Below are 56782 nucleotides of genomic sequence, written 5' to 3'. Positions count from 1 at the left end.
CTCCCCGGCAACCGCACCGCCCTGGTCATCGGCGACGTGATGGGCCGCGGCCTGCGCGCCGCCGTCGCCATGGGCCAACTGCGCACCGCGGTACGCACCCTGGCCATGCTGGACCTGGACCCGGCCGAGGTGCTCAGCGCGCTGGACGAGATCGCCCGCGGCCTCGGCGACGGCAACGAGCCGGAGCCGGACGACTCCGACCGGGTCGAGCTCTACCTCGCCACCTGCGTCTACGCCGTCTACGACGCGGTCACCCGCCGATGTACCTTCGCCAACGCCGGGCACCTCCCGCCGGTGCTGCGGGTCCCCGGCGAGGAGGCGCTGATGCTGGACGTGCCGCCGGGCCTGCCGCTGGGCGTCGGCGGCGAGCCGTTCGAGGAGGTCACCGTCGAACTCCCGGACGGCGCCCTGCTCGGCCTCTACACCGACGGCCTGGTCGAGTCGCGCAAGCACCAGTTGGAGGAGGGCCTGTCCGCGCTGCGGGACACCCTCTCCGGGCCGCCCCGCGAGCTGGAGAACCTCTGCGACCACCTGCTCACCGCGCTGGACCCGCACCACGGCGAGGACGACATCGCCCTGCTGATGGCCAGGGTGCACGCGCTGCCGGACGACGCGGTCGGCGACTGGACCCTGCCCTCCGAGCCCACCTCGGTCGCCCGGGCCCGCGAACTCGCCTGCGCCTGGCTGCTCGCCCGCGGCCAGGACGACCTGATCGACACGGTCGAACTACTGGTCAGCGAGCTCGCTACCAATGCCCTGCGGCACGGCCGCGGCGACATCCGGCTCCGGCTGCTCCGCGACCGCACCCTGGTCTGCGAGGTCTGGGACAACGGCTACGCCCAGCCCCGCCAGCGCCGCGCCCGCGACACCGACGAGGGCGGCCGGGGCCTCCAGCTGGTCAGCCTCCTCGCCGACCGCTGGGGCTCCCGCCGCACCCCCCTCGGCAAGACCGTCTGGTTCGAACTCAACCTGCCGCCCCGCTAGCCCGCGCCCCGATAGGGGCGCGGGGCGCAACGCCCGCCAGCTACTTCCTGCGCTTGATAACGGACCCCAGCCACACCAAAGGATCGTACTTCCGGTCAACGGCGCGCTCCTTCAACGGAATCAGCGCATTGTCCGTGATTTTGATGTGCTCCGGGCACACCTCCGTGCAGCACTTGGTGATGTTGCACATCCCCAATCCGTGCTCCTCCTGCGCGGACCGCTTCCGGTCCAACCCCTCCTCCGCGGCGGCGTCCAGCGGATGCATGTCCAGCTCCGCCACCCGCATCAGGAACCGGGGCCCGGAGAACGCCGGCTTGTTCTCCTCGTGGTCCCGGACCACATGGCAGGTGTTCTGGCAGAGGAAGCACTCGATGCACTTGCGGAACTCCTGCGACCGGTTCACGTCCTCCTGGGCCATCCGGTACTCGCCCGGCTTCAGCCCCTGCGGCGGGACGAAGGACGGCACCTCCCGCGCCTTGGTGTAGTTGAAGGACACGTCCGTCACCAGGTCCCGCAGCACCGGGAAGGTCCGCATCGGGGTGATGGTGACCGGCTCGTCCGGGGGCAGCGTGGACATCCGGGTCATGCACAGCAGCCGAGGCCGCCCGTTGACCTCCGCCGAGCAGGACCCGCACTTGCCGGCCTTGCAGTTCCAGCGCACCGCCAGGTCCGGCGCCTGGGTGGCCTGGAGCCGGTGGACGATGTCCAGGACCACCTCGCCCTCGTTGACCTCCACCTGGTACGGCTCCAGGCCGCCGCCCGAGGAATCGCCGCGCCACACGCGGAAGTTGGCCTGGTAGCTCACTGCTCGGCTCCGTCCGGGACATCGGCGTCGACGTCCGCGTCGGCGTCCGTGCGCTGTTCGGGGATGGTTGCCGACGGCAGCTCGCCGTCGGTCAGGTACTTCTTCAGCTCGGACGTCTCGAACAGGGCCAGCAGATCGGCCCTGATCGGCGGGTTGTCCTTGCGCACCAGGGCGATCTGCCCGTCGCTCCCGTCCGCCCCGCCCTTCTCCGCCAGCGAGCAGATCAGATTGACCTTGCGCCAGGCGCTGTCCATCTGCGGGTGGTCCTCGCGGGTGTGCCCGCCCCGGCTCTCGGTGCGCTCCAGCGCGGCACGGGCCACGCACTCGGAGACCAGCAGCATGTTGCGCAGGTCCAGGGCGAGGTGCCAGCCCGGGTTGAACTGCCGGTGCCCCTCGACCACCGCCCGCTCGGCCCGTTCCCGCAGCCCGACCAGCCGCTGCAGCGCCTCGGCCACCTCCGCCTCCCGGCGGATGATGCCGACCAGGTCGTTCATGGTCTGCTGGAGCTCCTGGTGCACGGTGTAGGGGTTCTCCGACGGTCCGTCACCGCCGGTCCCCTCGAAGGGGTTGAGCGCCTCCTCCGCCGCCGCGCTGATCTGCTCCTCGTCCAGCTCGGGCCGCTCGGCCAGCGCCGCCGCGTAGAGCGAGGCGTGCAGTCCGGCCCGGCGGCCGAAGACCAGCAGGTCGGAGAGGGAGTTGCCGCCGAGCCGGTTGGAGCCGTGCATCCCGCCGGCCACCTCGCCAGCCGCGTACAGCCCGGGTACGGACGCGGCCGCGGTGTCCGGGTCGACCTCGACGCCGCCCATCACGTAGTGGCAGGTCGGCCCGACCTCCATCGGCTCGGCGGTGATGTCGACGTCCGCCAGCTCCTTGAACTGGTGGTGCATCGACGGCAGCCGGCGCCGGATCTCCTCGGCCGGAAGGCGGGTGGAGACGTCCAGGTAGACCCCGCCGTGCGGGGTGCCGCGGCCGGCCTTGACCTCGGAGTTGATGGCGCGGGCCACCTCGTCCCTGGGCAGCAGCTCCGGGGGGCGGCGGTTGTTGGCCTGGTCGGAGTACCAGCGGTCGCCCTCCGCCTCGGTCTCCGCGTACTGCGCGCGGAAGACGTCGGGGATGTAGTCGAACATGAAGCGCTTGCCCTCGCTGTTGCGCAGCACCCCGCCGTCGCCCCGGACCGACTCGGTGACCAGGATCCCCTTCACCGACGGCGGCCAGACCATCCCGGTGGGATGGAACTGGACGAACTCCATGTTCACCAGGGTCGCCCCGGCGAGCAGCGCCAGCGCGTGGCCGTCCCCGGTGTACTCCCAGGAGTTGGAGGTCACCTTGAAGGACTTGCCGATGCCGCCGGTGGCCAGCACCACGGCCGGCGCCTCGATGGTAAAGAAGCGGCCGGACTCGCGCTGGTAGCCGAACACCCCGCTGACCCGGTCCTCGCCGCGGACGCTGTGCCCCTTGAGCACCCTGGTGACGGTGTACTCCTGGAAGACCTTGATCCGGGCCTCGTGGTCGCCGTACTCCTTGAAGTCCTCCTGCTGCAGCGAGACCACCTTCTGCTGCAGGGTGCGGATCAGTTCGAGCCCGGTCCGGTCGCCGACGTGCGCCAGCCGCGGGTACTCGTGCCCGCCGAAGTTGCGCTGGGAGATCCGGCCGTCCTTGGTGCGGTCGAACAGCGCGCCCCAGGTCTCCAGCTCCCAGACCCGGTCCGGGGCCTCCTGGGCGTGCAGCTCGGCCATCCGCCAGTGGTTCAGGAACTTCCCGCCGCGCATGGTGTCGCGGAAGTGCGTCTGCCAGTTGTCGTCGGAGTTGACGTTGCCCATGCTGGCGGCGATGCCGCCCTCGGCCATCACGGTGTGGGCCTTGCCGAACAGCGACTTGCAGATGATCGCCGTCCGCATCCCCTGCTCGCGGGCCTCGATCGCGGCACGCAGCCCGGCACCCCCGGCTCCGACCACGACCACGTCGTACGTGTGGCGCTCCACCTCGGTCATGTGTGTGGTGTTTCCTTCAGAAGAGGCGCGGGTCGGTGAACGCACCGCTGGCGAGCAGGTAGACATAGAGGTCGGCGACGCCGACGCTGATCAGCGAGGCCCAGGCCAGCTGCATGTGGCGGGCGTTCAGCTTCCCCACCAGGTTCCACATCCGGTAGCGGACGGGGTGCTTGGAGAAGTGCCGCAGCCGCCCGCCGACGATGTGCCGGCAGGAGTGGCAGGAGAGGGTGTACGCCCAGATCAGCACGATGTTGGCGAGCAGCACCAGGGTGCCGATGCCGGCGTGGCCCCACTGCCCGGCCGGGTTGCGCCAGGCCAGCACGGCGTCGTAGGTCAGGATGCCGGCGACCACGATGGCGAAGTAGAAGAAGTAGCGGTGGATGTTCTGCAGGACCAGCGGGAAGCGGGTCTCGCCGCTGTACGACGCGTGCGGCTCGGCGACCGCGCAGGCCGGCGGTGAGGACCAGAACGCGCGGTAGTAGGCCTTGCGGTAGTAGTAGCAGGTCAGCCGGAAGCCCAGCGGGAAGATCAGCACGATCAGCGCGGGGGAGAGCTGCCACCAGCTGCCGAACAGCGCCCAGTCGGCGCCGGACTTCATGGCCGGGCAGTTGGCGGCCAGGCAGGGCGAGTAGAAGGGCGACACATAGGGCGCCGCGTAGGCGGTGTGCAGCCCGAAGAAGGCCCGCCAGGTGGAGTAGCCGACGAACGCCAGCAGGCCGAACGCGGTGACGGCCTGGGAGAGCCACCACCGGTCGGTCCGCAGATGCCGGGCGGCGATGGCGGCACGCCCGGGGGAGTGCACCCCCCGTCCCGGTGCCGGGCCTGACGGATCTGCGGGGGTCTGCGGTTCCCCGGGGTGCTGCGGGGGCCGGGTCTCGGTGGTCACGCGGGTCTATTCCTCCAGCTCCAGGCTTGGATCAGCGGTGGCGGCAGCCGATGCCCTCGTCGTCGGCGTCGCGCCACATCGCCGGGTCGTACGGCGTGTCGGCGATCTCCACGACCCCGGCACGCGGTCCGGGCATCCGCCCGGAGCCCGCTCCGCCCTCGGCGGTCGCGGCGACGGACGCCGCCAGCAGGGCGAGGCTCTCCCGGAGGTGGACCAGGTCGGTGCGGACCCGGCGGACGTCGAGTCCGCCGCCGAGCCGCAGCCGGGAGTCGCTGAGGGCCCGGTCGAGTTCCTCCAGGCAGCGCATGGCCTCGGCCAGCGGTCCGGCGGTGGTCGACGGCGGCATGGCCGGGGGCATGGCTGGGGGCATGGCAGAGCCACCTCCGCACTTCGCTGCTTGATCAAGCAACAACCTGATCAAGGTTTCTGATGTTTCGTCAGCCAGACGTGCGCAAGCGAGTGTGGCTCCGATCACCGGCCGCTGGGAAGACCTTGAACGGGATTGGCGCGGGATTGGCGGGAATTCCTGGTCGCGGCACTCCTCCGCACGCCGGGCGTGCACCGCGACCGCTGCCCCGAACGGGTGACCGTTCGCTTCTCCGCAGCCGTGTCGGAAGGGCGGACCGCGCCGTTTGCTCTTCAGTAGGGGGGCGGAACGTCTGAAAAGCCATGAGATGTGTCTGTATGCCCGCCTGCGGAGGTCCCCGTGCCCCAGTCACCCGCCCGCCCGTACGGGACCCTCGCCGTCGTCGGCGCCGCGGCCCTGGGCGTCGTCCTCGCCGCCTGCTCGGGCGGCGGCCCCGCGCCCAAGGCCTCGGACCTGTCCTCCGCGGCCCGGGCCGAGGTCCGCACCGGGGGCACGCTGCGCTGGGCCCTGGACGCCGCGCCGACCACGCTGAACACCTTCCAGGCCGACGCCACCCCGGACACCGCGCTGCTGGCCGAGGCGGTGCTGCCGACCCTGTTCACCCTGGACCAGCACGCGACCGCCAGCCCCGACCCGGACTACCTCACCGGCGCGGAGCAGACCTCGCAGCAGCCGCAGACCGTCGTCTACCACCTCAACCCCAAGGCGGTCTGGAGCGACGGCACCCCGCTCTCGGCGGCCGACTTCGCCGCCCAGTGGCGCGCCCTGAACGGCCGCAGCTCGGCCTACTGGACCGCCCGCACCGACGGCTACGACGCCATCGCCTCGGTCGGCCAGGGGGCCGGGCCGCATGACGTCAAGGTCGTCTTCGCCAGGCCCTACGCGGCCTGGAAGGGCCTGTTCACCCCGCTCTACCCGGCGGCGGCGACCAGCACCCCGGACGCCTTCAACGACGGCTCGCACACCCGGCTGGCCGCCGACGCCGGCCCCTTCACCCTGACCGGGGTCAAGGACCTCAAGGCGCTGAACGGCGGCGCCGTCACCGCGGTCCGCAATCCGCACTGGTGGGGCGCCCCGGCCAAGCTGGACGCGATCGCCTTCACCCCGTCCGCCCCCGACGCCAGGGTCGCCGACCTGCGGGCCGGCAGGCTGGACGTCGCCGACCTCAGCCGCGCCGTCGAGGACGGCACGCCGGTCGGCCAGGCCGCGTCGGTCCCCGGCACGGTGCTGCACCGGGCCTCGGCCCCCGCGTTCCTGCAGCTCACCCTGAACGGCGGCAGCGGCCCGCTGGCCGACCCCGACCTGCGCCGGGCCGTCGCCCAGGCGGTCGACCGCACCGCGATCGCCGAGACCGTCCTCAAGCCGCTGGGCCTGCCGGTCCTTCCGCTCGGCAACCACCTGGTCATGGCCGACCAGCACGGCTACGAGGACGACAGCTCCGCGCTGGCCCCCGGCGCCGACAACGCCACCCGGCATTTGGACGCGGCCGGCTGGCGGCTGGCCCAGACCCCGGCCGGCGATGCCGCGCACCAGGCGCCGAGCACCACGCCGGTCCGCACCAAGGACGGCCGCACGCTCGGGCTGACCCTGCTCACCCGCACCGGCTCCGCCGAGGACGCCCAGGTGGCGCGGGTGCTCACGGCCCAGCTGGCCAAGGTCGGCATCCCGCTGCGCACCGTGACCGTGGCCGGCGACTCCTTCTTCGCCGACCATGTCGCCGCCGGCTCCTTCGACCTGGCCCTCTTCTCCTGGCCGGCCGCCCGCTTCCCGGTCGCCGACGAGCTCCCGCTCTACGCCAAGCCCTCGGTCGAGGCCGACGGCTCGCTGAACAACGGTCAGAACCTCGCCGCCACCGGCACGGACGAGGTGGACCAGCTGCTCACCCGGGCCGCCTCGGCCCTGGACCCGGCCCAGGCCGCCCGGCTGACCACCGAGGCGGACACCCGGATCTGGCAGGAGGCCCCCTCCCTCCCCCTCTTCCAGCGCCCCGAACTGGTCGCCGTCCGCACCGACGTCGCCAACGCCGGCGCCTTCGGCTTCACCGCCCCCCACTTCCAGGACCTGGGCTTCACCAGCCGGCACTGAACCGGCTCCGGCCCGGCCCCCGGCACCGCGCTCGGGGCCGGAACCGGGCCGGAACCGGGCCGGAACCGAGGCCGGGGTGTGACCCGCGTCGCGGGGGCGCGGGCGGTGTCAGTGCGCGCGGGCCCGTACCATGGGGGTAAGCCGTGGCATGTGGTGCCCGGCAGGTGGACCGGCGGCAGTGGCGCGGACGACTCGGGAGGGTCGGCGCATCGAGGCGGCCCACGCCACATGACTCCGACCCACGCCCCACGACCCGGGAGATTCACCCCCGTATGCCCACGCGCAATGACATCCGAAACGTAGCCATCGTCGCCCATGTCGACCACGGCAAGACCACGCTGGTCGATGCCATGCTCAAGCAGGCGGGTGCCTTCGCCGCCCACCAGCACCTGGACGAGCGAATGATGGACTCCAACGACCTGGAGCGCGAGAAGGGCATCACCATTCTCGCGAAGAACACCGCGGTCAAGTACCACCCCAAGGGTGGCGGCGACGTGGTGACCATCAACATCATCGACACCCCCGGCCACGCCGACTTCGGCGGCGAGGTCGAGCGCGGCCTGTCCATGGTGGACGCGGTCGTGCTGCTGGTCGACGCCTCCGAGGGCCCGCTGCCGCAGACCCGCTTCGTGCTGCGCAAGGCGCTGACCGCGAACCTGCCGGTCATCCTGTGCATCAACAAGACGGACCGCCCGGACTCCCGGATCGACGAGGTCATCAACGAGACCTACGACCTGTTCCTGGACCTGGACGCGACCGAGGAGCAGATCGAGTTCCCGATCGTCTACGCCTGCGCGCGTGACGGCGTCGCCTCGCTGACCAAGCCGGAGAACGGCACCGTCCCGGCGGACAGCGACAGCCTGGAGCCGTTCTTCTCCACCATCCTGGAGTCGGTCCCGGCCCCCACCTACACCGAGGGCGCCCCGCTCCAGGCCCATGTCACCAACCTGGACGCCGACAACTTCCTCGGCCGCATCGCGCTCTGCCGGGTCGAGGAGGGCGAGCTCCGCAAGGGCCAGCAGGTCGCCTGGATCCAGCGGGACGGCACGATCAAGCAGGTCAAGGTCACCGAGCTGCTGATGACCGAGGCGCTCACCCGCAAGCCGGCCGACCTGGCCGGCCCCGGTGACATCTGTGCCATCGCCGGCATCCCGGACATCATGATCGGCGAGACCCTGGCCGACCTGGAGAACCCGGTCGCGCTGCCGCTGATCACGGTGGACGAGCCGGCCATCTCGATGACCATCGGCACCAACACCTCGCCGCTGGTCGGCAAGGGCGGCAAGGGCCACAAGGTCACCGCCCGGATGGTGAAGGACCGCCTGGACCGCGAACTGATCGGCAACGTCTCGCTCCGGGTGCTGCCGACCGAGCGCCCCGACGCCTGGGAGGTGCAGGGCCGCGGCGAGCTGGCGCTGGCCATCCTGGTGGAGACCATGCGCCGGGAGCTCTTCGAGCTGACCGTCGGCAAGCCGCAGGTGGTCACCAAGACCGTCAACGGCAAGCTGCACGAGCCGGTCGAGCGGATGACCATCGACTCCCCCGAGGAGTACCTGGGCGCGATCACGCAGCTCATGGCGACCCGCAAGGGCCGGATGGAGACCATGACGAACCACGGCTCCGGCTGGGTCCGGATGGAGTTCATCGTCCCGGCGCGAGGCCTGATCGGCTTCCGCACCCAGTTCCTCACCGACACCCGCGGCACCGGCATCGCGCACAGCATCTTCGAGGGCCACGAGCCGTGGTTCGGCGAGATCCGGATGCGCAACAACGGCTCGCTGGTCGCCGACCGGGCCGGCGTGGTGACGCCGTTCGCGATGATGGGCCTGCAGGAGCGCGGCGTGATCTTCGTCGAGCCCACCACCGAGGTGTACGAGGGCATGATCATCGGCGAGAACTCGCGTGCCGACGACATGGACGTCAACATCACCAAGGAGAAGAAGCTCACCAACATGCGCGCCGCCTCCTCCGACACCACCGAGAACCTGGTGCCGCCGCGCAAGCTCTCGCTGGAGCAGTCGCTGGAGTTCTGCCGCGAGGACGAGTGCATCGAGGTCACCCCGGAGACAGTGCGCATCCGCAAGGTGGTCCTGGACGCGCAGACCCGCGGCCGCCAGCGCGGCCGTCTCAAGGGCTGACGACGGGCCCGCGGTCCCGGTAGCACCCAGCCGCTGTCCCGCCCCCTCCAGGGCGGGACAGCGGCTTTTTCACGCCTGCCGTTCATCACACTGAGTAGTTGCCGCCCGGCCGAGTGTCAGTCCCTGGTGGTACGGATATCGGTGACAGGATGCCTCTTGTCGGTGAAAGGTGTCCGTTTGATGGTCCCTTGCACCCACCTGGACACGCCCGGGTTGCGAGATATGAGTCACAGGCGTGTGATCAAACCGAAATGTGATTTGGTCAAGAGCATCTCTGACGGTGACAGATAGTAGGAATTACGACGCTCGGGTCACCGGGTCCTCCGTCCCACGGCGCAGGCCTCGCGAGCGACAGAGCGCAGGGCTCCCAGGGGTGGGCGCCGGGCGCACGGTACGACGGACAGTACGTCTGAGGAGGCACGTCCATGCGTGGAGCCACGCAAGCCAAGTTCGCCGCCGGCGCGATCGCCATCGCCCTCGCGGCCACCGCCTGCAGCAGCGGCAGCTCCGGCAGCAGCTCCGGCGGCTCGAACGCCAGCGGTGTCGTGAACGCATGGTGGGGTGACCCGCAGAACCCGTTGATCCCGACGGACACCAACGAGGTGAACGGCGGCGCCGTCCTCAACATGATCTTCACGGGTCTGAAGACCTACGACCCGAAGACCGCCAAGGCGATGAACGCCAACGCCGAGTCCATCACCACCACGGACCAGCAGAACTTCACCATCAAGCTGAAGCCGGGATGGAAGTTCAGCGACGGGACCCCGGTCACCGCCCACTCCTACGTGGACGCCTGGAACTGGGGCACCTACCTGCCGAACGGGCAGAACAACACCGACCCGTTCTTCACGGCCATCAAGGGCTACACGGACGTGCACCCCGCCAGCGGCTCGCCCAAGGCGACGACCATGTCGGGTCTGAAGGTCGTCGACGACAACACCTTCACCGTCGCGCTCACCAGCAAGTTCTCCACCTGGCCGGACACCCTGGGCTACTCGGCGTTCTACCCGCTGCCCAAGGCGTTCTTCGCCGACAAGGCCAAGTGGGAGGCCAAGCCGATCGGCAACGGGCCCTACGTCATCAGCTCGTGGACCAAGAGCCAGCAGATGCAGCTGCGCCCCAACTCCACCTACAGCGGCGACCAGAAGCCCAAGAACGGCGGGATCAACCTCAAGGTCTACACGGACCCCAACGCGGCCTACGCCGACCTGCAGTCCGGCAACCTGGACGTCGACAACGGCCTGCCCAACAGCGCCCTGAAGACCGTCGCCACCGACCTGAACGGCCGCTACATCAACCAGCCGGCCGGCATCATCCAGACCATCTCGTTCCCGATGTACCAGGCCAACTGGAACACCGCCGGGGCGCAGAAGGTCCGCCAGGGCCTGTCCATGGCGATCGACCGCGCGACGATCACCAAGCAGATCTTCAACAACACCCGCACCCCCGCCACCGACTGGACCTCCCCGGTCCTCGGCGAGGCCGGCGGCTACAAGGAGGGGCTGTGCGGTGACAACTGCACCTACAACCCCACCAAGGCCAAGCAGCTGATCGAGGCGGGCGGCGGCATCCCCGGCGGCCAGCTGACCATCAGCTACAACGCCGACGGTCCGCACAAGGAGTGGGTGGACGCGGTCTGCAACAGCATCAACAACGTGCTGGGCAACAGCAAGTCCTGCGTCGGCAAGCCGGTCGGCACCTTCGCGGACTTCCGCAACCAGGTGACCGGCAAGCGGGAGACCGGCGCCTTCCGCACCGGCTGGCAGATGGACTACCCGCTGATCCAGGACTTCCTGCAGCCGCAGTACTTCACCGACGCCGCCTCGAACGACTCCCACTGGAGCAACGCGACGTTCGACTCGCTGGTGAACCAGGCCAACGCCGAGGGCGACACCACCAAGGCCGTTCAGGACTTCCGCACCGCGGAGCAGCAGTTGGTCACCGACATGCCGGCGATCCCGCTGTGGTACCAGAATGGCACCGCCGGTTGGTCCTCGAAGGTCAGTAATGTGACGCTCGACCCCTTCAGCGTCCCGGTCTACACCGACATCACCGTCAACAAGTAGTCACCCAGAGCGCTGGCTGCTGCTAGACGACGCCGGGCGACAGCCCGGGAACCGTGAGGTTCCCGGCTGTCGCCCGGCCGACTCCCTGGAGGTTCCATGGGGCGCTACGTCATCAGACGACTGCTCCAGATGATCCCGGTCTTCATCGGGACCACTTTCATCATCTTCGCGATGGTGCACGCTCTCGGTGACCCCGTGAACGCGCTGTTCGGAGACAAGGCTCCGGACCCCGCGGTCGCGGCACAGCTCCGGCAGTCACTGGGCCTGAACGACCCGCTGTGGCTGCAGTACCTGCACTACATGAGGGGCATCTTCACCGGGGACCTCGGAAAGACCTTCAGCGGGGAGCAGGTCACCAGCCTCCTGGCATCGGCCTACCCGACCACCCTCAAGCTCACGGCGGTCGCCTTCAGCATCGAGGTCATCCTCGGCATCGGCCTCGGCCTGGTCAGCGGCCTGCGCCGGGGCAAGTCCGTGGACACGCTGGTGATGGTGTTCACCCTGGTCGTCATCTCCATCCCGGTCTTCGTCATCGGTTATGTGCTGCAGTACCTGCTCGGTGTGAAGTGGGGCATCGTCAATGCCACGGCCGGCTACGGCGCTCCGATCAGCGACCTGATCCTGCCGGGCTTCGTGCTCGCCTCGGTGTCGCTGGCCTACGTGGCCCGGCTGACCCGAACCACCGTGGCGGAGAACAGCAAGGCCGACTATGTGCGCACGGCCACGGCCAAGGGGCTGCCGCGGCGCCGGGTGATCACCCACCACCTGCTGCGCAACTCGCTGATCCCGGTGATCACCTTCCTCGGCACCGACCTCGGCGCCCTGATGGGCGGCGCGCTGGTGACCGAGCGCATCTTCAACATCCAGGGTGTCGGCTACTGGCTCTATCAGGGCATCGTCCGTCAGAACACCCCCACCGTGGTGGGCTTCGTGACCATCCTGGTCGTCGTCTACCTCCTGGCCAACCTGCTCGTCGACCTGCTCTACGCGGTCCTGGACCCGAGGATCCGTTATGCCTGACCAGCAGCCGAACAAGCACAACGGCGTCCCCGAGGACTCCAGCACCGAACTCTCCAGCGCCTTCCCGGAGACCCCGACCCTGGGCGCGATGGGGGCCCAGCCGCTGCTGGACAAGGAGGACCTCTCGCACTCCGCCCCGCAGTCGGCCGAGGCCGTCGGCGTGACCGACCGCGAGGTGGCCCGCAGCCTGTGGCAGGACGCCTGGCGCGAACTGCGCCGCAACCCCGTCTTCCTGATCTCGGGCGTACTGATCGTCCTGCTGCTCCTGGTGGCGATCTGGCCGGGTCTGTTCGACTCGACCAGCCCGCTGTCGTGCGACCTGTCCAAGTCGCAGCTGGGGCCCACCTCGGGACACCCGTTCGGCTTCGACACCCAGGGCTGCGACGTCTACGCCCGCACCATCCACGGCGCCCGCGCCTCCATCACCGTCGGCGTGTTCGCCACGGCGGGGGCCGCGCTGCTGGGCACGCTGATGGGCGGTCTGGCCGGCTTCTTCGGCGGCTGGATCGACGCGGTCATCTCCCGCATCGCCGACATCTTCTTCGGCATCCCGATCCTGCTCGGCGGACTGGTCTTCCTGTCCGTCATCCCGAGCCAGTCGATCTGGGTCGTGGTCGGGTTCATCGTGGTGCTCGGCTGGCCGCAGATCGCGCGTATCGCCCGAGGCGCGGTGATCACCGCCAAGCAGCAGGACTACGTCACCGCGGCACAGGCGCTGGGGGCCGGCAACAGCAGGATGCTGCTGCGGCACATCATGCCGAACGCGCTGGCGCCGATCATCGTGGTGGCGACCATCGCCCTGGGCACGTACATCTCGCTGGAGGCGACGCTGTCCTACCTGGGCGTCGGCCTCAAGCCGCCGACCGTGTCCTGGGGCATCGACATCTCGTCCGCGGCGGACACCTTCCGCAACGCGCCGCACATGCTGCTGTTCCCGGCCGGCGCGCTGTGCATCACCATCCTGGCGTTCATCATGCTCGGCGACGCCGTCCGTGACGCCCTCGACCCCAAGCTTCGCTGAGAGAGGCGGAAACGTGAGCAGCACTGCAGTCTCCGCACGCGCGAAGACCGGCGACACCGAAGAGACCCCGCTGCTGCAGGTCCGCGACCTGCACGTGGAGTTCCGTACCCGGGACGGCGTGGCCAAGGCCGTCAACGGCGTCAACTACAGCGTCCGGGCCGGCGAGACCCTGGCCATCCTGGGCGAGTCCGGCTCCGGCAAGTCCGTGTCCTCGCAGGCCGTCATGGGCATCCTGGACAGCCCGCCCGGTTTCGTCACCGGCGGCGAGATCCTGTTCAAGGGACGCGACCTGCTGAAGCTGTCCAACGAGGAGCGCCGCAAGGTCCGCGGCGCGCAGATGGCCATGGTCTTCCAGGACGCGCTGTCCTCGCTGAACCCGGTCCACACCGTCGGCACCCAGCTGGGCGAGATGTACCGGGTGCACAAGGGCAGTTCCAAGAAGGAGGCCAAGCTCAAGGCCGTCGAGCTGATGGAGCGGGTCGGCATCCCCGGGGCGAAGGAGCGGGTCAACCAGTACCCGCACCAGTTCTCCGGCGGTATGCGCCAGCGTGTCATGATCGCCATGGCGCTGGCCCTGGAGCCCGACCTGATCATCGCCGACGAGCCCACCACCGCCCTGGACGTCACCGTCCAGGCGCAGGTGATGGAGCTGCTGGGGGACCTTCAGCGCGAGTACGACATGGGCCTGATCCTGATCACCCACGACCTCGGCGTGGTCGCCGACGTCGCGGACAAGATCGCGGTGATGTACGCGGGCCGGATCGTCGAGACCGCGCCGGTGCACGAGCTCTACGCGCGCCCGGCCCACCCCTACACCCGCGGCCTGCTGGACTCGATCCCGCGCCTGGACCAGAAGGGCCAGGAGCTCTATGCGATCAAGGGCCTGCCGCCCAACCTGCTGCGTATCCCGTCCGGCTGCGCCTTCAACCCGCGCTGCCCGATGGCGCAGGACATCTGCCGCTCCGAGGTGCCGCCGCTGCACGCGGTCACCGAGGAGGACGGGCGGCCACTGCCCGGCCGCGGCAGCGCCTGCCACTTCTGGAAGGAGACCCTCCATGGCTAGCCCCGTGTCAGCAGTGCCCACGGAGGACGCGATCGAGGCCGCCGTCGAGAAGCCGGTGGAGCGCGGCGAGCCGATCCTGCAGGTGCGCGACCTGGAGAAGCACTTCCCGCTGACCCAGGGCATTCTGATCAAGAAGCAGGTCGGCGCGGTCAAAGCGGTCGACGGCGTCTCCTTCGACCTGTACCAGGGCGAGACGCTGGGCATCGTCGGCGAGTCGGGCTGCGGCAAGTCGACCCTCGCCAAGGTGCTGATGAACCTGGAGCGGGCCACCGCAGGACAGGTGCTCTACAAGGGCGAGGACATCTCCAAGGCGTCCGGTCGGGCGCTGAAGGCGATCCGCCGCAACATCCAGATGGTCTTCCAGGACCCGTACACCTCGCTGAACCCCCGGATGACGGTGGGCGACATCATCGGCGAGCCCTTCGAGATCCACCCCGAGGTGGCCCCCAAGGGCGACCGCCGCAAGGCGGTGCAGGACCTGCTGGACGTGGTCGGGCTCAACCCCGAGTACATCAACCGGTACCCGCACCAGTTCTCCGGCGGCCAGCGCCAGCGCATCGGCATCGCCCGCGGCCTGGCCCTCAAGCCGGAGGTCATCATCGCGGACGAGCCGGTCTCGGCGCTGGACGTCTCGGTGCAGGCCCAGGTGATCAACCTGCTGGAGCAGCTGCAGAACGAGTTCAACCTCTCCTACATGTTCATCGCCCACGACCTCTCGATCGTGCGTCACATCTCCGACCGGGTCGGCGTGATGTACCTGGGACGGATGGTGGAGATCGGCAGCGACGAGGAGATCTACGAGCACCCGACCCACCCGTACACCCAGGCGCTGCTGTCCGCGGTGCCGGTGCCGGACCCGTCCGGGCGCGAGGGCCGCGAGCGGATCATCCTCTCCGGCGACATCCCCTCGCCGGCCAACCCGCCGTCGGGCTGCCGCTTCCGCACCCGCTGCTGGAAGGCGCAGGAGAAGTGCGCGATCGACGTGCCGCTGCTGGCCGTCCCCGAGGTCTTCCGCGGCCAGGACACCCCGGCGGCGCACGCCTCGGCCTGCCACTTCGCCGAGGACGTGGACGTGGTCGGCGCGAGCTGACGCCCGCGCGCGCAACGGCCGAGGCCCCCGCCCTGCAGGGCGGGGGCCTCGGCCGTTGCCGTCAGCGGGGGCGATCAGCCGGTGAAGCCGATGTTCTCGTAGACGACCTCGTTCTGGTCCTGGGGCGCGCCCAGGTTGGCCAGGGTCTTCTTGGCCGCGTAGATGTCGGCGCGCTGGTAGAGCGGGAAGACGCCCGCGTCCTGCCAGATGGCCTTGTCGGCGGCGTTGGCGTCGGCGATGGCCTGGGTGTGGTCCAGGTCGGCGATGCTCTTGTTCATCAGGGAGTCGACGCTGGGGTCGGTGGTCCAGGCGTAGTTCTGGAAGTTGTTGCTTCCCTGCGGGGACTGGTAGATCGAGTAGTTGGACGAGACCGGCCAGGCGTTGCCCAGCCAGGAGAACGCGGTCAGGTCGAACTTGCCCGGCTGGACGTACTTGTCGAAGAAGTCGTCCGACGGCACGGCGCTGATGTCGAGCTTGACGCCCACGGCCGCGAACATGGCCTGCAGCAGCACGCTCTCGTTCTTGGAGACCGCGGTGCCGTCCGGGTACACGAAGGTCAGCTCGAGGTTCTTGCCGTCCTTCTGGCGGTACTGGCCGCTCATCTTCCAGCCGGCCGCGTCCAGGGCGGCCTTGGCGGCGGTGGGGTCGTACTTGCCGAGGTCGCCGGCGTTGTCCTGGTACCCCTCCTGGTTGTTCATGAAGAAGTGGTTGTTCAGCAGCAGCGCCGGCCAGCCGAGGCCCTTGAGGTCCGAGTTGGCGATGGCGGTGCGGTCGATCGCCTGGAACAGCGCCTGGCGGACCTTGACGTCCGACAGCATCGGCGACTTGGAGTTGAAGGTGACGTGGCGGAACTGCGGGCCCGCGGCCTCGCGGATCTCACCGTCGGCGCGGCCCTGGGCCTGCTTCACACCGGCCGCGCTCGGGCCGATGTTGAGGTAGTCGACCTCGCCGTTGGCGTAGGCGCCGTCGGCGGCGTCGGTGGTCATCGCCCGGAACACGATCTTGTCCAGGACGGCCGCGTCGCCCCACCAGTTGGGGTCGCGCGCCACGGTGACGGTCTGCGCGGTGGCGTTCATGGACTCGATCTTGAACGGACCGGCGGTGACCGGGATCTTGTTCAGGAAGCCGCTGTTGAACTCGGCCGGGGTGCTCTGCGCGCTGGCCGGGTAGAGCGGCGAGAACAGCGAGGTCCAGTCGCCGAAGTTCTTGTCGAAGGTCACCACGACCTGCTGCGGCGTGGCGCCTGCGACGATGCTGGAGATGTTGGAGTAACCGGTCGAGCTGGCGATCTGGTACTTGGTGTCCTTGCCGTTCAGGGCCTGCCACTGGGCGGCGAAGTCCTTCCAGCTGATCGCGGTGCCGTCGGACCACTTGGCCTTCGGGTTGATGTTGTAGGTCACGGTCTGCTTGCCGTTCACCGTGGTCACCGTGGGCATACCGGCGAGGTAGTTGGTGTTGGGCGTGACCTTCTGGGTGGCCGGGTCGACCCGGAAGATGATCGGCTCGACGGCCTCGATCACCGCGTCGGTGGAGTACTCGGTGCCGTTGATCTGGTTGTAGTTCCACTGGGTGGAGTACTGGTCGATGGCCCAGGTGAGGGTGCCGCCCTGCTTGAGGGCTGAGCGCGGCTGGGCATTGATCTTGATGGTGCTCGCGGCCAGCGAGGACGCGGACGGCTTGGCCGTCGATCCGGTCTTGCTGCCGCTGCTGCAGGCGGAGAGGCCGAGGCTGGCCACGGCCATAGTCGCCACCAGCGCGACCGGGATCCTGTTGTGCTTCAAGGAAGTCTCCTCACGAGAGCGGGCGTTGTCAGTAGGTGGTACGTATGCGGTGGTGCGACTGCGGTTGTGCGCCTTGCTTCCACCGGCAGTGTTCCGACGCGGGGCGTCAGACGACTGCCAGCGCCTCCGCGAAGTGGCAGGCCGCGGTGTGGTCCGGGGCCAGCGACTGCAGCTGCGGGTCCTCGGACTCGCAGCGCTGCTGATCGCCGGCGTCGAGCTGGAGGTACTTGGGGCAGCGGTTGCGGAAGCGGCAGCCGCTGGGCACATTGGCCGGGCTCGGCAGGTCGCCGGTGAGCAGGATGCGCTCGCGGGCGCGCTCCTTCTGCGGGTCCGGCAGCGGCACGGCGGACAGCAGCGCCTGGGTGTAGGGGTGCGAGGGCTCGTGGAAGACGCTCTTGGTCTCGCCGAGCTCCACGATCCGGCCCAGGTACATCACCGCGATCCGGTCGGCGATGTGGCGCACCACGGAGAGGTCGTGGGCGACGAAGAGGTAGCTCAGCCCCATCCGGGACTTGAGCTCGTCCAGCAGGTTGAGCACGCCGGCCTGGATGGAGACGTCCAGGGCGGAGACCGGCTCGTCCAGCACCACCAGCTTGGGCTCCAGGGCGAGCGCCCTGGCGATGCTGACGCGCTGGCGCTGGCCGCCGGAGAACTCCTGCGGGAAGCGGTCGGCGTGGTCGGGGTTGAGGCCGACCAGCTCCAGCAGCTCGGGGATGCGGGCGTCGGTCCTGGCGCGGTCCCAGCCGTGGGTCTTCAGCGGCTCGGCGAGGATGTCGCCGATCGGCATCCGGGCGTCCAGCGAGGCCATCGGGTCCTGGAAGACGATCTGCATGTCCCGGCGCAGCGCCTTGCGGGCCTTGTTGCCCTTCACCTCGCGGACGTCCTTGCCGAAGACCGTCACGCTGCCGGCCTGACCGCCGGTCAGGTCCATGATCTCCAGCAGGGTGGTGGTCTTGCCGCAGCCGGACTCGCCGACCAGGCCCAGGGTCTCGCCCTCCTTGATCTCCAGGGTGATCCCGTCGACGGCCTTGACCGTGCCGATCCTGCGCTTGAAGACCGCGCCCTTGAGCAGCGGGAAGTGCTTGACCAGGTTGTCGACCTCAAGCACCGCCGTGCGTTCGGCACGCGGGAGCCGCTCGATCTCGTGGGCCTCCGGAACCGGCGGGACCGGGTAGATGGTCTCCGGGTCGAGCAGGCCCTCGCCGCCGCCCTCCATGAGTTCCCTGGAGCGGTGGCAGGCGCTGGGGTGGTTGGCCCCGGGCGCGGTCACCAGCTCGGGCTCCCGCTCGCGGCAGACGTCGATCGCGATCGGGCAGCGGGCCTCGAAGGGGCAGCCCTGGGGCAGCGACACCATGGAGGGCGGAGTGCCGTCGATCGGGGTCAGCGCCCGGCGCTCGTCGTCGTCCACCCGCGGGATGGAGCCGAGCAGGCCGATGGTGTAGGGCATCCGCGGACGGTAGTAGACCTCGTCCACCGGGCCGTTCTCCACCGGACGGCCCGCGTACATCACCATCACCCGGTCGGCGAAGCCGGCGATGACGCCCAGGTCGTGAGTGATCATCACGATGGCGGCGCCGGTGACGTCCTGAGCCTTCTTCAGCACCTCCAGCACCTGCGCCTGGATGGTGACGTCCAGGGCGGTGGTGGGCTCGTCGGCGATGATGATCTTCGGATCGTTGGCGATGGCCATGGCGATCATCGCGCGCTGGCGCATACCGCCGGAGAACTCGTGCGGGAAGGCGTCCACCCGCTGGTGCGGGTCCGGGATGCCGACCAGGTCGAGCAGCTCGACGGCGCGGGTGCGGGCCTTCACCTTGTCCACGTCCTGGTGCACCTGGATGGCCTCGATGATCTGCGTCCCGATGGAGTACACCGGGGTCAGCGCCGACAGCGGGTCCTGGAACACCATGGCGATGTCCTTGCCGCGGATCTTCGACATCTTGGCGTCGTTGAGCCCCAGCAGCTCCCGGCCGTCCATCCGGATCGAACCGCGGATGTCCGCGCTGTCCGGCAGCAGGCCGAGCACCGCCATCGAGCTGACGGACTTTCCGGAGCCGGACTCGCCGACGATGCCGAGCACCTCACCGGGCCGGACGGCATAGGAGACCCCGCGCACGGCCCTGACCGGACCGGCCTCGCTGGGGAAGGAGACATGCAGGTCGGAGACCTCCAGCAGCGGCGGGACGCCGCCGTGGCGGTCGGCCGCCGGCTCCTTGCTCGTCTCGATCACGGGGGTGAGTCCTTCCTCGGTGGTGCTGTCCTGAGAGGTTCCGCTGTCCTGCGAGGTGTCGCTGTCCTGCGAGGTGTCGCTGTCCTGCGAGGTGTCGCTCATGCCTGGCTCAGCACCTCGGTCGATCCGACCCGCTGCCCGGCCGCCTCGTCCGACTCGCCGTCCTTGCTCTTGCCCTTCTCCTTGATCGCCTTGGCCTGGGCCTTGGCGTTGGAGGAGTTGGGGTCGTAGGCGTCGCGCAGGCCGTCGCCGATGAAGGCGATGGCGAGCCCGAAGAGGACCAGGAAGCCGGCCGGGAACCAGAACAGCCACTGGTAGGTGGTGGCGTAGGAGGTGCCGTCGGCGATGACCGTGCCCAGCGAGACGTCCGGGGGCTGGATGCCGAAGCCGAAGTAGGAGAGCGAGCTCTCGCCGATGACCGCGAGGCTGACCTGGATCGTGCCGTCGATGATCAGCAGCGAGGCCATGCTGGGCAGGATGTGCCGGAAGATGATCCGCATGTCCGACACGCCCATGTACTTGGCGGCCTTGACGAATTCACGGTCCTTCAGCGTCAGCGTCATGCTGCGGACGATCCGCGCTGTGATCATCCAGCTGAACAGGGCGAGCAGGACGACCAGGATCAGCCAGCTGGACTTGGCGAAGGTCGGCGAGAGCACGGCGATGATCAGGAAGCTGGGCAGCACCAGCAGCATGTCGACGATCCACATGACCACGCGGTCGATCCAGCGGCCGAAGTAGCCGGCCACGGCGCCCAGGGTGGCGGCCAGAGTGGTGGTGATCAGGCCGACCAGGAGGCCGATGATCAGCGACTTCTGCAGGCCGCGGGTGGTCAGCGCGAAGATGTCGGTGCCGGCCTGGTCCGTGCCGAACCAGTGGCTGCCCGAGGGGCCGTCGAGGAAGGCGGTGAAGTCATGGTCGTTGTAGCCCCACTTGTCCACCAGCGGGCCGACGTAGGCGAAGAGGAACAGCAGCACCAGGATGCCGATGCCGACCAACGCCAGCCTGTTGCGGGCGAATCGGCGCAGCGTCAGCCGGCCCCGGCCGGAACGGCGTGGTGGCAGCAGCGCCGGAGTGGCGTCCGCCTCGGGTTCGTGCTCTACGTTCTGCTGGATGCTCATCTCTCTTCACTCTCCTGATCGTGCGGTCACTACTGCGGTTCCGGCGGGCCCCGAGGGGTGTGTCGAGGCTCAGCTGAAGCGCACCCGCGGATCGAGCGCGGAGTAGATCAGATCGGACAGGAGGCCGGCCACCAGGACGACCGCGGCGGTGAACAGGCTGACTGCGGCCACGGCGTTGACGTCGTTGGTGGTGATCGACAGGACCAGCCACTCGCCCATGCCGTGCCAGCCGAAGATCGTTTCGGTGAAGGTGGCGCCGGTGAACAGCAGCACGATGTTGTAGACGAGCAGCGGCACGATCGGCAGGATCGCCGTGCGCAGACCGTGCTTCATCAGCGCGGTCCGGCGGCGCAGGCCCTTGGCCCGTGCGGTGCGCAGGAAGTCGCTGCCCAGCACGTCCAGCATGGTGTTGCGCTGGTAGCGGCTGTACTGGGCGATCTGGAACAGGGTCAGGGTGATGGTCGGCAGGATCAGGTGCTGCAGCCGACTGAGCATCACCGGCCAGAACCCGCTCAGCGTCGGGTTGTACTCGCCGGTGTACTGGATCAGCGTGGAGCCGGCCGACTCATTGATGTTCACGGCGAACATCTGCAGCGCGATCGCCACCACGAACACCGGCATGGCCAGCAGGAAGAAGGAGGCGAGTGTGGTCCATCGGTCGAAGAACCGGTACTGCTTGATCGCCCCGTAGGCGCCCACCAGCACGCCGCCGATGGAGCCGATGAGGGTCGCGATGACGAGCAGTCGGATGCTGACGCCGACCTTGCGGGCGAAGTCGTCGGCGACCGACCCGCCCTTGATGTCCTTGCCCAGGTTTCCGTGCGCGATCCCGTCGACCCAGCGGGCGTACCGGACCACGACCGGGGTCTCCGGGTCGAGGTTGTAGGTCTTCAGGGTCGCGTCGATCTGCGCGTTGGTCGGGCGGGGCTTCTGCGCCTCGAAATTGGAGCGCGGGTTCAGGCTCAGGGCTGCCAGGAAGTAGGCCAGTGATGTGGCCACGATGACCAGAATCAGGTAGTTGGCCAATCGGCGCAGCATGTAGCGACCCAACGCTGTTCATCTCCCTCTTGCGTTTCCCGCGCTCGACCCCCGACGTCCGGCGCACCTGTGCGGATGGCAGGTCGCGCACGGGCAGGAAATCTTTCGGGATCACTGAGCCTGGGACTAACATCCGCCGCTGTTCAACGGCTTGAGGACTCATCCTGATGGGACGGGATGGTCATGTCGACAGAGCGCTGATCAAAGATTGGTAACGCTCTAAACGTCGGTAATAGATGCTCTGGTCTGCAGGTATTACAGTGCCACCACTGAGGTGGGTGGCATGCAATTTTGCTCAGCGCAACAGTTGGAGCAGAGTTGTCCGGAATGCGGACGGGAAATGCCCCCCAAGCTAACTATCGTCTCGATAGCTCCTATAAGCTCATAGGAGCCTCAAAGCGGACATGTAAGACATAATTAAGCGGTAGTTGAAGCGTTGATTTCATTGCGGCCCGTCAATTCGACAGCCCCCGGTCGCGAGAGTTCTTCCACCCCACGGGCTCCGTGTAACCCACTTGTCACAATGGAATAGCGCCGCCGACTAAGCAGTGAAGTGGCCGGTACCCGACCGTCGGGTACCGGCCACTTCGGGGCCTCGGGAACTGTGTCGGTTACAGAGTGACCGTGCGGTCCCCGTTCGGGTTGCTCAGCAGCTGGGTCAGCGCGGTGGCGATGGTCTGGGCGGTGACCGCGGCGCCCTGCTTGGTCTTCACACCGTCGAACCGGCCGCCGATCGCGTTCTGCAGCTTGGCCAGGTCGAAGACCGGCACCACCTTGCCGGCGGCGTTCGGCTGCAGTGAGAGGGAGGCACTGAAGGTCCCCTTCCCGTACAGCTGGGAGACGCCGTGCACGGTGACCGTGAACTGGTGCTTCCCGGCCCAGGCGCCGATCGACTGGGCCGCGGCCTTCAACTGGGCCGCCGACGCCTTGGGCTGAGTGGTGGTCACCGGGACGGTCACCGGCTTGTCCGGGATGCCGGCTGCGCGGTCCCGGTAGGCCTGTTCCACCAGCGCCATCGCGGCCTCGATGTTCGGGCTCTGGCCGGTCCTCGGGTCGGTGATCTGCGTGCTGCCGTCCGAGTTGAAGTGGACACTGCCCTCCTTGGCACCGCCGCTGCTCCCGGCGATCTGCTGGAGCGCGGACCGCAGCTTGTCCTCGTCGATCTTCACCACCGGTGCGACCGGGTGGTCGCCGCCGAACAGCGCGGGCAGTACCGAGGCCGGGTTGTAGCTGTGGTGCGCGACGCCCTGCACGGTGGCGGTGGTGTCGATGGTCAGACCCGCCACCGAGGGGTCGAGCTTCACCTGCCTGGAGCCGACCACCAGGGTCAGCTGCCGCGCGGCGAGGACGCCGACGGTGCCGTCCAGGGTGTGCACGGCGGCGTCCCTGGTGTCACCGCCGATGTCGTGGCCGAGGACGCTGGTGCCCTTGGGGACGTCCGACTGATTGAGCATCAGACCGGCGCCGTAGGCCACTCCCGCCACCATGACCACTGCCGCGATGCCGGTGACCAGCAGCTTCCGGCTGCGTCCGCCGCGGGGGGACTTCTTCGGGGCGGACGGCTTGGCCGCCGGGGCGGCCTCGGTCTCCTTGCGGGGCGGGGCGCCGGCGCCGCCGGTGCCGCCGGCGAAGCCGTCGCCCACCGGCGCGGTGGCGGTGCGGCGCGGGGGCTGCGGCGGGGGCTCGGGCTCCTGCCGCTGCCGCTGCTGCTGCTTCTGCTTGGGCTGCTTGGGCGCCCTCGGCGGAGCCGGGGCGGTGCCGGCGGCCGTTGCCTCCGGGGCCTCGTCCCGGAACAGCGGCATGGCGGCGGTGGCCTCCGGGTCCTGCTCCTGGGGCGGTCTGGGGCCCTGCCGGGTGCCGTCCGGGGCGCCGACGGCCAGTCCGCCGTTGAGCCCGGCCGGACGGCCGGGGGGCGTGGTGCCGGGTGCCTGCGGGGACTGTGCCGGCTGGGTGTAGGGCTGCTGCTGGTACGGGCTGCCGGTGTACGGCTGGTCGTAACCGGGCTGCTGCGGGTAGGGCGCCGTGCCCGCTCCCGTGCCCGGCTGCTCGTACGGGGCCTGCTGGGGGTAGCCGCCCTGGCCGAAGCCGGGCTGCTGCTGCCCGAAGGGGTCCTGCTGGTAGCCGGGCTGCTGGTAGCCCGGCTGCGGGACCGCCTGGGTCTGCTCCTCCGCGGGGGGATAGCCGGGGCCGGGCTCGTACTGCGGCTGCTCGTACTGCGGCGGCTCGAAGGCCGGCGGCGGTTCGAACGCCGGGGGCCGGAACGGCGGTTGCGCGACCGGCGGCTCGAAGGCGGACGGCTGGTACGCGGGGGCCGGTGCCGGCGCGGGTGCCGGTGCGGGTGCCGGAGGGCCGGGCGGGGTTGCCGGGGGTGCAGGCGGGGCGGCCTCGGTGGCGGGCTGGGACTTCTTCCGGGGGGCGAACCAGGTGCTGGGCGCCTCGGCCGGCTCGCCGGGCGCCGGGGCGGCCGGGCCGGGCTCCTGGGTGCGCCACTCCGGGGGAAGGTCCGGCATCGGCGCGGTGGTGGCCGCGCCCCGGTCCTCCATCACGCCGAGGACGGGGGAACTGCCGCTCCCGGACCGGTGCCGCGGGCCGTCGGCCGCTCCGTCGGCCGAGGCCTCGGCTTCGCCGGCCGCCGCCTGGTCGCTCGCGGCCTTGCCGGTGCCGGGCACGGTGCTGCGTACGACCACCGGCGGGATGGGCCGGGAGCCGGGGATGTTGATGCGGATACGCGTGGTGAGAGTCGTCTCGGTGCGGGGCTCCTCGGGCGGAGCCTCGTCCGGGTTCGCGCCCGGAGTGCCGGCCGGCTGCCCGGCCCGGGAGAAGGCGGGGTCGCTGGAGACCCCGTACGGGGGAGTGCCCGACGGGTAGGCATCCGGACCAGGGCGGGGCGGGGTCGACGGATTGTCAGATTCTCGGCTCACTGCGTCTGCTCCGGTTCGCTCCGCCGCCTGTGGGGACGGGGGTGCGGTTGTGGATCGTCGGTCTTGCGCCGTGTGCGCGCCGGCGGACAGTGCGTCAGGAATCCAACTCTGGATCGACCGTCGGCCTCCGCCTTTGAGGGCCTGCCGCCGTCGGGCCCCTTCGCCCCGGCGGCAACACCCCCCGTCTGTCGGTCCACCACCTTACTGGGAGGCAGGTGACTCTGACACGCTGACCGATTATCGCGATTTGAGGTGGCTTGCCCGGATGCGGTCACTGGCTCCGAGCGTCCCGGACCGCTCGTAGCGCCGCTCGGGAGGGGAGCGTGGCGCAGATCACAGCGAGCGCCATGCCTCCCAGCAGGAAGACATACGAGCCGGTGCTCGCGGCCAGCAGGAAATCGCCCTCCGGCCGGGGCGTGTTGGCCAGCAGCAGCATCGCGAACCAGCCGACCCCCGGCAGTGCGGCGCCGAGCCGGGTGCCGGTCAGCGTCCGTCCGCCGTGGAACAGCGCGAAGGTGGCTGCGAGCGCCAGCAGCAGTCCGCACGGGAACCAGAGCGCCTGGACGAAGCACCCGGCCAGACCGACGACCACGCCCAGCAGGGTGAGCAGCACATAGGCGGTGATCCGGGTGGACCGGGCGAGCTGCACGGCGGGATCCGGCAGGGGACGCGGCGAGGAGGAGCGCGGCGCGGGCACGCTCGCGCGGGCGCGGTCCTGGGGGCGGCTCATCGGGTCGGGTTCCTCACCGCGTGGGCCGGGACGAGCCCGGCGAAGAGGTCGTCCTCCCGGCCGCCGGCGCCGGGCGGACCGGCCTGCCCGTACACCAGCCGGTACGCCTCCATGGTCGGCACCGGCTGGCCGAGGTCGTTGGAGAGCGAGAAGAAGGGGCCGTCCACCGCGATCTGGGTGGCGTGGGCCCGCATCGCGCTGATCTTGCGGTCGGCGTAGGCGCTGCCGTCCACCACCGCGCTCACCTGCTCGTCCGGGACCACGCCGGGCACGTCCGCCGGCCCGGCGACGCCGGGGAAGGGGAACTCCTTGCCCTGGGAGCGCAGCGACGCGAAGAAGTCCTCGATCACCGACAGCGGCACGCAGTTCCAGTAGACCTTGTCGATGCGGTGGGCCGGTCCCAGTTCGGGGCGGAAGGCCGGATCGGCCGCCAGCTCATGGGCCCGCATCGCGGTGCGGTGCGCCTGGATGTGGTCCGGGTGGCCGTAGCCGCCGTTCTCGTCGTAGGTGGCCAGCACCTGGGGCCGGGTCTCGCGGATCACCGCGACCAGATGGCCCGCCGCCTCGTCCAGGTCGGCCTGCCAGAAGCAGTCGGGGCGCTTGTTGCTCTCCACGCCCATCATCCCCGAGTCGCGGTAGCGGCCCGCGCCGCCCAGGAAGCGGTGGTCGGTCACCCCCAGCGCCCGCATCGCCCCGGCCAGCTCGCCGATCCGGTGCCGGCCCAGGGTGTCGTCCCGGTCGGCCGCGAGGTGCCGCAGTTCGTCGCCGATCACCTCGCCCTCCTCGCCCAGGGTGCAGGTGACCAGGGTCACCAGGGCGCCCTCGGCGGCATAGCGGGCCATGGTGGCGCCGTTGCCGATGCTCTCGTCGTCCGGATGGGCGTGGACGAGCAGGAGTCGGCGCGCCGCCGAGGGGGAGGCGGGATGGGTGGTCGGGTCCGTCATGGGCTCAGCGTACGGGGAGCGGGTGGCAGCGGTCCCGACGGTGTCCCGGCGATGGCCCCGACCCGGCTCCCGCAGACGGCTGACGGCCGGTCAGAGCCGGATTCCGGAGATCATCCCGGCGACGTTGGTGCTCAGCGTGTGGATCGGCTGCGCGATGGACGTGGAGGCGAGGTAGAAGCCCAGCAGGGCGCAGACCACGGCGTGCACGAGCTTCAGTCCGGAGCGCCGGACCAGCAGGATGACGATGACCAGCATCAGGACGGCGGCAGAAATCGGCAGAACCATCGCGACTCACCTCTCAGCAGCGGGACGGCGGGGACTGCCGTACCGGTCGGGGGCGGGTGTGCAGTGCAGCAGGTGTGTGCAGCGCAGCTTCTAGATACCCAGAGAGTGACCATGGGTCACTTTCCGTCATCATGCATATGCCGGAGCATCGGTGCACGGTTGGGGCGCACATGCCGAAGGCGTGCCGCCGTGGCCGGGCGTCCGAACGGGCGAGCGAATGAACTGTCGGGTTTACTTCGACTTTGCCCAGCGGGACCTCCGGTTCCCGGTGACCCCCGATGCTGGCCGCTTTGCGCCGCTCCCTCGGTGCGCCCGAACGGGCGAACCTGCGGGCGGTAGTGGATCTTCCGGGCGGCAGTACTCCGTTCGGGCGAGCGGTGCGGTCCGCCGACTGTCAGGCACCGGGCCGTGACATCCGTCATGCCGGGTTCGGGAGCGGCTGCACTGCCGCCGCGCCGACCGCTCCGACAGTCTTGGACCGTCCGCATGAAGAGCCGAAGCCGCAGGTCGACGAGGGAGCAGGCGAAGCGATGAGCACGTCCGTAGAGCAGGTCACGGGGGCGGCCCGAAGGGGTCCCGGCTCCGGGGAGGTCGCCGCCTTCCGCAATGTCAGCAAGGACTTCGGCGCGGTGAGGGCCGTCAACGACATCAGCCTCACCCTGTACCCCGGCGAGACCGTCGCCTTCCTCGGCCCCAACGGCGCCGGCAAATCCACCAGCATCGACATGCTGCTGGGACTGCGCGAGCCCAGCTCCGGCAGCGTCAGCCTGTTCGGCGGCACCCCGCGCCAGGCGATCCTGGACGGCCGGGTCGGTGTGATGCTGCAGAGCGGCGGCCTGATGCCGGACGTGAAGGTCCGCGAGCTGATCAGGTTCGCCTGCGAGATCCACCCGCGCGGCTACGACGTGGACGAGGTGCTGAGGACCGCCGGGATCACCGAGCTCGCCGACCGCATGGTCGACAAGCTGTCCGGCGGCCAGGAGCAGCGGGTCCGCTTCGCCCTGGCCACGGCCGGCGACAGCGACCTGATCGTCCTGGACGAGCCCACCACCGGCATGGACGTCAGCGCCCGGCAGGCCTTCTGGGCGGTCATGCGGGCCCAGGCCGACGCCGGACGCACCGTGCTGTTCGCCACCCACTACCTGGAGGAGGCGGACTCCATCGCCGACCGGGTGCTGGTGGTGCACCGGGGCCGGCTGATCGCCGACGGCACCGCCGCCGAGATCAAGGCCAGGGCCGGGCTGCGCAAGATCTCCTTCGACCTGCACCCGGCGGAGGGACCGGACCTGTCGCTGCTCAACACCATCCCCGGGGTGGGCTCGCTGGACATCAGCGGGCACACGGTCCGGATCAACAGCAACGACGCCGACGCGGCCGTCGCCGCGATCTACCGGGCCGGCTTCTACCCGCGCGGCCTGGAGGTCTCCGGCGTGGGCCTGGAGCAGGCCTTCATCACCATCACCGGCGAGCAGGACGCCGCCGACCTGTCCGACCTGTCCGACCGGTCCGACCCGGCGAAGGAGAACGCGCGATGAGCACCCTGGTCAAGCTGGAGATCCTGCGGGTGCTGCGCAACCGCCGCTACCTGATCTTCACCATCGTCATGCCGGTCGGCCTGTACCTGCTGATGGTCAGCGCCTACAGCGGCGTGGACACCCTCGGCGGGGTCTCGGTCAAGGCCTACTTCATGGTCTCCATGGCCACCCTGGGCACGGTGTCCGCCTCGATGAACACCAATGCCACCCGGATCGCGCTGGAGCGCAAGAGCGGCTGGGCCCGCCAGCTGCGGCTGACCGCCCTGCCCGGCTACGGCTACGTGGTGGCCAAGATCGCGGCCACCGCCGCCTCCACCCTGCCGGCCATCGTGATCACCTTCGCGGTCGGCCACGCCGAGGGGGTCAAGCTGTCCGCGGGCACCTGGCTGACGCTCGCCCTGGTGCTGTGGGTCGGCGGCTTCGTCTTCGCCGCGCTGGGCGTGGCCCTCGGCTACTCCGCCGGACCCGACTCGCTGCAGCCGATCGTGATGATCGTCTACATGGCGCTGCTGATGCTCGGCGGCACCTACTTCCAGTTCACCGGCTCCATGGCGAACGTCGCCAAGTGGACCCCGATGGCGCTCTACAACCAGCTGGGCCGGGTGGCCCAGACCGGCTCCTCGGTGAGCAGCGGTGAGATCGCGGCCGTCGCCGCCTACGCTGCCGCCTTCGGCGCCCTCGCCGCCTTCCTCTACCGCAGGGACCGCAAGGAGGCCTGACGGCAGGTCAGCCACTTCGCGCCGCCGGGAGGCCGTACGCTTCCCGGCGGTGTCCCGGTCCGGCACGCTGTCACCGTCACCAGGAGGGACGACCCATGAGCGACGTGGCCGCGCCACGCATCGGACTACCGCCGGAGAGCCGGCGCCAGCAGTTCGTCAAGCTCTGCTGGATGGGCTTGTGGATGCTCTACCTGGCCTATCCGATCAGCGACCTGGTCTCGGGACCGCACCGGCTGGGCGGCCGGATCGCGGGCTGGATCCTGCTGGTGCTCTTCCTGGGCTGCTACGGGTACCTGGTGCTGCGCCGTTCGGTGACCGGCACCGGCACCCGCTGGACCCCGCTCTACGGGTGGCTGCTCGGCGGGATGCTGGTCATCTCGGCGGCCACCTGTTTCACCCTCGGCGACAACTGGCTGGCGCTCTACACCTACACCGCCGTCAGCGCCGGGCTGATCCTGCCGCAGCGCTTCGCCATCTACGGGGTGGGCGCGGTCACCGGGCTGATCGTGGTCACCGGCGCGGTGCTGCACAGCGACACCACCTCGCTGATCCCGATCGCCCTGTCCGCCTTCCTCGGCGGCGCCGCGATGACCGGACTGCAGCGGCTGATCCGCACCATGCAGGAGCTGCGCGAGGCCCGGCAGGCCGTCGCCGCCCTCGCCGCCTCCGACGAGCGGCTGCGGATGGCCAGGGACCTGCACGACTTGCTCGGCCACTCGCTCTCGCTGGTCACCCTCAAGTCCGAGCTGACCGCCCGGTTCATGGACCAGGAGCGCTACGCCGAGGCCAGGGCCCAGGTCGAGGACATCGAGAAGGTCAGCCGGCAGGCGCTGGTCGACGTCCGCGAGGCGATCGGCGGCTACCGCAGGCCCAAGCTGGCCGTCGAGATCGCCGCCGCCCGCACCGCGCTGACCGCGGCCGACATCGAGGCCGACACCGACCCGGCCATCGCCGACCCGCGTCCCGGCCTGGGCCCGGACGAGGAGGGCGCGCTCGGCTGGGCGCTGCGCGAGGCGGTCACCAATGTGGTCCGCCACAGCGGAGCCCAGCACTGCACGGTGCGGCTGTCCGAGTACCCGGAGCCGGACGGCTCCCGCTCGCTCCGCCTGGAGGTCGCCGACGACGGGGCCGGCGCGCGGAAGGGCGGACACCGCCGCGGCAACGGTCTGACCGGACTCGCCGAGCGGCTGGCCCTCGCCGACGGACGGCTGGAGGCCGGGCCGGGCGAGCGCGGCCGCGGCTTCACCGTCCGCGCGTGGGTGCCGCTGCGTGCGGCAACGGGTCCCGTCGAGGAAGCTGTGCCCGGTACCGTGCAGCAGTGATCAGAATTCTCCTCGCCGAGGACCAGGGCATGGTCCGTGAAGCACTCGCCGCGCTGCTGAGCCTGGAGGGCGACATCGAGGTCGTCGCCCAGGTCTCGCGCGGGGACGAAGTGGTGGACGCCGCCGTGGCCCATGAGGCGGAGGTGGCGATCCTGGACATCGAGATGCCCGGGCTGACCGGCATCGAGGCCGCCGCGCTGCTGCGCCGCAAGCGCCCGGCCACCAAGATCGTGATAGTCACCACGTTCGGCCGCCCCGGCTACCTGCGCCGCGCCATGGAGTCCGGCGCGGACGCCTTCCTGGTGAAGGACGCCCCGGCGTCGCAGCTGGCCGAGGCCGTCCGCCGGGTGCTGCGCGGCGAGCGGGTCATCGACCCCACCCTGGCGGCAGCGGCCCTGGCCGAGGGCGCCAACCCGCTCACCTCCCGCGAGCGCGACGTCCTCGCCGCCGCGGCCGACGGCTCCGCCAACGCCGAGGTCGCCCAGCGGCTGCACCTCTCCGAGGGGACCGTCCGCAACTACCTCTCCGCCGCCATCCAGAAGACCGCCGCCCGCAACCGGACCGAAGCGGTCCGCATCGCCCGCGAGAAGGGCTGGCTCTGACCGCTTCCGGTTCAGTTCAGCCGGTACCTGGCCGCCCGCGCGTCGAGCCGCACCCGCTTGGCCGACTCCGGGTCGAAGGCGTCCAGGATCTCGGCGTAGGACTCCATCTCCACCGCGCCCTCCACGAAGCGGCCGGTCTTGACCAGCAGTTCGGCCCGCTCCAGGCGCAGCTGCGCCGGGTGGCGGGGGAGCAGCAGCGACAGCTCGGCGGCCCAGAGCTGGGTGAGGGCCTGCTCGGGGCGGGCCGCGGCCCAGGCCCGGATGTTGCCCAGTACGCGCAGGACTATGTCCAGCGGCTCGGCCGGGCGCAGCAGCGCCGCGTCCAGCGGATAGCCGCCCTCCTCGGCGATCGCCCCGGCCTCCTCCAGGGAGAGCACCCGGCCGCCGTGGAAGGGGTCCGCCAGTACGAAGTCGCCGTCGGGGTCGCCGACGCCGACCACGAAATGGCCAGGCAGGGCCACCCCGTGGACGGGCAGGTCGAGCATCCGGGCGACGGTGATCCAGACGATCGAGACGGTGATCGGCAGCCCGCGCCCGCGCCGCAGCACCTGGTGCAGCAGCGAGGACTCCAGCCGCTTGTAGACCCCGGGGCCGCCGCGCAGGTCCGCGGAGCCGGCCAGGGCCCCGGCCAGCAGGGCGGCCGTCTCGGCGGGCGAGGCCTGCGCTCCCGCGGTCCTGAACGCGGTGGCGGTGAGCGCCGCGAGGCGGTCCAGGGCGTGCCGGGCCGGGGCCAGACAGGCCTCGATCCCGCCGTCGGCGGGATCGAGATCCGTCTCGAAGCCCATGAGCAGGCACAGCAGAGCGAGATCCGGCGTCTCGCCTCTCGCCTCGGCGGCGAACCGCTCCCTGCTGTCCTCGGTCATCGCGGGGGAGTCTATTAGCCGCCGGGGGAGCTCAGCGCGCATCAGGCGGCGACTCGCCCCCGGCGTGGAACGGCTACGACTCCAGCCGCGCGTACCGGTAGCGGTAGGAGGTGCTGAATCCCAGCTTGTCGTAGAGCGCGGCGGCGCGGGTGTTCCCGGCCTCGACCTGGAGGTATGCACCGCGGGCGCCCTCCTCGGCGGCCCGGCTCGCCAGTACCGCCATCAGCTCGGAGGCGAGCCCGCGCCGACGCAGTTCCGGAACGACTTCGACGGCCCCCAGCCCGGCCCACTCGCCGTCGACGACGCACCGTCCGATCGCGGCCGGGCCGTCGTGCCCCGGCACCGACAGGGTGGCGAACCAGACGGAGGGACCACCGTGGATGACCTGCTGGGCCGCCCGCTCCCGGGCGGGGTCGCCGCCGACCCGCTGGTAGCGCGACATCCAGGCGGCGTCCGCGCGGCGCGACAGCCGTACCTGCGACGGCCCGGTGCCGGTGGCGGCCAGCACCGCCAGCGGGGCGGTGCGGACCAGGGTCTCCGCCTCGGTCGCGCCCCGCTCGGCGAGCAGCTTCGCCAGGCCCTCGGGGGAGCCCGGCGTGGTCAGCTCGATGTGGGCGGCCAGGCCGCGCCGCGCGTACCAGGCCCGGACCAGGTCGAGGGCGTCGTCCAGCGGCATCCCCGGGTCGCCCAGCGTCTGCACCGAGTTGCCGCGGCGGGTGAAGCCGCTGGAGGCCCGGAGCACCCACTCGCCCAGCGGCTCGCTCTCCACCGCGGGCCAGCCGCGGGCCGCGATCCGCTGCAGCGCGACCGGCCCCGGGTCCTCCGGCGCCGGGGCGGACCTGCGGATCGGCGCGGGCGGCACCGCCTTGCCCGCGACCAGTGCGCTCTCCGCGATCTCGACGCTCCCACCGGCCCGGTCCAGCACCGTCAGCGTCCCGTTGTCCCACGATGTGAGCACGCCGATCACGTCGCCGAACAGCGGGCGTCCCTCCGTGGAACCCAAAATTCGCCGCACCGAAATACGTCGCCCCAGGTCAGAGGGGGTGATGTGGATCTCCAGCCGTCCATGTCCGATAGTGTTGTCCGCCATACCCGCAACCTCCGGTGCAACCGCCGTCCTGAAACGGCGATACTAGGTGCGGGCATCGACGACGCCGCGCGCCCCTGCGCGAATGCCAGCCCCTACGAGGAGGAACGTCAGCGTGACCTACGTCATCGCGCAGCCTTGTGTCGACGTGAAGGACAAGGCGTGCATCGAAGAATGCCCCGTCGACTGCATCTACGAGGGCAAGAGGTCCTTGTACATCCACCCCGACGAGTGCGTGGACTGCGGAGCCTGTGAGCCCGTCTGCCCCGTCGAGGCGATCTTCTACGAGGACGACACCCCGGACGAGTGGAAGGACTACTACAAGGCGAACGTCGACTTCTTCGACGACCTCGGTTCGCCCGGTGGTGCCTCCAAGCTCGGCCTGATCGAGAAGGACCACCCGTTCATCGCGGCCCTCCCGCCGCAGAACCAGTGATCCGGAGCCTGTGAACACCGTGCAGGACAGCACCGCTGCCGCGCCGCCCACCACGGATTCACGTCCCTGGTGGGCGGCGCGCCGCGTCTCCAGCCTGCTCCCGACGTTCCCCTGGGACCGTCTGGAGCCGTACAAGGCCACCGCCGCCGCCCATCCGGACGGCATCGTGGACCTGTCCGTGGGCACGCCGGTGGACCCGGTCCCGCAGTTGGTCCAGGACGCACTGGCGGCGGCCGCGGACAGCCCCGGCTATCCCACCGTCTGGGGCACTCCCGCGCTGCGGGACGCCCTGGTCGGCTGGAGCGGGCGCAGGCTGGGCGCGGCCGGGCTGACGCACCGCCATGTGCTGCCGCTGGTCGGCTCCAAGGAGCTGGTGGCCGCGCTGCCGGCGCAGCTGGGCCTGGGCCCGGGCGACCGGGTCGGCTACCCGCGGCTGGCGTACCCGACCTACGAGGTCGGCGCGCGGCTGGCCCGGGCCGACTACGTGGTCTACGACGACCCGTGGGAGCTCGACCCGGCCGGCCTCAAGCTGCTCTGGCTCAACTCCCCGTCCAACCCCACCGGCCGGGTGCTCACCGCCGACGAGCTGCGCCGTACCGTGGCCTGGGCCAGGGAGCACGGTGTGCTGCTGGTCAGCGACGAGTGCTACCTGGAGCTGGGCTGGGAGGTGGAGCCGGTCTCGGTGCTGCACCCGGACGTCTGCGACGGCGACTACCGGGGCCTGGTGGCCGTCCACTCGCTCTCCAAGCGCTCCAACCTGGCCGGCTACCGGGACGCGTTCCTGGTCGGGGACCCGGAGGTGCTGGGCGAGCTGCTGGAGATCAGGAAGCACGGCGGCTTCATGGTCCCGGCGCCGGTACAGGCGGCCGCCGTCGCCGCGCTGGGCGACACCGCCCATGTGACCGAGCAGCGGGCCCGCTACGCCGCCCGCCGCGAGGCGCTGCGGGGGGCGCTGGAGGCCAACGGCTTCCGGATCGAGCACTCCGAGGCCAGCCTCTACCTGTGGGCCACCCGCGACGAGCCCTGCTGGGACACGGTCGGCGAGCTGGCCAAGCAGGGGATCCTGGTCGCGCCTGGTGAGTTCTACGGAGATGCGGGCGCCGGGTTCGTACGGGTGGCGTTCACCGCGACGGACGAGCGGGTGCGGGCGGCGGTTCAGCGCCTCGGCTGACTCCGGTCGGCGCACGGTCCGGACGGCGAAAAGTCCGGTCGGGGCGGAGGTCGGCGCGGAGGTCGAGTCAGAGAGGGAGGGCCCGGAGCGGATGCTCCGGGCCCTCCCTCATGGGTCGCGCACTGATGTGGCGTCAGCCCACCGGCAGGCTGCCCAGCGGCAGGGTCTGGGTGAGGCTGCCGAGACCGGAGCTGTCGCCCAGGCCGGGCAGCCCGCCGAGCCGCTGGCCCGCGACCGGGGCGGCTGCCCCGGCGACCTGGCCGACGGTGGACTGGGCGGCGCCCAGCGGCAGGCTGTTGACCGGGAGGTTGCTCAGCGGCAGCGAGGAGAGCGGGCCGGACGGGGCCGGGGCGCTCGGGGTGATGTTGGCGTTGACCGGGGACCCGCCGGCCGGGGCGACCCCGGAGGCGGTGGACTGGACCGTGCCGACGGCCGGGACGGCCTGGTGTCCGGCGCTGACCGGCATGGCACGGGTCGCCCCGCCGGCGGCACCGGCCAGGGCCCCGGTGGCGCCGGCGGTGGAGCCCGCGACCTGGGCCAGCTGCAGCGCGGAGGTGCCCAGCATCCGGTTGGCCTCGGGCAGCGCCTTGGCGGTGGTGGCGCCGGCCGCGTCGGCGACAGTGGGGACGGACTGGGCGACGGCGCCGCTCGCACCGCTCCCGGCGACCTGCCCGGCCTGGTGGCTGGCGGACTGGACGTCACTGCCCAGGGCACCGGTGTCGAGCTGGCTGAGCCCACCCAGGTCGGGGACGCCGGGCAGCGCGGGCGCGGCGGAGGCGGTACCCGCCGTGAGGGCGGGGACGGCGCCGGCGGCGACGACGAACGCGGCCGTGACGATCCGGCGCGAGAGGGGGAGAGACGACATGGTGCTCCTCGTTGAGGTGGGGACGGAACCAGTCCGCCGGGCGGACGTGGTGATTACCGCTTGAGGAGCGAGAAGGTTGCGGCCGACGCCAGCAAAGAGTTCCTAAACATCGCATTATCTTTTTCGGTGCATATAGGGACAACTCGACCCGGTGTCAGCTCCCCGCAGAAAGGCTTCTCCGAGTCCGTGCCAGGGTCTGAGCGATGCACACAGAATCTTCGCAGGACGGCCGCACGCTGGGCCGTCCGTGGCCCCGTCCCGTCAACCCGGCGCGCTGCCGTTAACTCGACCGCGCAGCCGTTAACTCGACGGGGACGTCGACGCCGCCGCCTTCGCCGCGACGGTGATCTGCAGCGCCCCCGATGCCGCGGACGTGGATGCGGACCGGGACGCGGAGGCGCCGGTGGCGTCCTGCCACCGCTTGGTGGAGTCGGAACTGCGCCACACCTTGCCGTCGTAGGCGACCGTGGTGATGTGCAGGTTCTGGCAGTTGGCCACCGCCCACTGCGCCACTGCCCAGCCGCGGGCGGTCCCGGTGCTCCCCCTGCCGGTGCCGACCGTCAGCCCCAGGCCCTCCGCGGCCGCGTCGGAGGACGCGACCACCGAGGCCCTGGGCGTCACCGTGGAGCCGAACTCCTTCTTCAGCTTCGTCGCGACCGCCTGGGCGCCCTGCTGCAGCCCGTTCGAGCCGACCGGCCCGGCGACCGCCGTGCCCACGCTGTTCACCGTGCAGTTCAGCACCGCCGGGACCCGTCCGGTCAAGGCGCCGGAGATGGTCTTGGCGTCGGTCTCGTGGGTGGCGTAGGCGTCCGGGTAGCCGCTGTGCTGGACGTCCTGGGCGGCGACCGTCAGCGGCAGCTGGGCGTAGCCCTGGATCTGCACCAGCTTGTCGAGGAACTTGTTCGTCGCGTAGACCGGGTCGCCGATCTGCGCCGGGGTGCCCCAGCCCTGCGAGGGGCGCTGCTGGAACAGGCCGATGGAGTCGCGGTCGCCGGCCGTCAGGTTCTGCAGCTTGGACTCCTGCATGGCCGTGGCGAGCGAGATGGTCACCGCCCGTTCCGGAAGGTTTCGGGAAATGGCCACCGCCGCGATGGTCCCGGCGTTGCTCATCTGGTCCAGCGAGAGGTCCACCAGACCGTCCGCGCTGTCCACCTCGCAGCCCTCGGCGACCGGGATGGGCAGCAGGTCGCGGTGCCGGTTCAGGTACAGCCCGACAGCCACCACCAGGGCCAGCACCAGTACGAACGGCAGACAACCCAGCCACCGCCGGCGGCGCCGCGCGGTGGGCGCGCTCTCGGCGGAGTCCATCATCGACTTCAGGCTCACCCGGTTGCTCCTCCTTGCGGCGTTCCGCTGCACCCTACCGACTGTGACGGCCGCGCCGTGAGCCCGGTTCTTCCCGGCCTCCGCCCGCACGGCGCCCGCGCGCCCCGTGGATCACCGACCGCGGGGGCCGCGGGGTCCCGGGGCGGCCCCCGGAAAGGCCGGTGCCCGGGCCGTCCGGCCCGGGCACCGCGGGACAGGCCGTAACCTGGCTGGTCATGACTGGTTCCCCTACCGCCGACGCCTCGGCCCCGACCACCGTGCCCGTACTCGACCTCACTCTGGGCGGAGGTGAACTCACCGCCGCGCTGGTCGACATCCCCTCGGTCAGCGGCGACGAGCGGCTGCTGGCCGACGCCGTCGAGGCCGCCCTGCGCTCGCTGCCGCACCTCACCGTGGACCGGGACGGCGACGCGGTCGTCGCCCGGACCGACCTGGGCCGCTCCGAGCGGGTGCTCCTGGCCGGGCACCTGGACACGGTGCCCATCGCGGACAACCTCCCCTCCCGGGTCGACGGGGACGTGCTGTGGGGCTGCGGCACCTCGGACATGAAGGCCGGCGTCGCGGTCCAGCTCCGGATCGCCGCGACCGTCACCGAGCCCAACCGCGACCTCACCTTCGTCTTCTACGACTGCGAGGAGGTCGAGGCGACCCGCAACGGCCTCGGCCGTCTGGCCCGGGTCCACCCCGAGTGGCTGGCCGCCGACTTCGCGGTGCTGATGGAGCCGAGCAACGCGCAGGTCGAGGGCGGCTGCCAGGGCACCATGCGGGCCACCGTCAGCACCGGCGGGCACCGGGCGCACTCGGCCCGCAGCTGGCTCGGGGACAACGCCATCCACAAGGCGGCCCCGATCCTGCAGCGGCTGGCGGACTACACCCCGCGGCTGGTCGGGATCGACGGGCTGGAGTACCACGAGGGCCTCAACGCCGTGAACATCGCGGGCGGCGTCGCCGGCAACGTCATCCCGGACGCCTGCACCGTCACCGTCAACTTCCGCTTCGCCCCGGACCGCGACGAGGCCCAGGCCGAGGCCCATGTCCGCGAGGTCTTCGCCGGCTACGACGTCGAGGTCACCGACTCGGCCCCGGGCGCCCTGCCCGGCCTCTCGCACCCGGCCGCCGCCGCGTTCGTCGCCGCGACCGGCACCACCCCGCAGGCCAAGTTCGGCTGGACCGACGTGGCCCGCTTCTCCGCGCTGGGCGTACCCGCCGTCAACTACGGCCCCGGGGACCCCAATCTGGCCCACACCCGGGAGGAGCACTGCTCGCTGGCGGCGGTGGACGAGTGCGAGAAGCGGATCCGGGACTGGCTGGAGGGTTGATCAGGAGAGATCCCACCTGGTCGAGCCCGATCGCCGTACCCTGCGTAGGTATGACGAACGACAAACAGTACGGACACGGCCCGGACCGGATCTCCGCGGCGCGCGGCGCCTCCGGGCCCAGGAAGTCCGCGGAGAAGCGGCGCGGCCCGGTGCTGCTCCGCGGTGAGCAGGTGGACAGCAGCACCACCGACCAGCGGTTGCTGGACTCGGCGCAGAACGCCGACTGGCTGCACACCGACCCGTGGCGGGTGATGCGGATCCAGTCCGAGTTCGTCGAGGGCTTCGGCGCCCTCGCCGAACTCGGCCCCGCCGTCAGTGTGTTCGGCTCCGCCAGGACGGCTCCGGACTCGGTCGAGTACCAGGCCGGGGAGGAGATCGGCCGGGCCCTGGTCGAGGCCGGCTACGCGGTGATCACCGGCGGCGGCCCGGGCGCGATGGAGTCGGCCAACAAGGGCGCCCACGAGGCCGGCGGCACCTCGGTCGGCCTCGGCATCGAGCTGCCGTTCGAACAGGGCCTGAACCAGTACGTCGACCTGGGCCTGAACTTCCGCTACTTCTTCGTGCGCAAGACCATGTTCGTGAAGTACTCGCAGGGCTTCGTCGTGCTCCCCGGCGGCTTCGGCACCCTGGACGAGCTGTTCGAGGCGCTCACCCTGGTGCAGACCCACAAGGTCACCCGGTTCCCGGTGATCCTCTTCGGGGTCTCCTACTGGTCAGGCCTGTTCGAGTGGGTCCGCAACACCCTGGTCGCCGAGGGCAAGGCCTCCCCGGCCGACCTGGAGCTGATCCAGATCACCGACTCGGTGGACGAGGCGATGAAGATCCTGGACGAGGCCCGGCTCCGCAACGGCGCGGTCTCCCCGGCCCACAACCCGGAGTAGGGATCCGGTCGATTGCGGACACCACCCCTGGCCGTCAGGCCAGCCCGCGGCGGGCCACCGCCGGGGGCCGGGTGCCCCGGATCGAGGCGACCATGTCCAGCACCTGCTTGGTCTCCGCGACCTGGTGCACCCGGTAGACCTGGGCGCCGAGCCACGCCGACACCGCGGTGGCGGCCAGGGTGCCCAGCAGCCGCTCGCCGACCGGCTTGTCCAGGGTCTCGCCGACGAAGTCCTTGTTGGACAGCGACACCAGCACCGGCCAGCCGGTCCCCGTCATCTCCGGCAGCCGCCGGGTGGCCTCCAGCGAGTGCCTGGTGTTCTTGCCGAAGTCGTGCCCGGGGTCGATCAGCACCCCCTCGCGCGGCACGCCCAGCGCCACCGCCCGCTCGGCCAGCGCCACCGTGCGCTCCAGGATGTCGGCCATCACGTCCGGGTAGGCCACCCGGTGCGGCCTGGTCCGCGGCTCGGCCCCGCCGGCGTGGGTGCAGACGATCCCCACCCCGTGGCGGCCGGCGACCTCCGCCAGCAGCGGATCCACCCCGCCCCAGGCGTCGTTCAGCAGGTCGGCACCGACCTCGCAGACCGCCTCGGCGACCTCGTGCCGCCAGGTGTCCACGCTGATCACCGTGTCGGGGTGGCGCTTGCGCAGTTCGGTCACGAAGGGCACGATCCGGCGCAGCTCCTCCTCGGTGTCGACCTCCTCGCCCGGCCCCGCCTTCACTCCGCCGATGTCCAGGACCGCCGCACCTTCGGCGACCGCCCGGTCGGCCGCGGCGAAGGCCGCGTCGTCGGCGAAGGTCGCCCCCTGGTCGAAGAACGAGTCCGGGGTGCGGTTGACGATGGCCATGATCACCGGCTCGTCGTCACCGAAAATCCGCGGGCCGAGCGCGAGAGCCATGCGTCCTCCAAGGTACGTACGCCATGATGGCCCCAGTACCGTTCAGTACTGTGGGGAGTCCCTTCATGATCCCCCACCGGGAGCCGGGAGTCGTGGGCTTGTGTTCTGGTTGATCCTCGCCGTCATGGTGCTGGTCGTGGGCGCTGCGGCGCTGGTCGCCCTCGGGGGCGGCGGTTCGCTGCCGGATGCGGAGCAGGACCGGCTGGCCGCGCGGCTGCCGTCGGACCGCCCGCTGACCCGCGCCGACGTGGACGTGCTGCGCTTCCCGATGGCCGTCCGCGGCTACCGGATGGACGAGGTGGACGACGTCCTCGACCGGCTCGGCGCCGAGCTGACCCACCGTGACGTCCGGGTCGCCGAGCTGGAGGCCGCGCTCACCGCGGCCCTCGCGGCCGGGCACCCGCAGGCCGGCGAGCCCGGCACGGCGGAGTTCGAGGCGCTGCGGATGCGGTTCGCCACCCCGGGCGGTCCCACCCTGGAGAAGCAGAACTCCCAGGACGCCATCCCCGGCATGGACGAGGGGCCCTCCCAGTGAGCCCGGCCGCGAGCGCGACCGTCGTCGGGGAGGACGGGCTGCGCCGCTGCCCCTGGGGCCTCTCGACGCCGGACTACGTGGTCTACCACGACGAGGAGTGGGGCAAGCCGGTCCACGGCGACCAGCCGCTCTACGAGCGGATCAGCCTGGAGGCGTTCCAGTCCGGGCTGTCCTGGATCACCATCCTGCGCCGCAGGGAGACCTTCCGTAAGGCGTTCTCCGGCTTCGACCCGGCGGTGGTCGCCGAGTTCGGCGACACCGACATCGACCGGCTGATGGCCGACCCCGGCATCATCCGCAACCGCGCGAAGGTGCTGGCCACCATCGCCAACGCCCGCGCCGTGCTGGAGCTGGACGGCACCACGCTGGACGCTCTGATCTGGTCCTTCGCCCCGGAGAAGCGGCCGAGGCCGCCGGCCGCCGCGGGCGACGTCCCCGCGGTCACGCCGGAGTCCACCGCCCTCGCCAAGGAACTCAAACGCCGCGGCTTCCGCTTCGTCGGTCCGACCACGGCGTACGCCCTGATGCAGGCCTGCGGGTTGGTCAACGACCACTTCGCCGACTGCTACGCGCGCTGACGGGTACTCCTTTCGGCTGCGGGTCGGCTTTGGTTGGGCGCGCAGTTCCCCACGCCCCTGACAGTGCAACGCTCCCACAGTGGGTCAGTTGCAGCCCCCAGGGGCGCGGGGAACTGCGTGACAAGCCGAAGCCGACCCGCGCCGGTTCCCCGGGCCGCACCCCGAACGCGCCTACCGCCCTACATACTTCGGTGCCTGCTTCGCGACGAAGGCCTGTACCGCGATCCAGTGGTCCTCGGCCGCCCCCGCACGGGTCTGCAGCTCGTCCTCCTTGCCGAGGGTCTCCACGAGCGTGTGCCCCGCGCCGAACGCCAGCGACTCCTTGATCGCGCCATAGGCGACCGTCGGCCCCGCCGCCAGTTCCCTGGCGAACGCCGTCGCCGTCTCCGCCAGCTCCGCCGCAGGCACCACGCGGTGCGCGAGCCCGAGTGCCACCGCCTCCGACGCCGGAACCGTCTGCGGGAACATCAGCAGCTCGACCGCCCTGGCCTGCCCCACCAGCCGGGGGAGCGTCCAGGACACTCCCGAGTCCGCCGTGAGGGCGACCCCGGCGAACGAGGTGTTGTAGCCCCCGTGGTCGGCCATGATCCGGAAGTCGCAGGCCCAGGCCAGCCCCGCGCCGGCCCCGGCCGCCACCCCGTTGACCGCCGCCACCACCGGCTTGGGCATCGTCGCGATCGCCGTCACCAACGGGTTGTAGTGCTCCCGCACGGTCGACAGCGGAGCCTCCCCACCATCTCTGGCCGCCGCTAGCTTCCCCAGGTGCTCCTTGAGGTCCTGCCCCACACAGAAGGCCCGCGGGCCCGCGCCCGTGAGCAGCACCGCCCGTACCGCCGGATCGTCCTTCGCGGTGACCATCGCGTCCCGCAGCGCCACTTTGGTGGCCGTGTCGAGCGCGTTCATCGCCTCGGGCCGGTTGATGGTGACGGTCGCCAGTCCGTCGCTCAGCTCGTACAGCACGGTGTCGGCCATCCGGCCCTCCCATTACTCGTCGGTAGTCCAACGTCAGCATGACGGATCGACAGCTGCTTGGCAGATGTGACGTAGGCCACTGTTTCGGACGTGTGCGACCCGATCGGCCGAAGCCGGGCGGGCCTGGGGACCCGGGGAGGACCCGTGGCGGAGACGGGAACTGATTTGCGATCGGAACCGGGTGGTCAGCGTACGGATGAGGCAGCCGGGACAGGAGAGAGTAGTGATGTTGGTCATCGGGTGCCCCGATGCGGGATACTGGACTCCGATCAATGCGTTCGATACCTGCGGTGGACGGGCCGTAGGTGCGTCGGTGAGCAGGTTCGCAGGAAGGGGAACGAGCATGGCGGCCATGAAGCCGCGGACGGGCGACGGCCCGCTCGAGGTGACCAAGGAGGGGCGGGGCATCGTCATGCGAGTACCGCTCGAGGGCGGCGGGCGGCTGGTGGTCGAACTGACGCCGGACGAGGCCGACGCTCTGGGCGAGGCCCTGAAGAAGGCCTGCGGCTGACGACCTCCTGGTCCCCAAGCGAGTAGCGCACCTGTGGCTCTGGCCCCGCACCCCCTCCGGGGGCCCGGGACCAGGGCCACAGCTGTGAGGGGGGAACGGGCTAGCGCCGCACCGCGCACAGCAGCCCGTCGCCGACCGGAAGCAGCGCACTCAGCAGGGCCTCGTGCTCCCGCACGGTCCGCACCAGATCCCGGGTCGCCACCTCGTCCAGCGCGCTGACGGTCCCCTCGAAGCAGACCATTCCCCCAGGTCGCAGCAGGCGCAACGATTCAGCCAGGTACTCCGGCGACTCCGCCGGATCGCCGTCGCAGAACACCAGGTCGTACTGGCCGTCCGCGAGCCTGGGAAGCACCTCCAGGGCGGCGCCCGGAATGCAGCGGGCCCGGCTGGGTGCGAAGCCGGCGTCCGAGAAGAGCTCCCGGGCCTGCCGCTGCAGGCCCGGTTGGATGTCGACCGTGGTGAGGATCCCGTCAGGACGCATCCCGCGGAGCAGGCAGATGCCCGACACGCCCGCCCCGGTGCCGATCTCGACCACCGAACGGGCGCCGACCGCGGCCGCCAGCACGGCCAGCGCCGCGCCGCTGGCCGGCGACACCGGTCGCACCGTGGCCAGCTCGGACTGGCTGCGGGCGTACTGCAGCACCTCGTCCTCGACGGCGTAGGCGTCGGCGAGGCGCCGGTCCGACGACGGCCCGTAGCCGGTTATGGCTGCTCCCTCCCCGGCATCTGTCCTCGGTTCCGTTGTTCCGCGGTCTTCGTGTCGATATTTCTGGCCACAGGTTAGTGGGTCTTGGAGGAACCGGAGCGGGGCGCGGCCCGTTGGGAGGGGTGAGTGCGACCGACCCCGCAGGTGGGGTCGTACGGTGATGGGCTTTTATCCGGAGCTGACGGGTGAGGCGGATATGGTGGTGACCCTGCTTGGCAGAAGAGCCGATCGAGGAGGTGTGGCCGAGGGGGGCGCGGGTTCGCGGTATCTCCGCGGTCGTGCGTCGGCCCTGAAGCCGAAGCCCGTGATGAGTGAGCCCAAGCCCACACCCAGCGAGCGCGAGGCCACCGAGCCCGCGCACAGCGCGCAGACCGCTTCCTTCGACGAGGGGAGCGCCGCTTCCGCCTGGACGCCGCCCAGCTGGGAGGAGATCGTCCAGACCCACAGCGCCCGGGTGTACCGGCTGGCCTACCGCCTGACGGGCAATCAGCACGACGCCGAGGACCTCACCCAGGAGGTCTTCGTCCGGGTGTTCCGCTCACTGTCCACCTATACCCCCGGGACCTTCGAGGGCTGGCTGCACCGGATCACCACCAACCTCTTCCTGGACATGGTCCGCCGCAAGCAGCGGATCCGCTTCGACGCCCTGGCCGAGGACGCCGCCGAGCGGCTGCCCAGCCGCGAGCCCTCCCCGGCGCAGCACTTCCACGACACCCACTTCGACGCCGACGTCCAGCAGGCGCTGGACACCCTTGCGCCCGAGTTCCGCGCCGCCGTGGTGCTCTGCGACATCGAGGGCCTCTCCTACGAGGAGATCGCGGCGACCCTGGGCGTGAAGCTCGGCACGGTCCGCAGCCGGATCCACCGCGGCCGCGCCCACCTGCGCTCCGCCCTGCAGCACCGCGCGCCGGGCGCTGCCGAGGGCCGTGAGCGCCGGGCCGGAGCGAGCGCCGAGCCGGGCGAGACCGCCCTGACCGGCGTCGCCGGTCCGGACGAGTTCGCGGAACAGAGGCGGTCGCTGTGACCGAGCAGCCGAACCGCGCCCGTCGCCCCGAGGTCCTGGTGGAGCTGCGGGTGGACCGCGCAGCCGCCGCGCAGACGGTGCAGGCCGTGGAGGAGCAGCATCTGGGGGACCGGCTCGCCGCGTTCATCGACGGCGAGCTCGACCACGACGGGCGGGAGCGGGTCCAGGCGCATCTGGCGACCTGTTCGGCCTGTCTCAGCCGGGCCGAGGAAGAGCGCCGGATCAAGAACCGGATCGCGGCGGCGCTGCCGCCCGACCCCAGTGCCCTGTTCATGGCCAAGCTGATGAACATCGCCGGTGACGGCGGTTCCGACCAGCAGCCCCCGAGCGGCGGCGCGAGCGGCCGCCGGGGCTTCGGCGGCGCCTCCTTCGGCAGCGCCGGCGGTTTCGGCAGCAACGGCTTCGGCAGTGGACGGTTCGGCAGCAACGCCCTCGGCGCCGACCACCCCGTACCGGGGATGGATCCGCGTGCCGAGCGCGACAGCCGGCCGTTCCAGGGCGAGTCGCGCCCGATCGCCGCACGGCTGCGGGCCGGGTTCGCACCCGGCGACAACCGTCCGCAGAGCTTCCCGCCTCAGGAGCGCCCCCGCGAGCAGAGTGCGCCCCGTCCGTCGGCGGCGCGCGGTCGGCGGTTCGCCTTCGCCGCCGCCGGGGCCTTCTCGGTCGCCGCGGTGGCGCTGGGCAGCGCCATCACCGGCGTCAGCTCGGCGGAGCCGACCGTGGGCGACGACCCCTACGGCAATGTCGCACCGGTCGCCGACACGGCCGGCAACGCGGGCACGGACAACGTCGGCGGTTACGGCCGCAACGCCGGGCAAGTGGCGTTCGGGGCCCCGGCCAACCTGCCCGGCGAGTTCTCCCAGCCGCTGGTCGCACCGTCCGCCTCGGCCACCTCGCTGCCGGCCGCGGACGTCGCCCAGGCACTGCACTCCACCCTGCGGTAGCCGGGCCGTACCGGTTCGTAACCGCGGCGACTCCACAACCGGGGGCGGACCTGGTTGACTGTCCCTCCCCAGCGGCGAGTGGAGGGCGGTGCGCCGGATGGTGGTGGAGGTCGAGACGGGGCTCCCGCCGGGTCCCGTCATGTCACCGCGCTGGTGGAGCCACCCGGACGGTCCGGTCGGACACGGCTTCCGGCTGCCGCCGGGCCGGGCGGCAGCCGCCGACGCCGAGCCTGTGCCCTCCGCCTTCGAGACGGTCCGCGTCCCGGTGCCGCGCGTCCCGTTGCCGCGCGGTCCGGGCAGGGCCGTCCCGGTCGCCCCGCGGCCGGCCCCGCGCCGGCCGGTGCGGATCGCGATGGGCGCGGTGGCCGCGGTGCTCTCCGCCGGACTGCTCGGCGGCTGCATCGGTGCCCTGGTCCAGGGCACCCGCCAGGGCGGCCGGATCACCCTGCAGCCGGCCTCCGAGGCACCCGTCCGCCGCTCGCCCGGGACCACCGCCAGCATCGTCCGGGCGGTGCTCCCCGGCGTGGTCTACCTCAGCGTCAACGCCTCCGGGACCACGACCACCGGCACCGGCATCGTGCTGGACGGCGCCGGGCACATCCTGACCAACAACCATGTGGTCGCCCCGCAGGGCAGCGCCGGGCGCACCACCGTCACCTTCAGCACCGGACAGCGGCACCCGGCCGCGCTGGTGGGCCGGGACGTCGCCTCCGACCTGGCCGTGCTCCAGGTCAAGGGGGTCGCCGGGCTGCATCCGCTGGCCCTGGGCTCCGCCGACCGGATCGAGGTCGGCGACCCGGTCGTCGCCATCGGCGCGCCCTTCGGCCTGCAGGGCACCGTCACCTCGGGCATCGTCAGTGCCAGGGACCGGCCGCTGACCTCGGGCGGCACCGACTCCGGCGCCGGCCTGGCCTACCTGGACGCGCTGCAGACCGACGCCCCGATCAACCCGGGCAACTCCGGCGGACCGCTGCTGGACGCGGCCGGCACCGTGGTCGGCCTCAACACGGCGATCCGCTCCGCCGACTCGGACAGCAGCGACCCCTTCGGCGTCACCGACCGGAGCGGCAGCATCGGCCTGGGCTTCGCGATCCCGGTGGACCAGGCGATGCGGGTCGCCGAACAGCTGATCAACACCGGCCGGGCCGGGCACACCGTACTGGGCGCGACCGTGGACCTCGCCTACCAGGGCGGCGCCAGGGTGACCGCCGTCGCCCCGCAGGCCGTCGGCAATCCGGCGCTGCACCCCGGTGACGTCGTGGTCGCCCTCGACGGCGCCGCGGTGACCAGCGGCGACGACCTGGCGGCCCTGGTCCGCGGCAGCGCCCCCGGCACCACGGTCGTGCTCACCGTCGAGCGGGACGGGGAGACGAGGGAACTCCCGGTGCCGCTCCGCTCGACCCAGCGCGACGGCGACGCGGACAGCTTGTGAGATCGGACGAGGGCGCACACGTATGAGCTATATCGAGCATGTGGCGACTACGCTGGTGCCGGTACGCCGCTCTGTGCCCACGAGCGGGTGACTTCACCTCCCAGGGGAGCCGCACGGTGTTCGACATAAGTCCATTCAAACTGGTGGCGCTGATTGTCCTCGCCGTGATCATTTTCGGCCCGGACAAGCTCCCCAAGCTGGTCGCCGACGCCATGGGGATCATCCGGAAGATCCGGGAGTTCTCCGACAGCGCCAAGGAGGACATCCGCAAGGAGCTCGGTCCGGAGTTCAAGGACTTCGAATTCGAGGACCTCAACCCCAAGACCTTCGTCCGCAAGCAGTTGGCGACACACGGCGAGGAGTTCGGGCTGAACGACCTCCAGGAGCTGAAGAACGGCTTCACCAAGGACGCCGCGGCGGCGACCGCCGCGGTCAAGTCGGTCCGGGACGACCCGCTGGCCAAGGTCGCGGACGACTCGTCCGCACCGGCCGAGGGCCGGGTCGACATGGACAAGCCGCGGAGCCCGTCGGCGGTCGCCGAGCGGCCCGCGTACGACATCGACGCGACCTGACGTCGCCTCAACCCGATCCCGCCCCCGCTATTGTTCTGCTGCGACAGCACAGCCGAGCGAAAGCAGAGGGCCTTGATGGACACCACGAGCCAGACGGGGACGGCGGACGCCGTCGTCGACGGCTATCTGCGCGCGGACTTCCCCTGGTACAGCCTGGACGAGGCCTGGACCGGCCCACGCTGGCTGGCCCCGGTCGGCACGTCGCCCGACGGCACCGTCGACTACGGCTCCATCGGCCACGGCGACGAACCGGCGCGGTCCTACGGCAAGCAGGACCCGGCGGCCGAGAGCCGCCGCTACGCGGTCGTGGTGACGGTGGCCCGCCGCCCCGGACGCCGCCTCGGTGACGGCACCGGGATACTGGAGGCCACCTCGGTGTCCTCGGCGGCCTGGCTCGCCGGGTCCGGCCTGCTCGCCGCGACGGAGCTGGCGCCGATGGCCCGCGAGATGCGGCAGAACTGGCTGGACCAGCAGTCGTCCCTGGCCTGGGACCTCGCCGACGACCTCCAGGGCCCGGCCTGGTCCTCCCTCACCCTCCCGGTCAACGGCACCCCCCAGCCGTTCCGCTACCGCGAGTCCGAATACGGCTGGGTGCTCGCGGGGGACGCGCCGGGGGTGCACCTGGGCGCCTACGGGCACGGCGTCAGCGCGTACGCGCTGGGGTTCGGGACGGTCACCGACCTCAGCGGGTACACCGGCTGAGCGACCGGGTGGCACGTGGGCGGGTGGTTGCCGTTCGCGCAGTTCCCCGCGCCCCCATCTTGTGCAACTGAGCCAGTTGCAGACCCCTGGGGGTGCGGGACTGTGCTTGTTTCAAGCGTGCGCGAACAGAACCACCTACCTCAGAACTTGTTCCGCGGGGTGATGCCCAAGGAGAGCCCGGAGAGCCCGCGCTGACGGTTGCCGAGCTTCGCGGCGATGCCGCGCAACGCGGCGCCCGCGGGGGAGTCCGGGTCCGTCAGGACCACCGGCTTGCCCTCGTCGCCCCCCTCGCGGAGCCGGATGTCGATGGGGATGTTGCCGAGGACCGGGACCTTGGTGCCGGTGGCCTTGGTGAGGGCGTCGGAGACGGTCTGCCCTCCGCCGGTGCCGAAGACGTCGACCATCTCGTCGCAGTGCGGGCACGGCATCCCGGACATGTTCTCGATGACGCCGACGATGGTCTGGTGCGTCTGCAGGGCGATCGTCCCGGCCCGCTCGGCGACCTCCGCCGCCGCCTGCTGCGGGGTGGTGACGATCAGGATCTCCGCGTTGGGCACCAGCTGCGCCACCGAGATGGCGATGTCGCCGGTCCCGGGCGGCAGGTCCAGCAGCAGGACGTCCAGGTCGCCCCAGTAGACGTCGGCCAGGAACTGCTGCAGGGCCCGGTGCAGCATCGGTCCGCGCCACACCACCGGGGCGTTGCCGGGGGTGAACATGCCGATCGAGATGACCTTCACGCCGTGCGCCGACGGCGGCATGATCATGTTCTCGACCTGGGTCGGACGGCCGTCCGCCCCCAGCATCCTGGGGATGCTGTGACCGTAGATGTCGGCGTCGACGACCGCGACCTTGAGCCCGTCCGCGGCCAGCGCCGCGGCCAGGTTGACCGTCACCGAGGACTTGCCCACGCCGCCCTTGCCCGAGGCGACCGCGTAGACGCGGGTCAGCGAGCCCGGCTTGGCGAAGGGGATCTCCTTCTCGGCCTGGCCGCCGCGCAGCATCGAGGTCAGCTCCTGCCGCTGCTCGGCGCTCATCACGTCCAGCTCGACGGCGACCGAGGTGATGCCGGGGACGGCGCCCACGGCCTCGGTGACCCGACTGGTGATGGTCTCCCGCATCGGACAGCCGGACACCGTCAGGTAGACGGCCACCCTGGCGGCGCCGGCCGGGTCGATCTCCACCGATTTGACCATGCCCAGCTCGGTGATGGGCCGGTGGATCTCCGGGTCCTGCACCGTCCCGAGAGCCGTGCGCACGGACTCCTCAAGAGCGGTCGTCTGCGTATCGGAAGCCATGCACTGATGGTACGACGCAGCGGACACGGCCCCGACCGGCCGACGGCGTGCGGCCGGTCACAGCACCGGCCCGCGGAGCCGGACGAGGGGGCTCCGCTCGTCTCGGCTCAGCTCGCCGCCTCGTCGGCCTCGCCCGGCGTCCGGTTCTCCAGCTCCTTGAGCAGCGTCTGCAGTTCGGAGCGGAGGAAGTCGCGGGTGGCCACCTCGCCGAGGCCGTGCCGCAGCGCGGCCACCTCCCGGGTCAGGTACTCGGTGTCGGCGACGTTCCGTTCGGCCCTGGCCCGGTCCTGCTCCATGTTGACCTTGTCGCGGTCGTCCTGCCGGTTCTGCGCCAGCAGGATCAGCGGGGCGGCGTAGGAGGCCTGCAGCGACAGCACCAGGGTCAGGAAGATGAAGGGGTACTGGTCGAACCGCCAGGAGGACGGGGCGGTGATGTTCCAGCCCACCCAGAGCAGGATGATCAGCGTCATGTAGACGAGGAAGCGCCCGGTGCCCAGGAAGCGGGCGATCCGCTCGGACAGCCGTCCGAAGGCGTCCGAGTCCGGGTTGGGCAGGGTGACCAGGGCGCGGCGGCGCTGCGGCAGGTCCAGCCGGTTGCGGCGGCGGTCCTCCTGCCGCTCGGGGCTGCGGCGTCCGTCGGCCTCGCGCGGACGCTGCCCGGCCGCCTCGCGCAGCCGCTGGTCCCGGCGTTCGCGGAGGTCCCGCAGGTCGCGGCGGTCACCGGCCATCGGCTGCCTCCTCCGGGATCAGGGCGTGCTCGGACTCGTCGTCGTTCAGCGCCGACTCGCGCCAGTCGTCGGGCAGCATATGGTCCAGCACGTCGTCCACGGTCACCGCGCCCAGCAGGTGGTCGTGCTCGTCCACCACCGGGGCCGCGACCATGTTGTAGGTGGCCAGGTAGTGGGTGATCCGGTCCAGCACGGCGTCGGGGGAGAGCGCGTCCAGGTCGCCGTCGACGATGGCGCCGAGCAGCGTGTACGGGGGCTCCCGGAGCAGCTTCTGGAAGTGCACCAGGCCCAGGTAGATCCCGGTCGGGGTCTCCGTCGGCGGCCGGCACACATAGACCTGCGCGGCCTGGGCCGGCTTGAGGTCGGAGACCCGGATCCGGGCCAGCGCCTCGGCGACGGTGGCGTCCGGCTCCAGCACGATCGGCTCGGTGGTCATCAGCCCGCCCGCGGTGCGCTCGGCGTAGGTGAGCAGCCGTCGGACCGGTGCGGCCTCCTCCGGCTCCATCAGCTGCAGCAGCCGCTCGGCGTCCTCCTCGGGCAGTTCGGACAGCAGGTCGGCGGCGTCGTCCGGGTCCATCGCCTCCAGCACGTCGGCGGCGCGCTCCTGGTGCAGCCCGCCGAGGATGGCCACCTGGTCGTCCTCCGGCAGCTCCTCCATGACGTCGGCGAGCCGTTCGTCGTCGAGCGCGGCGGCCACCTCGGAGCGGCGTTTGGCGGAGAGGTGGTGCAGCACATTGGCCAGGTCGGCGGGGCGCAGCTGCTCGAAGGTGGCCAGCAGGTTGGCCGCGCCCTGGTCCTCCTCGCGCAGCGCGAAGCCGGTGACGGCGGACCAGTCCACGGTCAGCGTCTCGCCCTTGCGCCGCAGCCGCCCACCCGTCGCCCGCCACCACCCTTGCGACGACGCGCCTTGCGCGGCCCCTCCTGACTTGCCCTTCTCCACGAAGACCTTGTCGATCTCCCATTCGCGGTTGCGGGTCTGCACCATCGCCACGTCCAGCACCGTGACGGTCTCCCCGGCCTCGCCGCCCAGCCCGCTGGTGCGCAGGGCGACCCGCCGGTCCAGCAGCTCGGCCAGCACCAGGGTCTCGGTGGGGCGCTGCTCGAACCGGCGCATGTTTATCACGCCGGTGGTGATGACCTGCCCCGACTCCAGGCTGGTGACCCGGTTCATCGGCAGGAACACCCGGCGTTTGCTGACCACCTCGACGGCGAAGCCGAGCACACGCGGGGGCCGACCGCCCAGCCGCAGGCTCACCACGAGGTCGCGGATCCGCCCCACCTGGTCGCCGGACGGGTCGAAGACCGCCATGCCTGCGAGGTGCGAGATGAACACGCGGGAGGAGGCTCCGGTCATCTGCCTTTCCTGCCTGTCGCTGTTGCAGTCCAGGTCGTGCCGCGCCCGGGGGTGGCACGGTCTGGACATGCCACAGATTACCGGCGCTGAACAGGTGCTGCCGTCCTGCTCAATCCTCTGACAGGACAGTCATACCGCACTCATGACCGGTCAGGCCTGCTTCTGCCGACGGCGGCGCCCGAACAGCAGCCTCGGCAGCGCGGCCGGGACCGGCCGCCGGGTGGCCGCGGGCGTCGGCAGCGGCGCGGCGGCGTGCGACGCGTCAGGCATCGAACCGGGACCGGCCACGCTGGCGCCGACCGGGACCAGCCGCAGCACCCGGGACTCCGCGGCCCAGCGGTCGGTGACGGTGGCGTGGTCGGGAGAGTTCAGCCGCTTGGCCTTCAGCTCCTCCACCGCGGCGGTCCAGGCCTCGCTGTGCGGCGTCAGTTCCTCCACCCGCACCGGCCAGGCCACCAGCCGCCCGCCCTTGTCCTTGCTGCGCGCGGTCAGCACCGTGGACTGCCCGTCCGCCAGCCCGTACAGCGGCTGCTCGGCGCCCTCGCCGACGACCACCACCGCGCCGTCGTGCCACACCTGCCACAGCGCCCGGTCGGTCCGGTCGGGTGCCTGTACCCACAGCAGCCCCGACTTCTTGGCCGACTCCTCGATCAGCGCCCGGTCCAGCAGCTCCACCCGCACCTCAGTCATGCGCAGAGCTTAGGCGTTCCACGCTCTGATACCCCTTCGCCGGGACCCCGTCAGTCCCATACCATCGTCATGCCCCTTACTGGGGTCAGATGCCGAGGAGAGCCGTGCAGACGACCCGCGCAGTCACCACCGACGCGCCATCGCCGTCCGCGCACCCGGACCTCTCCACCGTACCCAGGATCGACTTCCTGCTGCTGGCCCTCGCCGTCAGCGGGGTCGCCTTCTCCGCGCCGCTGATCACCGCGACCGCGGCCCCCGCCGTCGCCATCGCCTTCTGGCGCAACTGCATCGCCACCGGCGTGCTCTCGCCGATCGCGCTGCTGCGCCACCGCGCCGAACTGCGGGCGATGAGCCGGCGCACGGTGCTGCTCTGCCTGGCCGCCGGCGCGTTCCTGGCCCTGCACTTCGCCATGTGGCTGCCCAGCCTGCGGATGACCTCGATCGCCTCCTCCACCGCGCTCTGCACGGTCACCCCGCTGTGGACCACGCTCTACCTGCGGATGCGCGGCCACCACATCCCGCGGATGGTCTGGATCGGCTCGGCCACCGCCTTCGCCGGGGTGCTGGTGCTCACCGGGGTCGACTTCAGCACCGACACCCGCGCCCTGGCCGGCGACGCCCTGGCGCTGGGCGCGGGGATGGCGGCCTCCGGCTACTTCCTGCTCGGCAGCGAGGTGCGCAGGACGGCCAGCACCGTCGCGTACACCTATGTCTGCTACGCCACCACGGCCGCGCTGCTGCTGGTCGCCTGCGTGGCCTCGGGGCAGGCGCTGACCGGGTACAGCGGCTCGACCTGGCTGAAGATCGTGCTGCTCACCGGGGCCGCCCAGTTCCTCGGACACTCCCTCAGCAACCGGGTGGTGCGCACCCTGGGGCCCTCGCTGGTGTCCACCGCGATCCTGATGGAGACCCCCGGCGCGGCCCTGATCGGCGCGGTCTGGCTGGGACAGATGCCGCCGGTGGCGGTCTACCCGGCGGTGGGGCTGGTGCTGCTCGGGCTGCTGATCGTGATCCGCGGCCGGCGCAGGACGTAGCGGCGCGGAACAGGCCGTAGGGTTGTCGACCATGTCCAACGACGAAGTCCTCAGCGCCGTCGAAGCACGGCTGACCAGCACCTTCGGCGAGCCGGACGCCCGCGCCGCGGTCACCTTCCTGGGGGCCGACCGGATCGAGGTGCTGCGCTTCCACGACGCGGACGGGCTGGTCCGCTACGCCACCCTGGGCATGTCGGCGGCGCCGATGGCCGACCCCACCAGCATGGTCGCCGACCCGTTCGCGGGCCCCCGCGCCGAGCTGGTGTTCACCGTCCGCGGCGGCCGGGACGAGGTCCTGCGTCCGCTGGCGACGCTGGCGGCTTCGCCGCAGGTCGAGGGACTGGTGGTGGCCCCGGGAGCCTCGCTGGACCTGGGCGCCCCGCTGTGGGAGGGCGCGCCCTTCACGTCCTTCCTGGTCGCCGAGCCAGGGGGACTGGTCGAGGACCTGGAACTCCCCGAGCCGGCCGACCCGGTCCGCTTTCTGCCGCTGCTGCCGATGACCCCCAACGAGGCCGCGCACAAACGCGTGCACGGCGCAGCCGAGCTCCAGGAGCGGTGGCTCCGCCATGGGGTGGACCTGCGTGATCCGTTGCGGCGGGGCGTTCCGCTGGACTGAGGGTGGGTCAGGTGCGGACCATGGTCGGCTTGTCTCGCAGTTCCCCGCGCCCCTGGCGTGCGCAACCGGCCCGGGTTGCAACCAGCTGGGGGCGCGGGGAACTGCGCGACGGACCATGCACACGCCGCACCCGAGAGCAGACGGGAGAGCCTCAGGCCGTTACCGGCTTGGCCCCCGTAGCCCGGGCCACGATGGCCTCGTACACGTCCGGGGCGGTGACCTCGGCACCGAGCCGGACGGCTTTCCTGCTGCCGTGGTAGTCGCTGGACCCGGTCACCAGCACCCCGAGGTCCGCCGCCAGCGCGCGCAGCCGCGCCCTCGTGGCCTCGTCGTGGTCCAGGTGGTCCACCTCGATCCCGTCCAGCCCGGCCGCCGCCAGATCGGCGATGACCTGCTCGGAGACGGTGCGGCCGCGCTTCACCGCGCCGGGGTGGGCGAACACGGTGACCCCTCCGGCCGCCCGGACCAGCCGGACCGCCTCGAACGGATCGAGCTCGTGCTTGGGGACGTCCGCCCGGCCGCCGTTGGCCAGCCACTCCGAGGTGAACGCCGCGTCGACCGAGGACACCACCCCGGCCTCCACCAGCGCGCTGGCGACATGCGGACGCCCGACCGCCCCGGGGCCGGCGATCCGCAGCACCTGCTCCCAGGTGATCGGCGCGCCCAGTTCCCGGCAGCGCGCCGTCATGGCCTCGGCCCGCCGGAAGCGGTCGGTGCGAACGAGCTCGCGCTCCCGGGTGAACTCGGCGTCCTCGGGGTCGAAGAGGTAGGCCAGCAGGTGCATGGAGATGCCCTCGACCCGGCAGGACAGCTCGGCCCCGGTGACCAGCGTCAGCGGCGTCCCGGCCAGGGCCGCGACCGCCTCGGGGTAGCCGGACACGGTGTCGTGGTCGGTCAGCGCGACGACGTCCAGCCCGGCGGCCACCGCGTTGCCCACCAGCTCGGCGGGGCTGTCGGTGCCGTCGGAGGCAGAGCTGTGGGCGTGCAGGTCGATGCGCACGTGCGGTACTCCTCGGTCCGGGGATGCCACCGAGCTTAGAGCGCCGGGACGTGCGGCCCAGAAGCGCGGCCCAGTTGCGCGGCCCCGACCCGCGGGGACTTCAGGGGCCGAGCAGCCGCGGTGAGATCGCGCCGCAGGGCAGCAGCTCGATCTCGGCGCCCGCGTCGCGCAGGTCCGTCAGCACCAGCTCGTCGTACATCAGCAGGCCGCTGCGTTCCGGCCAGACCACCGCCCACAGCCACAGTCCGCGGGCCTCGCCCACGAACACGGCCCGGTCGTCCGGGGTGCCGGAGAGGTGCCAGAGCGGCGTGGGCCGCCCCGCGGCCAGCACCTTGGCGTGCGGTGCCCGGTCGACGGCGATGGCGTCGCCGGGGTCCGGACCCGGCAGCCCGGCGAAGCGGGCGCCCAGGCCGACGCCGATCTCCTCGGCCACCAGCACCAGTTCGCCGGGGCCGCCGAGCGGTCCGGGCCCTGAGCAGGCGACGGCGGTGGCCCGGGCGCCGGACAGGTCGTCACCCGCGTGCGCGATCCCGGTGAACAGCCAGCCGACCGGAAGTGGCCAGGGCATCCAGATCGGGACCTCGGCGCGGGCGACGGCGACCGAGAGGGCCTGGACGCTGGGGGGCACGACAGGTTGCAGCGGATGCACGGTGCCGTGCGCGTCGCACTGCCAGGTATCGGTGAACAGGCCTGGGGCGCGGACACGGCCCCCGCACCTCGGGCAACTGGGCTCGCCCCTCATGCTCCACAACGGTCCTCCCTCCCGACCACCCAGTCAAGGACGATCACCCGCACGGTGGGTCTCGGCTCCGGCCGGACACGCATGTGCCCCGCAGACACCGCTCGGTCTGCGGGGCACTCGCTGTCAGGTCGTGTGCTGTGTCAGGACGCCTGCTCGTGCGGGCGGATGTAGAGCCGCTCCCCGGTGGCTGCGGCATCCTCGATCATGGCGCGGACGGTTTCCGCATCCGCGACGAGGGGCTCCGGTGTAGTGCCGTCGGTGTCGCTCAGACGCACGATCTCAAAACGCATGGGCCTCTCCCTTCCTTGCCTACTTTGCAGCGCGGCTGCTTCGCGACGATTGCCCATCCGTTAATCCCCGGTGTCGGGCCCGAGGGGGCCCTGGTGCCCAGGGGACGTGGCGGAGGGAAGTGATGGGCGCGCACGGTGTGCAGTCTGGTCAAACGAGAATGCCGGGGAAAGATATTCCGGCCGACAGAACTTTACTGAAAGTCGTTGATTCTGTCGCGACGGTTTCTATCCATGAGCACTCTCTTGCGTTCGAAGAATGCTTTCTGGCGATGTGTCAGGTGACGCTCAGCCAGAAATCGGTCAGTGCTGCGGCGGTGGTCTCCGGCTGCTCGGCGTTGGGGGAGTGCCCGGCGCCGGGGACCAGGACGCAGCGGGCGCCCAGCCGCCCGGCCATGGCGGACTGCTCGGTCACCGGCCAGGCGTAGTCCTGCTCGCCGGACAGCACCAGCGTCGGCAGCGCGGCGGCGGCCAGGGCGTCCACCCGGTCCGGCTCCACGGTGAGTTGGCGGCCCATGGCGGCCAGCGCCTCGGGGACGTTCGCCAGCCAGCGGCGGTGCAGGAAGTCGGCGATCTCCGGGGGCAGCTGACGCTGGTCGCCGGCCTCCCGGTCCATCTCCTGCATCGCCTCCCAGATGGCCTGCAGGTCCATCACCGGCAGCACCGAGACCAGCAGTTCGGCCCGCTTCGCCTCGCCGTCGGCGACCGCGCCGGGGCCGGTGCTCATCAGGGTGAGCGAGCTCCACGGTACCGGCGCCGCCGCGCCGCCGCAGCGCAGGACGGCCTCGCGGACGACATAGCCGCCGAAGGAGTGCCCCAGCAGGTGCAGCGGTCCGGTCGCCATCGGCAGCAGCCCGGCCACCGCCTCCGACATCGCCAGCAGGTCCAGCGCCAGCGGTTCCAGGCCGTAGGCGGCCGGGTCGGCCGGGCCGCCGGTCTCGTACTGGCCGCGCTGGTCCACCGCGACCACCTGGAAGCCGGCCGCGGTCAGCGGCTCCAGCAGCGCGATGAAGTCCTCCTTGCTGCCGGTGAAACCGGGGACCAGCAGCGCGGTGCCCTGGGGCGGGCCGCTCGGCAGGCTGTGCAGGGCGGCGAACTCGCCCCGGGGGGTCGCCAGCCGGATGCTGCGCGCGGAGGCGGGCAGGGTGAGGAACGGGGGCGTGCTCATGGCGGTCTCCATCCTGCCCGGCCTGCGGGTATGTCGTCCGTCCGACCCTATCGGCCGCAGATGACGGTCGGATGGCGGGACGGGAACGGGCGCGGACAGGAGGTCCTGTCCGCGCCCGTGCCGTCCCTCTGTATGCCGGTACGGATCAGCGCAGCCCGGCGGCCTCGGCCGCGGCAGCGGCGGCCGCGGCGTCGGCGAGGCGCTCGCTGCGGCGGCGGCGGCGCTGCGGGGCGATCTCCTCCGTGGCGGCGGCCGCGGGCACCGTGGCGGGGGTGCGCCGGCGCGGGGCCGGGACCTCGGCC

Annotated in this window: 53 protein-coding genes (1 of these 53 cut by a window edge); 26 read left to right on the top strand and 27 right to left on the bottom strand. The window is 71.3% G+C overall.

Going from position 1 to position 56782, the window contains the following annotated elements; genetic code table 11:
- Positions 1-984, top strand: partial view of a SpoIIE family protein phosphatase gene (locus TR46_RS28080; RefSeq protein WP_084718995.1) — the final stretch only. It extends 1539 nt beyond the left edge of the window; only the last 984 of its 2523 coding nucleotides appear in the window; its start codon lies beyond the left edge, outside the window; the stop codon is at positions 982-984.
- Positions 985-1024: 40 nt separating this feature from the next.
- On the opposite strand, the gene TR46_RS28075 is transcribed toward TR46_RS28080, so the two are convergent.
- The 4 genes from TR46_RS28075 to TR46_RS28060 all read right to left on the bottom strand — a co-directional run bounded on the left by TR46_RS28075 (position 1025) and on the right by TR46_RS28060 (position 5036).
- Complete coding sequence (locus tag TR46_RS28075; RefSeq protein WP_042406428.1) at positions 1025-1789, bottom strand: succinate dehydrogenase/fumarate reductase iron-sulfur subunit; 765 nt, start codon at positions 1787-1789, stop codon at positions 1025-1027.
- A complete protein-coding gene (locus TR46_RS28070) occupies positions 1786-3780 on the bottom strand; it encodes a fumarate reductase/succinate dehydrogenase flavoprotein subunit (protein WP_084718994.1) in 1995 nt (664 codons plus the stop codon). The genes TR46_RS28075 and TR46_RS28070 overlap by 4 nt, the downstream gene beginning before the upstream one ends.
- A gap of 16 nt (positions 3781-3796) precedes the next feature.
- Positions 3797-4582, bottom strand: a complete 786-nt coding sequence (gene sdhC / locus TR46_RS28065) for a succinate dehydrogenase subunit SdhC (protein WP_042406426.1) — start codon at positions 4580-4582, stop codon at positions 3797-3799.
- Positions 4583-4697: 115 nt separating this feature from the next.
- Positions 4698-5036: an Rv0250c family protein gene (locus TR46_RS28060; protein ID WP_369406014.1), complete on the bottom strand. Its 339-nt coding sequence runs from the start codon at positions 5034-5036 to the stop codon at positions 4698-4700.
- Between the two features lie 336 nt (positions 5037-5372).
- On the opposite strand from TR46_RS28060, the gene TR46_RS28055 reads away from it, so the two are divergent.
- The 7 genes from TR46_RS28055 to TR46_RS28025 all read left to right on the top strand — a co-directional run bounded on the left by TR46_RS28055 (position 5373) and on the right by TR46_RS28025 (position 15516).
- Positions 5373-7118 (top strand): ABC transporter family substrate-binding protein, encoded by a 1746-nt coding sequence (locus TR46_RS28055; RefSeq protein ID WP_052433148.1) that lies wholly within the window; start codon positions 5373-5375, stop codon positions 7116-7118.
- Positions 7119-7390: 272 nt separating this feature from the next.
- The gene (gene typA / locus TR46_RS28050) at positions 7391-9256 is read left to right on the top strand and encodes a translational GTPase TypA (RefSeq protein WP_042406423.1); all 1866 of its coding nucleotides are present in this window, start codon (positions 7391-7393) and stop codon (positions 9254-9256) included.
- Between the two features lie 425 nt (positions 9257-9681).
- Entirely contained in the window at positions 9682-11322 is a 1641-nt protein-coding gene (locus TR46_RS28045; RefSeq protein ID WP_042406421.1) for a peptide ABC transporter substrate-binding protein, read from the top strand.
- A gap of 96 nt (positions 11323-11418) precedes the next feature.
- Positions 11419-12342, top strand: a complete 924-nt coding sequence (locus TR46_RS28040; RefSeq protein ID WP_042406420.1) for an ABC transporter permease — start codon at positions 11419-11421, stop codon at positions 12340-12342.
- Positions 12335-13363: an ABC transporter permease gene (locus TR46_RS28035; protein ID WP_084718993.1), complete on the top strand. Its 1029-nt coding sequence runs from the start codon at positions 12335-12337 to the stop codon at positions 13361-13363. Before TR46_RS28040 ends, TR46_RS28035 begins: the two co-directional genes overlap by 8 nt.
- Positions 13364-13376: 13 nt before the next feature.
- Positions 13377-14426 (top strand): ABC transporter ATP-binding protein, encoded by a 1050-nt coding sequence (locus TR46_RS28030; RefSeq protein ID WP_042406408.1) that lies wholly within the window; start codon positions 13377-13379, stop codon positions 14424-14426.
- Positions 14419-15516 (top strand): ABC transporter ATP-binding protein, encoded by a 1098-nt coding sequence (locus TR46_RS28025; protein WP_042406406.1) that lies wholly within the window; start codon positions 14419-14421, stop codon positions 15514-15516. Before TR46_RS28030 ends, TR46_RS28025 begins: the two co-directional genes overlap by 8 nt.
- Before the next feature lie 74 nt (positions 15517-15590).
- Here the strand turns inward: TR46_RS28025 and TR46_RS28020 are convergent, their stop codons facing one another.
- The 8 genes from TR46_RS28020 to TR46_RS27985 form a co-directional block, all read right to left on the bottom strand.
- Entirely contained in the window at positions 15591-17297 is a 1707-nt protein-coding gene (locus TR46_RS28020; RefSeq protein ID WP_236655547.1) for an ABC transporter family substrate-binding protein, read from the bottom strand.
- Positions 17298-17403: 106 nt separating this feature from the next.
- Complete coding sequence (locus TR46_RS28015; RefSeq protein ID WP_084718992.1) at positions 17404-19629, bottom strand: ABC transporter ATP-binding protein; 2226 nt, start codon at positions 19627-19629, stop codon at positions 17404-17406.
- Complete coding sequence (locus TR46_RS28010; protein ID WP_063770684.1) at positions 19626-20648, bottom strand: ABC transporter permease; 1023 nt, start codon at positions 20646-20648, stop codon at positions 19626-19628. The genes TR46_RS28015 and TR46_RS28010 overlap by 4 nt, the downstream gene beginning before the upstream one ends.
- 69 nt (positions 20649-20717) lie before the next feature.
- Complete coding sequence (locus tag TR46_RS28005) at positions 20718-21698, bottom strand: ABC transporter permease (RefSeq protein WP_152626718.1); 981 nt, start codon at positions 21696-21698, stop codon at positions 20718-20720.
- Between the two features lie 599 nt (positions 21699-22297).
- A complete protein-coding gene (locus TR46_RS28000) occupies positions 22298-24607 on the bottom strand; it encodes a hypothetical protein (RefSeq protein WP_042406400.1) in 2310 nt (769 codons plus the stop codon).
- Between the two features lie 271 nt (positions 24608-24878).
- Positions 24879-25337: a DUF6113 family protein gene (locus TR46_RS27995; RefSeq protein ID WP_042406396.1), complete on the bottom strand. Its 459-nt coding sequence runs from the start codon at positions 25335-25337 to the stop codon at positions 24879-24881.
- Positions 25334-26281, bottom strand: coding sequence for an N-acetyl-1-D-myo-inositol-2-amino-2-deoxy-alpha-D-glucopyranoside deacetylase (gene mshB, locus TR46_RS27990; protein WP_042406392.1), 948 nt, complete (start codon positions 26279-26281; stop codon positions 25334-25336). The genes TR46_RS27995 and mshB overlap by 4 nt, the downstream gene beginning before the upstream one ends.
- Before the next feature lie 90 nt (positions 26282-26371).
- Positions 26372-26566 carry a hypothetical protein gene (locus tag TR46_RS27985; protein ID WP_030257722.1) on the bottom strand — a complete coding sequence of 65 codons (195 nt, stop codon included), beginning with the start codon at positions 26564-26566 and terminating at the stop codon, positions 26372-26374.
- A 530-nt stretch (positions 26567-27096) separates the two neighbouring features.
- Between TR46_RS27985 and TR46_RS27980 the strand changes: the two genes are divergently transcribed.
- The 4 genes from TR46_RS27980 (at position 27097) to TR46_RS27965 (ending at position 30744) form a co-directional block, all read left to right on the top strand.
- Entirely contained in the window at positions 27097-28101 is a 1005-nt protein-coding gene (locus TR46_RS27980; RefSeq protein ID WP_042406390.1) for an ABC transporter ATP-binding protein, read from the top strand.
- Positions 28098-28820 (top strand): ABC transporter permease, encoded by a 723-nt coding sequence (locus TR46_RS27975; RefSeq protein WP_042406387.1) that lies wholly within the window; start codon positions 28098-28100, stop codon positions 28818-28820. The genes TR46_RS27980 and TR46_RS27975 overlap by 4 nt, the downstream gene beginning before the upstream one ends.
- Before the next feature lie 95 nt (positions 28821-28915).
- A complete protein-coding gene (locus TR46_RS27970; protein ID WP_042406385.1) occupies positions 28916-30142 on the top strand; it encodes a sensor histidine kinase in 1227 nt (408 codons plus the stop codon).
- Positions 30139-30744, top strand: coding sequence for a response regulator transcription factor (locus tag TR46_RS27965; protein WP_084718991.1), 606 nt, complete (start codon positions 30139-30141; stop codon positions 30742-30744). The genes TR46_RS27970 and TR46_RS27965 overlap by 4 nt, the downstream gene beginning before the upstream one ends.
- A gap of 11 nt (positions 30745-30755) precedes the next feature.
- On the opposite strand, the gene TR46_RS27960 is transcribed toward TR46_RS27965, so the two are convergent.
- The gene (locus tag TR46_RS27960) at positions 30756-31607 is read right to left on the bottom strand and encodes a transglutaminase family protein (RefSeq protein WP_042406382.1); all 852 of its coding nucleotides are present in this window, start codon (positions 31605-31607) and stop codon (positions 30756-30758) included.
- 73 nt (positions 31608-31680) lie between these two features.
- A complete protein-coding gene (locus TR46_RS27955) occupies positions 31681-32697 on the bottom strand; it encodes a GNAT family N-acetyltransferase (protein WP_084718990.1) in 1017 nt (338 codons plus the stop codon).
- Between the two features lie 112 nt (positions 32698-32809).
- Here TR46_RS27955 and fdxA point away from each other — a divergent pair, with 112 nt between their 5' ends.
- Positions 32810-33130, top strand: coding sequence for a ferredoxin (gene fdxA / locus TR46_RS27950; RefSeq protein WP_030257703.1), 321 nt, complete (start codon positions 32810-32812; stop codon positions 33128-33130).
- 94 nt (positions 33131-33224) lie between these two features.
- The gene (gene dapC / locus TR46_RS27945) at positions 33225-34301 is read left to right on the top strand and encodes a succinyldiaminopimelate transaminase (protein WP_042406445.1); all 1077 of its coding nucleotides are present in this window, start codon (positions 33225-33227) and stop codon (positions 34299-34301) included.
- A gap of 133 nt (positions 34302-34434) precedes the next feature.
- Here dapC and TR46_RS38320 read toward each other — a convergent pair whose 3' ends face one another.
- Together TR46_RS38320 and TR46_RS27935 are read right to left on the bottom strand one after the other, a co-directional pair.
- On the bottom strand, positions 34435-35166 hold the full coding sequence (locus TR46_RS38320) for a hypothetical protein (RefSeq protein ID WP_052433147.1): 732 nt from the start codon (positions 35164-35166) through the stop codon (positions 34435-34437).
- A gap of 300 nt (positions 35167-35466) precedes the next feature.
- Complete coding sequence (locus TR46_RS27935; RefSeq protein ID WP_052433146.1) at positions 35467-36492, bottom strand: VldE C-terminal domain-containing protein; 1026 nt, start codon at positions 36490-36492, stop codon at positions 35467-35469.
- Positions 36493-36707: 215 nt separating this feature from the next.
- On the opposite strand from TR46_RS27935, the gene dapE reads away from it, so the two are divergent.
- Both dapE and TR46_RS27925 read left to right on the top strand, forming a co-directional pair.
- On the top strand, positions 36708-37811 hold the full coding sequence (gene dapE, locus TR46_RS27930) for a succinyl-diaminopimelate desuccinylase (RefSeq protein WP_042406440.1): 1104 nt from the start codon (positions 36708-36710) through the stop codon (positions 37809-37811).
- A 50-nt stretch (positions 37812-37861) separates the two neighbouring features.
- Positions 37862-38692, top strand: coding sequence for an LOG family protein (locus TR46_RS27925; RefSeq protein WP_084718989.1), 831 nt, complete (start codon positions 37862-37864; stop codon positions 38690-38692).
- Between the two features lie 34 nt (positions 38693-38726).
- Here the strand turns inward: TR46_RS27925 and folP are convergent, their stop codons facing one another.
- On the bottom strand, positions 38727-39590 hold the full coding sequence (gene folP / locus TR46_RS27920) for a dihydropteroate synthase (RefSeq protein WP_042406376.1): 864 nt from the start codon (positions 39588-39590) through the stop codon (positions 38727-38729).
- 100 nt (positions 39591-39690) lie between these two features.
- Between folP and TR46_RS27915 the strand changes: the two genes are divergently transcribed.
- Both TR46_RS27915 and TR46_RS27910 read left to right on the top strand, forming a co-directional pair.
- On the top strand, positions 39691-40125 hold the full coding sequence (locus TR46_RS27915) for a DivIVA domain-containing protein (RefSeq protein ID WP_063770683.1): 435 nt from the start codon (positions 39691-39693) through the stop codon (positions 40123-40125).
- Complete coding sequence (locus tag TR46_RS27910; RefSeq protein ID WP_042406435.1) at positions 40122-40703, top strand: DNA-3-methyladenine glycosylase I; 582 nt, start codon at positions 40122-40124, stop codon at positions 40701-40703. Before TR46_RS27915 ends, TR46_RS27910 begins: the two co-directional genes overlap by 4 nt.
- A 171-nt stretch (positions 40704-40874) precedes the next feature.
- Here the strand turns inward: TR46_RS27910 and TR46_RS27905 are convergent, their stop codons facing one another.
- Positions 40875-41675: an enoyl-CoA hydratase-related protein gene (locus TR46_RS27905; protein WP_042406372.1), complete on the bottom strand. Its 801-nt coding sequence runs from the start codon at positions 41673-41675 to the stop codon at positions 40875-40877.
- A gap of 343 nt (positions 41676-42018) precedes the next feature.
- Between TR46_RS27905 and TR46_RS39985 the strand changes: the two genes are divergently transcribed.
- On the top strand, positions 42019-42186 hold the full coding sequence (locus TR46_RS39985; protein ID WP_107101321.1) for a DUF3117 domain-containing protein: 168 nt from the start codon (positions 42019-42021) through the stop codon (positions 42184-42186).
- Between the two features lie 100 nt (positions 42187-42286).
- On the opposite strand, the gene TR46_RS27900 is transcribed toward TR46_RS39985, so the two are convergent.
- A complete protein-coding gene (locus TR46_RS27900; RefSeq protein WP_042406368.1) occupies positions 42287-42892 on the bottom strand; it encodes an O-methyltransferase in 606 nt (201 codons plus the stop codon).
- Positions 42893-43199: 307 nt separating this feature from the next.
- Between TR46_RS27900 and sigE the strand changes: the two genes are divergently transcribed.
- The 5 genes from sigE (at position 43200) to TR46_RS27875 (ending at position 47566) form a co-directional block, all read left to right on the top strand.
- Positions 43200-43916, top strand: coding sequence for an RNA polymerase sigma factor SigE (gene sigE, locus TR46_RS27895; RefSeq protein ID WP_042406366.1), 717 nt, complete (start codon positions 43200-43202; stop codon positions 43914-43916).
- Positions 43913-44860 (top strand): anti-sigma factor family protein, encoded by a 948-nt coding sequence (locus TR46_RS38315; protein WP_052433145.1) that lies wholly within the window; start codon positions 43913-43915, stop codon positions 44858-44860. The genes sigE and TR46_RS38315 overlap by 4 nt, the downstream gene beginning before the upstream one ends.
- A 139-nt stretch (positions 44861-44999) precedes the next feature.
- Positions 45000-46292, top strand: coding sequence for a S1C family serine protease (locus TR46_RS27885; protein ID WP_236655546.1), 1293 nt, complete (start codon positions 45000-45002; stop codon positions 46290-46292).
- A gap of 116 nt (positions 46293-46408) precedes the next feature.
- Positions 46409-46864, top strand: coding sequence for a sec-independent translocase (locus tag TR46_RS27880; protein WP_042406363.1), 456 nt, complete (start codon positions 46409-46411; stop codon positions 46862-46864).
- 75 nt (positions 46865-46939) lie between these two features.
- Positions 46940-47566: a hypothetical protein gene (locus TR46_RS27875; protein ID WP_042406359.1), complete on the top strand. Its 627-nt coding sequence runs from the start codon at positions 46940-46942 to the stop codon at positions 47564-47566.
- 140 nt (positions 47567-47706) lie between these two features.
- On the opposite strand, the gene TR46_RS27870 is transcribed toward TR46_RS27875, so the two are convergent.
- From TR46_RS27870 to TR46_RS27855, 4 genes are all read right to left on the bottom strand, one after another.
- Entirely contained in the window at positions 47707-48861 is a 1155-nt protein-coding gene (locus tag TR46_RS27870) for an Mrp/NBP35 family ATP-binding protein (protein ID WP_042406357.1), read from the bottom strand.
- A 107-nt stretch (positions 48862-48968) separates the two neighbouring features.
- Positions 48969-49589, bottom strand: coding sequence for a DUF1003 domain-containing protein (locus TR46_RS27865; protein ID WP_042406354.1), 621 nt, complete (start codon positions 49587-49589; stop codon positions 48969-48971).
- Entirely contained in the window at positions 49579-50943 is a 1365-nt protein-coding gene (locus TR46_RS27860) for a magnesium transporter MgtE N-terminal domain-containing protein (protein WP_042406351.1), read from the bottom strand. Before TR46_RS27860 ends, TR46_RS27865 begins: the two co-directional genes overlap by 11 nt.
- 150 nt (positions 50944-51093) lie before the next feature.
- Positions 51094-51633: a hypothetical protein gene (locus TR46_RS27855; RefSeq protein WP_042406347.1), complete on the bottom strand. Its 540-nt coding sequence runs from the start codon at positions 51631-51633 to the stop codon at positions 51094-51096.
- A gap of 89 nt (positions 51634-51722) precedes the next feature.
- On the opposite strand from TR46_RS27855, the gene TR46_RS27850 reads away from it, so the two are divergent.
- Both TR46_RS27850 and TR46_RS27845 read left to right on the top strand, forming a co-directional pair.
- The gene (locus TR46_RS27850; protein WP_042406344.1) at positions 51723-52667 is read left to right on the top strand and encodes a DMT family transporter; all 945 of its coding nucleotides are present in this window, start codon (positions 51723-51725) and stop codon (positions 52665-52667) included.
- Between the two features lie 31 nt (positions 52668-52698).
- Positions 52699-53283 (top strand): suppressor of fused domain protein, encoded by a 585-nt coding sequence (locus TR46_RS27845; RefSeq protein ID WP_042406341.1) that lies wholly within the window; start codon positions 52699-52701, stop codon positions 53281-53283.
- Between the two features lie 151 nt (positions 53284-53434).
- On the opposite strand, the gene TR46_RS27840 is transcribed toward TR46_RS27845, so the two are convergent.
- From TR46_RS27840 to TR46_RS27830, 4 genes are all read right to left on the bottom strand, one after another.
- Positions 53435-54283: a PHP domain-containing protein gene (locus tag TR46_RS27840; RefSeq protein WP_042406338.1), complete on the bottom strand. Its 849-nt coding sequence runs from the start codon at positions 54281-54283 to the stop codon at positions 53435-53437.
- A 100-nt stretch (positions 54284-54383) separates the two neighbouring features.
- The gene (locus tag TR46_RS27835; protein WP_042406335.1) at positions 54384-55025 is read right to left on the bottom strand and encodes a DUF6758 family protein; all 642 of its coding nucleotides are present in this window, start codon (positions 55023-55025) and stop codon (positions 54384-54386) included.
- Between the two features lie 140 nt (positions 55026-55165).
- Entirely contained in the window at positions 55166-55315 is a 150-nt protein-coding gene (locus TR46_RS43255) for a DUF8834 family protein (protein WP_169790674.1), read from the bottom strand.
- A gap of 274 nt (positions 55316-55589) precedes the next feature.
- Complete coding sequence (locus TR46_RS27830) at positions 55590-56480, bottom strand: alpha/beta fold hydrolase (protein WP_042406333.1); 891 nt, start codon at positions 56478-56480, stop codon at positions 55590-55592.
- Positions 56481-56782 lie beyond the last annotated feature (302 nt).

Source organism: Streptacidiphilus carbonis (assembly GCF_000787775.1).
In the GTDB taxonomy this organism is placed as follows: domain Bacteria; phylum Actinomycetota; class Actinomycetes; order Streptomycetales; family Streptomycetaceae; genus Streptacidiphilus; species Streptacidiphilus carbonis.
The sequence above is the reverse complement of the archived record's forward strand: the minus strand, read 5'-3'. Positions and strand labels throughout refer to the sequence as shown.

What these genes read in the sequence shown, in the direction of transcription:
- TR46_RS27830 (WP_042406333.1), bottom strand. Translation starts at nt 56,480, where the DNA reads ATGAGCACGCCCCCGTTCCTCACCCTGCCCGCCTCCGCGCGCAGCATC.
- TR46_RS28035 (WP_084718993.1), top strand. Translation starts at nt 12,335, where the DNA reads ATGCCTGACCAGCAGCCGAACAAGCACAACGGCGTCCCCGAGGACTCC.
- sigE (WP_042406366.1), top strand. Translation starts at nt 43,200, where the DNA reads ATGAGTGAGCCCAAGCCCACACCCAGCGAGCGCGAGGCCACCGAGCCC.
- TR46_RS27960 (WP_042406382.1), bottom strand. Translation starts at nt 31,607, where the DNA reads ATGACCGAGGACAGCAGGGAGCGGTTCGCCGCCGAGGCGAGAGGCGAG.
- typA (WP_042406423.1), top strand. Translation starts at nt 7,391, where the DNA reads ATGCCCACGCGCAATGACATCCGAAACGTAGCCATCGTCGCCCATGTC.
- TR46_RS27875 (WP_042406359.1), top strand. Translation starts at nt 46,940, where the DNA reads ATGGACACCACGAGCCAGACGGGGACGGCGGACGCCGTCGTCGACGGC.
- TR46_RS27885 (WP_236655546.1), top strand. Translation starts at nt 45,000, where the DNA reads ATGTCACCGCGCTGGTGGAGCCACCCGGACGGTCCGGTCGGACACGGC.
- TR46_RS28070 (WP_084718994.1), bottom strand. Translation starts at nt 3,780, where the DNA reads ATGACCGAGGTGGAGCGCCACACGTACGACGTGGTCGTGGTCGGAGCC.
- TR46_RS28045 (WP_042406421.1), top strand. Translation starts at nt 9,682, where the DNA reads ATGCGTGGAGCCACGCAAGCCAAGTTCGCCGCCGGCGCGATCGCCATC.
- TR46_RS27955 (WP_084718990.1), bottom strand. Translation starts at nt 32,697, where the DNA reads ATGGCGGACAACACTATCGGACATGGACGGCTGGAGATCCACATCACC.
- TR46_RS38320 (WP_052433147.1), bottom strand. Translation starts at nt 35,166, where the DNA reads ATGTCGTCTCTCCCCCTCTCGCGCCGGATCGTCACGGCCGCGTTCGTC.
- TR46_RS27905 (WP_042406372.1), bottom strand. Translation starts at nt 41,675, where the DNA reads ATGGCCGACACCGTGCTGTACGAGCTGAGCGACGGACTGGCGACCGTC.
- TR46_RS28010 (WP_063770684.1), bottom strand. Translation starts at nt 20,648, where the DNA reads ATGAGCATCCAGCAGAACGTAGAGCACGAACCCGAGGCGGACGCCACT.
- TR46_RS28040 (WP_042406420.1), top strand. Translation starts at nt 11,419, where the DNA reads ATGGGGCGCTACGTCATCAGACGACTGCTCCAGATGATCCCGGTCTTC.
- TR46_RS27870 (WP_042406357.1), bottom strand. Translation starts at nt 48,861, where the DNA reads ATGGCTTCCGATACGCAGACGACCGCTCTTGAGGAGTCCGTGCGCACG.
- TR46_RS27925 (WP_084718989.1), top strand. Translation starts at nt 37,862, where the DNA reads ATGACGAACGACAAACAGTACGGACACGGCCCGGACCGGATCTCCGCG.
- TR46_RS39985 (WP_107101321.1), top strand. Translation starts at nt 42,019, where the DNA reads ATGGCGGCCATGAAGCCGCGGACGGGCGACGGCCCGCTCGAGGTGACC.
- TR46_RS27970 (WP_042406385.1), top strand. Translation starts at nt 28,916, where the DNA reads ATGAGCGACGTGGCCGCGCCACGCATCGGACTACCGCCGGAGAGCCGG.
- TR46_RS27850 (WP_042406344.1), top strand. Translation starts at nt 51,723, where the DNA reads ATGCCGAGGAGAGCCGTGCAGACGACCCGCGCAGTCACCACCGACGCG.
- TR46_RS43255 (WP_169790674.1), bottom strand. Translation starts at nt 55,315, where the DNA reads ATGCGTTTTGAGATCGTGCGTCTGAGCGACACCGACGGCACTACACCG.
- folP (WP_042406376.1), bottom strand. Translation starts at nt 39,590, where the DNA reads ATGGCTCTCGCGCTCGGCCCGCGGATTTTCGGTGACGACGAGCCGGTG.
- TR46_RS28015 (WP_084718992.1), bottom strand. Translation starts at nt 19,629, where the DNA reads ATGAGCGACACCTCGCAGGACAGCGACACCTCGCAGGACAGCGACACC.
- TR46_RS28060 (WP_369406014.1), bottom strand. Translation starts at nt 5,036, where the DNA reads ATGCCCCCAGCCATGCCCCCGGCCATGCCGCCGTCGACCACCGCCGGA.
- TR46_RS27995 (WP_042406396.1), bottom strand. Translation starts at nt 25,337, where the DNA reads ATGAGCCGCCCCCAGGACCGCGCCCGCGCGAGCGTGCCCGCGCCGCGC.
- TR46_RS28025 (WP_042406406.1), top strand. Translation starts at nt 14,419, where the DNA reads ATGGCTAGCCCCGTGTCAGCAGTGCCCACGGAGGACGCGATCGAGGCC.
- TR46_RS27975 (WP_042406387.1), top strand. Translation starts at nt 28,098, where the DNA reads ATGAGCACCCTGGTCAAGCTGGAGATCCTGCGGGTGCTGCGCAACCGC.
- TR46_RS27865 (WP_042406354.1), bottom strand. Translation starts at nt 49,589, where the DNA reads ATGGCCGGTGACCGCCGCGACCTGCGGGACCTCCGCGAACGCCGGGAC.
- dapE (WP_042406440.1), top strand. Translation starts at nt 36,708, where the DNA reads ATGACTGGTTCCCCTACCGCCGACGCCTCGGCCCCGACCACCGTGCCC.
- TR46_RS27985 (WP_030257722.1), bottom strand. Translation starts at nt 26,566, where the DNA reads ATGGTTCTGCCGATTTCTGCCGCCGTCCTGATGCTGGTCATCGTCATC.
- TR46_RS27860 (WP_042406351.1), bottom strand. Translation starts at nt 50,943, where the DNA reads ATGACCGGAGCCTCCTCCCGCGTGTTCATCTCGCACCTCGCAGGCATG.
- TR46_RS27855 (WP_042406347.1), bottom strand. Translation starts at nt 51,633, where the DNA reads ATGACTGAGGTGCGGGTGGAGCTGCTGGACCGGGCGCTGATCGAGGAG.
- TR46_RS27980 (WP_042406390.1), top strand. Translation starts at nt 27,097, where the DNA reads ATGAGCACGTCCGTAGAGCAGGTCACGGGGGCGGCCCGAAGGGGTCCC.
- TR46_RS27845 (WP_042406341.1), top strand. Translation starts at nt 52,699, where the DNA reads ATGTCCAACGACGAAGTCCTCAGCGCCGTCGAAGCACGGCTGACCAGC.
- TR46_RS27835 (WP_042406335.1), bottom strand. Translation starts at nt 55,025, where the DNA reads ATGAGGGGCGAGCCCAGTTGCCCGAGGTGCGGGGGCCGTGTCCGCGCC.
- mshB (WP_042406392.1), bottom strand. Translation starts at nt 26,281, where the DNA reads ATGACGGACCCGACCACCCATCCCGCCTCCCCCTCGGCGGCGCGCCGA.